We start from the raw sequence: 57,671 nt of genomic DNA, 5'->3' as shown, positions 1-57,671 counted from the left end.
AAGAATCATACTTGACAAGAGGCTTGTCTCAACCATCCTACGAATGATTTTCCCTTGACCCACCAAGTGTGCTTGTCCAATAATTTCATCAATGTTTCGTGGTCGCATTCGACGAGCTAAATTTTGAGGCATATCGACTCCTTTCTATAGATTTACAGAAGTGTAAACCTAGTTTACAACAAATCATCATCAAGATAATAAGCAAAACAATAATCATCAATGTATTTTCCATTGATAAAGAATTCTTTTTTGAGTCTCGCTTCTTCGTAAAATCCTAGTCTTTTATAGAGTTCAAGCGCTGAAGGGTTTGAACCCAAAACTTGAATGGTTACCTTTTTGTAGTTCTGACTTTTGGCCATTTCAAAAAAATAATGAATGAGTGATGAAGCAACACCTTTATGTCGGGCATTTTTCACGGTCATCACACCGAATGTAGCAACGTGCCGGCCATATATAGAACGGTGCCGACCGTTAAAATCGAGTAGCCCAAGAATTTCCCCATTTTCAACTGCAAGCAGATAAGTTGTTCCTTCTAAAACTTTTTTCATAATACTCTCAGCGCTTGAATTCATGGTGTGTGGCGTTGAATCCAGCGTCCAGTTTTCATTTTCTAAACGGGCAACTTCGGCAAAATCATGTGGTTCAATTTTTCTAATTTCCAAAATTTATCCTGACTAATTAAAGCACCGCTTTAATAAAGAAATTTGTTATAATTATTTTAACATAAAACAAGACGAGTTGGCGGTCATTGCTGACAAGTCCTTGAACAAGGAGAGAAAATGGCTAAATATGGATTTCTGGATGTCATTCAGGACACGTTAGAAGAAAAATTTAATTACGATTTTGAAATGAATTGGGATAAACGCAACTTTGCAGTGGAAGTAAATTTTCTATTAGAGGTAGAAAATAAGGCAGGGATTGCTTTGACGGATGCTGATGGCGTGGAATCGGCTGAAAATATTGAATATGAGGATTCAGTTATCTTCTATAACCCTCAAAAATCTCATTTTGATGCAGATGAATATTTAGCAGCGATTCCTTACACGGACAAAGGTCTATCAGGCGAATTTTTGACTTTTTTTGTTGAATTTTTACAAGAAACTGCAGATGAGGGACTTGATGATTTGATTGATTTTTTAGACGATGATGAAGCTGAAGAATTTTCAATCAACTGGGATAAGGAAAAATTTGATGAAGGTGTGTCCGCATTGACAGCGACTGAATTTTATAAATATCCAAGATATTAAATATATGAATAAAAATCAAATTTCCTATAATAAAATCGCTCAGTCTTGGAACCAATTTCGTCAAGAGTCCCCCTTAAATTCTTGTATTATTGACATTGCTCGACTGATCAAAAAAAGTGGAAAAGTGCTTGATATTGGCTGTGGAACGGGCATTCCAATAAGTCGTTTTTTGGAAAAAAAAGGTTTCAGAGTGACTGGAATTGATTTTTCATCAGAAATGATAAAGATTGCTCGAACAGGTGTTTCAGAGCATACCCAATTAATTCTCGCTGATTTTTTAGATTACGAATTTCAAGACAAGTTTGATGGCATTATTGCATTTGACTCGCTTTTCCATCTCCCACTAGAACAACAGAAAATTGCAATTCAAAAGGTTTCCAGTTTGTTAAACAAAAACGGCTATTTTCTGTTTACCGCTGGGAAAAATGAGGGAGAAATAAATGGTGAAATGTTTGGATCACCTTTTTCGTACAGTTCGCTTTCAATTGGTAACCTTAAAAAAGAATTACAAGCTAACGATCTGAAGATCATTGAATTTAATTTAGATTATTATGACATAACAACTGGGAGTCGTGATTTGCTTGTTATCGTGCAAAAAAAATAGCTCATTGAGCTATTTTTTTATAAGGAGTTTAGACTGATGATTTGTTTCCCTGTTGCATCGAAGTTTTGAGGAGAAAGCCACAACTCGAGCCTTTTTTTACGTTTTGGCCACTCAGAATCAATAATTGAAAACCAGTCCGTGTCACGCGTTCTTCCCTTATAAACAGCTGCATTTCTAAACATTCCCTCATAGGTAAAACCGAGTCTAAGTGCAGCATTGTGTGATGGCCGATTAAGATGATCGCATTTCCACTCGTAACGACGATAGTGCAGCTCCTCAAAAACATATTTCATCGCCAAATATTGTGCTTCTGTTGCAACACGGCTCCTTTTTAATAAATCTGAATATACAACCCAACCGATTTCCATAGCGCGATTCTCAAAATCAATTCTCATATAGGCAAAACTGCCGATTGCTCGATTTGTTTTTTTATCTATTATTGTAAGATAATAAGGATCCGTTGATCGTTCCATTTGCGTAAGCGTTTCAAGGAACTTATCATAATCATCAAAGGGTTCCAAAGCGAGATAAGTCCAGTCTTGAGCTTGACTATGTGGTCCAAAAACATCGTATAAATCCTGAGCATGTTTCTCAACGGAAAGTTTTTCAACAATAGAATAAGCACCTCCAACGCGCTCTAAAGAAGGCATTTTACCTTCTGTATAATTCATTATTGAGTCTCCAATTACCTGATTAAATACATTTAAAGTAGTCAATTTTATCCCCCTTTGGGTTTAGATTGAAAATATTATATCACAAAGACTAAGATAAATTTTATCAAATTGTTCAATAGAATAAATATTTTATTGGAATATTAAAATTTAATCTCAAAAAATGATAAAATAGTCATATTAATTAATAGTCTAAGGAGATACAATGATAGCCAATTTACGTGATTTATCCTACCTAAAAACAGAAAATGGAATGTCAATACGGTCAAACAAGGTCATTCGTAGTGCAAATCTATCTCAACTCAGCCCAAAAGAGATTACCATTTTGGAAGCGATGGGAATTAAAACGGTCATTGACATGAGAACCGATAGTGAAATCGAGCAATCTCCAGACGTAAAATTGAAAGATGCAAAGCACATTCAACTGGATATTTTTAAAAACAGTTTACAAATGTCACCAAGTTTGAAAAATATGATGACAATCTCGTCGAATGTAACAGATTTTATGCATGATATTTATGAGGGGTTTGTATCAGATCGGTCAGCTTTGGATGCTTACCAACAATTTATCAGGATTTTGCTTGAGCAAGAAATGAATCCAGTTCTATTTCACTGTACATTTGGAAAGGATCGAACAGGGTGGGGAACAGCGCTTTTTCTCAGACTTTTGGGTGTCTCAGAGGAAGACATATTTGCGGACTATTTAAGAAGTAACATTGAACTAAAAGAGACCAATGAAAGATTGCTTTCTGAAATCAAACGACAATATCATTTATCAGATGCCATACTTGAAAAATTGAAGCCAGCTTTCGAAGTCGATCAGAAATATTTGAGACTTACATTCAATAAAATTGATTCAGAATATGGAAACTTTAAGAATTATGTACATGAGGGTTTGAATATTTCAGAAAATGAAATGAAAAGTTTAAAAGAGATTTATCTCCTTTAATGTATTAAAATTAATGAAAAAAACGGATTTGTCCGTTTTTAATTTTTGCGATTGACAAGAACTAATTTCCCAATTGAATGTCCATCTTCGATGATTTGATGCGCTTTTTGGAGGTTTTTAGCAGTGAGCTCGCCTACATTTTGCGTAAAAGTCGATTCGATAATTCCTTCGTCTAACCAAGCTGAAATTTGGTCTAAAATACGATGCTGACTTTCAATATCTGCAGTTTGGCTTACGGCTTTTGTGAACATCCACTCAAAACTAAAAGATGCTGATTTATGTGCAAGTCGGTCTAAGTTTATTGGCCGACCAGGTTCGACGATATTCGCAATTTTTCCTTGCGGTGCAATCAGTCGAGTTGCTGCATCAATATGCTGGTTAACGGCATTGAGTATAAGGATATAGTCGACGCTATCTAAACCGAGAGAAGCCAATTGCTTAGGGAGGTCCTCATGGTGATTAATCACATAATCAGCACCCATTTTTTTGACCCAAGCAATAGAATCAGGGCTTGATGCTGTTGCAATTACTTTCAGTCCTGCAATTTTTCGTGCCAATTGAATAGCAATAGAGCCGACACCGCCAGCACCATTGATAATCAAAATTGTTTTTCCTGCATCTACTTCTTCAGTGGAAACAGCTAATTTTTCAAAGATAAGCTCATAAGCTGTCAAACTTGTTAGAGGCATCGCAACGGCTTTTTCGACACTTAATTTAGAGGGAGCATTCCCGACGATACGTTCATCAACTGCTTGGAATTCTGAATTTGAGCCTTCACGTGTTACATCACCTGCCCAATAGACTAAGTCTCCAATATTGAAAAGATGTGTTTCGGTCCCTGTCTTGACAACGCGTCCATAGCCATCATAACCTAGTATTTTTGGGCTATCTAAACCTTCTTGAATTCCTTGTCTGACTTTTGTATCAACAGGGTTGACCGAAATGGCATCAACTTGAATGAGTAAATCATGTGCTCGTAGCATGGGAAGATCTTTTTCAAATTCAGTAATACTCGAAATTTCATTGTTATATGCGCCAAATGCTTTCATGGAAAATCCTCTATCAAATTTGTTATAGTTCAAGTATATGCTTTCTCTTTTAAAAATATGTTACTCATGTTTAAAAATTGATGACAAAGGTTAATTTACGATCTTTATCAGCTTGTTAAAAAAATAAAATTAGCATATAATGTAATCTAAAACAATCTGATGTGTTAAAGGGGCGAGTATGAACAGCAATTTGCAACGATTTTATGATCAACAAAGTACACCTTGGATGAAACTTTTTTATCGCTTAGTTTATGCGCAACTTCCACCTGTTTCAGGGGCTAAAATACTTGATTTTGGAGCTGGTTTCGGCTGGACAGCAAATTATTTGGCTGGGAATAACCAAGCTTCCACTCAAATTAGTAAAAAAGCACAACAGAATGAAAAGTTGCCCCAAAATAACGTTTTAGCTATCGAACCCAATCCCGAGATGGTTGCCAACCGATTGGACGAAAACGCTTATGAAATGCGGCTTGGTGGACTCAAAACGTTGAGAGAATTACCGGCAGAAAGTTTTGATTTGATTGTATGCCATAACGTTTTGGAATATGCTGTGGAGGAGCGACAGAAAATTTTAGAAGAGTTTGCTCGTCTTATCAGCACTGACGGCGTGATTTCGATTATAAAACATAACTTTTCTGGTTCAATTATGCAACGAATTGTCTTTGAAAATGAGCTAGACGAAGCTGCAGCACTTATTAAGGGAGAATTCCGCCACGAATCCAATTTCGGACCCATTAGTTATTATGAACTACCAGAGCTGATACAGAAACGACCCAATAAGAAAAGTATTGAAATTGAAACCTCAAGTGTAGAAAGTTCTCCAGTCTCAGATTATCCACAATTAAAAATTGCCAAAAAATATGGAATTTGTGCATTCAATCGACTTCAACCAAATGAATTCAAATATGCCGATGATTGGATTGAAAAAATGTTTGAACTCGAAATGATGTGCGCTGAAAGAGAGGAATATCGGGAAATTGCCTTTTTCCAACACTTTTTGTTAAAGAGAAGCTAAGACGTTCAAAGTTGGGAGTTATTGAGAAAATTAATCTTCCAAAAACCCAATTAAAAACATTCAAAAAGTGCATTTCTTAATTTGATAAACAATAATTCTTACGTAACATCAAAGTTTAGTCGATCATTCACATCCAGGTGGGCAAATCGAAACGAATGAAATTCTAAAATTGTGTTTCTCGAAAAAACTGATGAAGATTGATCAAATGTTACATTTTTATAGAACCCTAACAAATTTTGATTATCATGAACAAAATAGCTAATTACAAACAATTTTAAACTTTATCTCGCAAGGGGGAGCTCAGGAGGTAAATTTAGATAGAATTAATCAAGTCAAACAGCATAAAAATCGGGTGTTGGCTTTATTTGGGACAGGAAAATTAAATTATTGGCAAAAAATAAACTTTGAACAGTAATGATTTACGGTCACTCGTGTTAAAATTGTTTTATCGGTGACAATCAAATGTTGTTACACAATTATTAACTCAATTGATTGTCCCAAAGAAGAAAAAATAAGGAATATATAAGAATTAAATGAGTATCTTAGAAGTAAAAAATCTCAGCCATGGATTTGGCGATCGTGCTATTTTTGAAGATGTCAATTTCCGCTTGCTCAAAGGAGAGCATATCGGCTTTGTTGGCGCAAATGGTGAAGGAAAATCAACATTTATGTCAATTATTACCGGAACGTTGCAACCAGACGAGGGAAAAGTGACGTGGTCAAAAAAACACCGGGTCGGCTATATGGATCAACATGCTGTTCTTGGTAAGGGAAAAACGACACGAGAGGCCCTAGCAGAAGCCTTTCAATATCTTTTCGACGTCGAATCACAAATTAACGATGCTTATTTGAAGATGGCTGAAATGTCAGAAGATGAAATGAATGAGTCACTTGTTGAAGTGGGAGAGCTTCAAGAGGAGCTTGATAACGGCGATTTTTACTTGATTGATTCAAAAGTTGAAGAAACGGCACGTGGGCTTGGCTTGACTGACTTACTTGACAAAGACGTGGCTGAACTTTCAGGGGGTCAACGGACAAAAATATTATTAGGTAAACTTTTACTTGAGAAGCCAGATATTCTATTGCTTGACGAGCCAACCAACTATCTTGATGAGGAACATATTTTTTGGCTCAAAAATTACCTCAAGAATTACGAAAATGCTTTTATTTTGATTTCACATGATGTTCCTTTTATGGACGAAGTTGTCAATGTGATTTATCACGTTAATCAGCTCCAAATAACACGTTATTCGATGAGTTATCATGAATTTGAACGTGTTTTCGAAGAAAAGAAAAAACAACTTGAGGCTTTACATGAAGCCCAACTTGCTGAGGCTGAGAAACTGAAAGATTTTATTGCACGCAAAAAGGCAAACGTTGCAACAAGTGGACAAGCAAAAGCACGTGAGAAAAAGCTTGCTAAGATGGAATTTGTTGAAACAATTACTGAAAAGCCAAAACCACATTTTGATTTCAAATTTAGTCGTAACCCAAGCCGTTTGGTCTTTGAAGCAACAGATTTAATTATTGGCTACTCTGAAGATCATCCTTTATCTGCTCCAATTAATTTAAAAGTTGAAAGTCGTCAAAAAATTGCTTTTGTTGGTTCAAATGGGATTGGTAAATCAACTTTATTGAAGAGTTTGATGGGATTGATTCCAGCACTTAACGGTGATGTTGAACGAGGTAACTTCCAAGATATTGCCTATTATGAACAAGAAATAAAAGAGCCCAGTACAAAAACTGTTTTGGATGACTTGTGGGATGAATATCCTTCATGGAATCAAGCAGAACTTCGCGCGGCACTTGCACGTGTTGGTCTTACTAGTAAACAAATAGAATCGCGCGTACATGTCCTTTCTGGAGGGGAACAGGCTAAATTGCGCTTTGCTAAATTGATGAACTCGGAATCTAATATTTTAATATTGGACGAACCAACAAATCATTTAGATGTTGATGCAAAAGATGAGCTTAAACGTGCCCTTAAAGACTATCCAGGGACGATTCTCATGGTTTCACATGAACCTGAATTTTATGAAGGTTTAGTTGATGAAGTGGTAAATTGTGAAGAATGGACCACGAAAATTTTATAATTGTTATTGATTTCAAATGTAAAAACATATTCTACAATAGGGTATGCTTTTCATTTTATCGGTACTTGTTAGAATTTTAGAAACCGAAAAGTTGAATCTGTTGTCGTTCAGATAGAATACTTGTTGAAGTCGTGGTATAATGGGCTAAGAGTAGGTTGACAGTTGAATAAGCCACCAATTTAATTTAACTTTTTTATATCAAGAGGTTGGTTCTGAAAAATGACAGAAAAACAGTTTCCTTGGGAAAACCCGGAACAAAATTATAATCGAACTTTAGCAAAAAGACGGTCCGAGCGACGTTATCGTACGCGTCAATTAGCAAAAACGTTGCGAGTATCTTTGTCACGACTGAAAGCGTTGGGCATCCGAGATTATAATTCGGAAATCGTTGAACGAATCGAAACTTTAGAAAGAGATGCCGATTTTATTGATGATATTGATTTTTTTGTCGCAAAAAAGCGTGTGAATCAATTAGTCAAGATTGTCAGTAATGCTGAAAAAGAAAAGGAAATAGAATGAACAATTGGATTAGCATAGAAGTAACAATTGATCGTATCGCTGAGGAGGCAGTTTCTGAACTGCTTATTGAGGCTGGTGCTGCCGGTGTAGAAATTGCGGATACCGAAGATTATTTGTTGCACCAAAATCATTTCGGTGAAATCTTGCCTGATGTGGAACAGTCGGATAAAGTTGAAATTACAGCCTATTATCCGGATAATTTACCTCTTGTGGAGTTGACAACTAGTTTACAGGCTAAATTAGACAATGTCAAAGCGATTTTTAGTGTTGATTATCAACTCTCAAGTAATAATTTAGCAGAAGAAGATTGGGCCGATAGCTGGAAGAAATATTTTGAACCTGCTCGAATCACGCATGACTTAACGATTGTTCCTAGTTGGACAGAAGATTACCAAGCTCTCGAAAATGAAAAATTGATTAAATTGGACCCAGGAATGGCGTTTGGTACAGGGACTCATCCCACAACAAAAATGTCACTTTATGCGCTAGAACAAATTCTGCGTGGTGGAGAAACAGTACTTGATGTAGGAACGGGTTCGGGGGTATTATCCGTTGCTTCAGCCTACCTTGGTGCGAAAGAAATTTATGCCTATGATATTGATGAGGTGGCTGTCAAAGTGGCATTGGAAAATATTGAGTTGAACCCTGAACACGAGAAAATACATGTTTCAGCCAATAATTTGTTGCAGAGTGTTGATATTAAGTCTGATGTTATCGTCGCTAATATTCTTGCAGATATTCTTGTTTTAATGACAAAAGACGCTTTCCGTCTGGTTAAGCAAGAAGGCTACTTGATAATGAGTGGTATCATTGCAGAGAAGGCAGACATGGTCATTGAATCAGCAGAAGGGGCAGGGTTTTTCCTTGAAACACGGATGACACAAGGCGAATGGAATTGTGTTATTTTCAAGAAAACGGAAAATCGTGAAGGCGTCATTGGAGGATAAGTCCAAAATGAAAATAAATAGAAAACAAGGATAATTTAATGGCAAATCAATATTTTGTTTTTGTGGATCGTCCTGAAATTGGCACTTCATTTGTTATTGAGAATGAATCAGCTGCACATCATATTTTTAAAGTTATGCGTTCAAGCAATGGCGACCAATTGCAACTTGTCTACAATGATGGCAAGGTTGGAATAGCGGAAGTTGAAGATGACTTAAACCACATTGTAAAGCACGTTTACAATGTTGTAAACTCGACTGAGCTACCAATTTCAGTTACAATCGCTGTAGGATTTCCCAAGGGTGACAAACTTGATTTTATTACTGAAAAATCTACCGAACTAGGGGCCAGTGAGATTTGGGCGGCCCCGTTTAAGTGGTCTGTAGCTAAATGGGACAGTAAAAAATTGGAAAAAAAGCAAGAAAAGCTTGAAAAAATTGCTCTTGGTGCTGCTGAACAATCACGACGTCAGTATATTCCTCAGATATCCCTTTTTGATAATCTGCCAGCAATGACAGAAAAATTTTCGATGTTTGACCAAGTTTTGATTGCTTATGAAGAATCAGCGAAAGGGGGAGAACGGTCTGCTTTTGGACAATGTCTTGCCCAACTTGAATTTGGACAGAAATTTTTGATTATATTTGGCCCAGAGGGTGGTATTTCGGCTGATGAAATCAAACATTTTGAAAATCTAGGAGCTATAAAAATTGGATTAGGTCCCCGAATAATGCGGGCTGAGACGGCACCACTATACGCTTTATCAGCAATTTCAACTTATTTTGATTTGCTGAAATAAAAATAATAAAATGTAAAACTGGGGCGAATCCTAGTTTTTCTTTTATTTCAATGATTAATACTGGTCTTTAAAGAGATTTGTGATAAAATAGGGTAAATAAAAATAAGGAGGAAAGGCTAGGCATAAGGCTGTGAAGCACAAAAACTCGAAGAAATAATACCTAGCTATGAAAAATGATGCCTTCAGAACCCATACTAACCGGCGCTCAAGTTGTTGCTATGACTGAAAAATACATGAATGAAAAGGATGTAATTTTAGTTAGACGCGCCCTTGATTGTGCTGCAATTGCTCACGCGGACCAATACCGTGCTTCAGGGGAAGCCTATATCGTCCATCCCACTCAAGTCGCTGGGATTTTAGCGAAATTAAAGCTCGATGCAGTTACAGTAGCTTGCGGATTTTTACATGATGTAGTTGAGGATACAAATTTTCTTTCCATTGACTTGAGGGAACTTTTTGGCAATGAGATAGCTGACATTGTTGAGGGCGTTACGAAGATTGGTAAAGTTGAGTATTTATCTCGTGAGAAACAACAGGCGGAAACACATCGTAAATTATTAATGGCAATGTCCAAAGATATTCGTGTTATTTTGGTCAAATTGGCTGACCGCTTGCACAATATGAGGACTTTGAAACATTTGCGTCCTGATAAACAAAAACGAATTTCACGTGAAACCATGGATATTTATGCCCCATTAGCTGATAAACTTGGTATTGCCAGTATTAAATGGGAACTTGAGGATTTGAGCTTCCGTTATCTTGATGAGCAAGAGTTTTACCGAATTCGTGGTTTGATGAATGATAAACGTGCCAATCGTGAGCAGCTAGTTAATGAAATTATTAGCAAATTAAATGAACGTTTGGCCAGTGCTGGTGTCGAAGGTGAAGAAATTTACGGTCGTCCAAAACACATCTATTCAATTTACCGCAAAATGCACGATAAGAAAAAACGTTTTGATGAAATCTATGATTTAATTGCCATTCGGTGTATTACGGAAACAACAAGTGATGTCTATACAACGTTGGGATACATCCATGATTTGTGGAAACCAATGCCAGGACGATTTAAGGATTATATTGCCAACCCTAAAGCAAATGGCTATCAATCTGTTCATACGACGGTATACGGACCAAAAGGTCCAATTGAATTCCAAATTAGGACTCGTGAAATGCATCAAATTGCTGAATACGGGGTCGCAGCTCACTGGGCTTACAAGCAAGGTGTAAAATCAAAAGTTAATGTTCATGAAATTTCAGAGACATTGAACTGGATTCACGAAATTGTAGAATTACGTGAAGATGCCGGAGATTCTGCAGAAGATTTTGTTAAAGCAGTTCAAGAAGATATTTTATCCGATAAAATTTATGTATTTGCTCCAGATGGTGCTGTTCAAGAATTACCAGCAGGTTCAGGACCGATTGACTTTGCTTACAATATTCATACGCAGGTTGGCGATCATGCTACCGGGGCAAAAATTAATGGCCGAATGCAACCCTTAACCTATGTTTTGAAAACGGGTGATCGCGTTGAAATTATTACCAGCAAATCTAGTTTTGGTCCAAGTCGTGACTGGGTAAATCTTGTTAAAACTAATAAAGCACGTAATAAAATTAAGCAATTCTTTAAGAATCAAGATAAGGAAACCTCAGTTAATAAAGGTCACGAGCTTTTGTTAAACGCACTTGAAGATATGGGCTACGTTCCTAATCAATATCTTGATAAAAAACATTTAGATGACCTGTTTAATAAAACGAGTTATCGAAACATTGATGCACTTTATGCAGCCATTGGTTTTGGTGAAATTTCGGCGACAACGATTGCCAACCGATTAACTGAAGATGAGCGACGCCGTGTAGAACGGGAACGTCAAAAAGTTGAGTCGGAACAATTGATGAACGGTGAAGTGAAACGAGAAGGCAAAAATGTCATGAAAATTCGTCATGACGGTGGCGTCTCCGTGTCAGGAATTGACAGTCTCCTTGTTCGCATCGCCAAATGTTGTAACCCTGTTCCTGGGGATAAAATTATTGGTTACATTACTAAAGGTCGGGGCGTCAGCATTCACCGCGATGACTGCCAAAATGTTCGTAATCAAGAAGATTTTGATAAACGACTGGTTGAAGTTGAGTGGGACGATGAAGATAACAATGTGAAAGAATATATTGCAAACATTGATGTTTATGGTTTTAATCGCCCTGGGTTACTCAATGACGTGATGCAAGTTTTATCAAATGCGACAAAAAATTTAATTTCGATCAATGCACAACCCACAAAAGACCGTAAGATGGCGAATATTCATATCGCTATTGGAATAAAAAATCTATCAGAGCTGACATTAATTGTTGATAAAATAAAAATGACGCCAGATGTCTATTCTGTTAAACGTACAAATGCATAAAAATGGTCACTGTTGATTGTTTTTTTCGTATCATCAGGTTTTCAGAGAAAGCTGATGATTATAGCGATCACTAGACTACTCGCTATTCTGTATCTTGAAGTTGATGAAAAGCATCAATATAACTTTTCTGTTATAATATGGCTATGAAAATAGTAATTCAACGCGTAAAATCTGCATCTGTCAGCATTGACGGTGCAATTCATGAGGAAATTAAGCGGGGCCTCCTTCTATTAGTTGGGATTGAGGATGCTGATACTGAGTTTGAACTTGATTATGCCGCTCGAAAAATCACTCAAATGAGAATATTCTCAGATTCTGATGATAAAATGAACCTCTCTGTTCAAGATATTGAAGGAAAAATTCTTTCGATTTCCCAATTTACATTATTTGCCGAAACAAAAAAAGGAAATCGTCCAAGTTTTAGTTCGGCTGGGAAACCTGATTTTGCAAAAAAAATGTACGAAAAATTTAACCAAAAACTTAATCAAATTGTACCGACAAAAGCAGGGGTTTTTGCTGCAGATATGCAAGTTGAACTCCTGAATGACGGGCCAGTGACAATCATTGTAGACACGAAAGACATTCGAAAATGATAGATGACCAAAATAATATTTCCAGCCAAGAAAAGTCAGACATTCAGCATGAGGATAAGAAAAAGCTTTCCATTTCTGAAAAACGAAAGTTGAAATATTATCAAAAAATGAGCGAAAGTAATGAGCTTTCAGAAGCTCGAAAAGAACTCGAGGATGAGTTTCTACAAAGTCATCCTCGCTTTGCACAAATGTCTGATGAAGAACGTATGTATGAAATGAAAAAACATGCACAAGAAGAAGATAAAATTGCTAAACAAAAACTGCGAAACCATTTGGAAGCTTTCTCAGATGGAATTATTGCGGTAATCATTACTATTATGTTGTTGGAAATTCCAATGCCTAATGGTACGGGGGGCTACTGGACTTTTATGTCTGCCGTTGGCATATTTTTGGTCAGTTTTATTGTTGTGGCAAATTTTTGGTTCAACCATCACCAGACCTTCGCGGCGACTGAGGAGGTCACCGAGTCCATTATTATTCAGGACTTTATTTTTACGGGGCTCTTAAGCTTAATTCCATTGTTGACAAAATGGGCAATGGTTGCTCCAAATGCCTATTCATCATTGAATTATGGCATTGTTTTGCTTCTTATTTTGGTGCAACAAGAGGCTTTGAGCTATTCAATTACAAAAGAAAGGTGTAAAGGGAAGCCGAAATATTTCAATTTTTGGCGAAAAATTTGGATGAGCAGGTTGTCATTTACGCTCATAATCAACATAATTATTACAATTATTGCCGTTTGTTTCCCACTTTATGGGCATTGGCTTTTTGTTGTCGTGCCAGTCTTTAACTTCTTTTTTAGAATGGTGAGCAATCGTAATCAAAGAAATCAATTTGGCGATCATGTTGAAGGGACGATGAATGATTAAAAACATTATTTTTGATTTAGGTGGAGTTATCATTGACCTGAGTTTTGATAAAATGACCACACGTTTTGAAGAACTAGGTTTTCATGATTTTAAACAATATTTTAGTGCAAAGCAACAAAATATAACTTTTGAAGCCTTGGAACTTGGAAAAATTAGCTCGGAACAATTTTACGAATCAATCCGTCAAATATCTGGAGAGCAGCTTAAAGATGAAGAAATTGAAGAAGCTTGGAATTTAATCCTCAATCCATTTGTTGCAGAAAGAATGAAATTCCTGGAAAAAGTTGCTTCAAAGTTTCAAATTTATCTTTTTTCAAATACAAATGCTATCCATGCGAAAAAATTTGAAGAGGATTGTTTAGATCAATTTGGAAAACCACTATGCTCTTATTTTTCTGATCTCTATTATTCACATCTTTTACATCAACGAAAGCCGAATCCAGAGGCCTTTGAAACAGTTCTAAAACAAGCAAATATTAAAGCAGAAGAAACGTTATTTGTTGATGATAATTGGGAAAATATTCAAGGGGCAAAATTAGTGGGGCTTAGAACACACCATCTACTAAATGAAGATCTATGTTCAATTGATTTAATCAAATTGATGCAATAAATTCTAAATAGTCTAATGAATTCTTGCAATCATAAAAAGAAAAGAATATAATCAAGTAAAGTTTAAAAAAGGAAATGAAAAATCAATGCATCATTCAAATCGTTCAGTCTTTTATTTTTGGCAAAGATAAGTTGTGTGTAGCATTGGCTAGATACGACTTTTGTGTATCCTAGCCTTTGATTTTTAAAAGCTAGGTAATTCTGATTACCTAGCTTTTCTTTTTTAACTTTATTATTTCTATCTCAAATAAATATGACAAAATTAATCACCTTTGACTCCAAGCAGGGTTTTGTTGTTTTATATTTATAAAAGATAAGAAAAATTATAGAAATGAGGAATTTTGATTTGGAAAATTCTGAACACAAACTCAAGTCTACGTTACAAACGAGACACATTGTTATGCTCTCACTTGGGGGAGCAATTGGCTCAGGGCTCTTTTTGGGCTCAGGACAAACAATTTCTGCAGCAGGCCCATCAGTTTTGCTTTCTTATGTCCTAGCTGGATTAATGCTTTTTGTAGTCATGTTCGGCGTGGGACGAATGGTACTCGATCAAGATGTACATGAATCGGGAATCTCTGGTATTATTAAACCTTATGTTGGTGAACACATGGCCCACTTTACAGATTGGGTGTACTGGGCAACATGGATGGCTGTGCTAATTGCTGAAGAAGCTGGGGTGTCAACTTTCTTAGCAATGCTTATTCCCGGTGTTCCACTTTGGGTCTTTGCTTTGTTGGTTGCTGTACTAGGAACAGCAATTAATCTTTATTCTGTTCGCGCCTTTGCTGAAACAGAATACTGGCTTGCGTTCGTTAAAGTTGCTGTTATTATTTTATTAATAGTTTTAGGTGCTTATTTATTAATAATAAATGATGCGCATCTTGGTTTTACTGCTCATGAGGTTCAAAAAGTATCCGATAGTGTAGCTCCGAGCTTCGCACCAAATGGTTTCAAAGGCTTTTTAAGTTCATTACTTATTGTCATTTTCTCATTTGGTGGCTCAGAACTTGTTGCAGTAACTGTAGCTGAAACGGAAGACCCTAAAACGGCATTACCTAAAGCGATTCGTGGGGTCCTCGTTCGAATTATTTCCTTCTATGTTATTCCCATTTTCCTCTTTTTGCAACTTTTGCCTTGGTCTGAAGTCTCTAATCCGGATGCTCCAAGTCCATTCGCAACAATTTTTACAAAAGTTGGAATTCCTTATGCAGACAAGATAATCTTGATTGTTATAGTCATTGCTATTTTCTCAGCAGTAAACTCAGCAATTTATGCAACGTCACGTTCACTTTATTCGCGTATGGAAGGTTCAAGGAGTAAAATTGGCCAGCAGCTGAGCGTACTAAATAAAAATCAAGTGCCAGTTCGTGCAATTTTAGTTAGTTCTGGTATCCTTTTTGTTGGAGTGATTTTATCAGCAATTTTTGGAGATAATTTTTGGCACTTTGTGGCAGGTTCGATTTCTTTTACTATCACCATTGTCTGGATTATGCTTTTAGTTGCAGCGGTTTTGATGTACTTTAAACGTAAAAATTCAGGTCATCTATTTCTTAAAATTGTGACGCTATTAGTATTACTTGTACTGATTTTTGTTCTCATTACTCAAGTATTTTCAAATTCATGGACACTTTCGATATTCGCTTTGATTATCTGTCTTTTGTCCTATTTCAGCTATCGTAAACCAAAATAGAAAAAAAGCACGAAGATGATGTTTTCGTGCTTTTAATATGCTATAATCAATAAAGTTAAGAAATTTAGGAGACGCTATGTTTTACGCATTTTTACGCGGTTTAGTTCAATTTTTATTGTTTATATTTAATGGGAACGCTCATTATCATAACTTGGATCGAATTCCCAATCGAGATGAAAATTATATTTTGGTTGCGCCACATCGGATGGCATTGGAACCAGTATACTTTGCTTTTGCGACAAGGCCTAAGCAATTTATTTTCATGGCTAAAAAGGAATTGTTTAAGAATCGATTCGCAGCTTGGTGGATTAGAAATTGTGGAGCTTTCCCGGTTGACCGAGAACATCCAAGCACTAAAACATTGAAGTATGCAGTTACTCAGTTGAAAGAATCAGATAAATCATTAATCATGTTCCCAACTGGAAGTCGACATTCATCTGAGATGAAAGGTGGTGTTGCTGTTATCGGTAAGCTTGCAAAAGTACGTTTGCTACCAGCAGTATACCAAGGACCAACGGACATGAAAGGAATCTTCAAACGTAAGCGCGTGGATGTGAATTTTGGTGAACCGATTGATATTTCTGATATTAAGAAAGCAAATGCTGAAGGAATTGAAGAAATCAACCGCCGGATGGAAGAAGCTTTTGCTCGTCTCGACAAAGAAATAAATCCAGATTATCATTACGAAGTTAAATAAGTTGTCAGAGCTGACAGCTTTTTTTATCTCAAAATGTAAAAACTAAAAAAATTTCACATACAGATGGGGCATAACATTGATAGGTTCTACATTTTTAAAAATATTCACTAGTGACAGAATTTTTAGAATAAAAAAACAATAAAATAGTAGGAAAGCATTTTCTAGTTTGAAATATGGGTTTTAAAATGCTAAAATAACAATAACTGTATATGTGGATTTTTAGCTTAAAATTACACATTATTAACGAAAGAGAATCTATGGCTAATAATTTTATTAAAAAAATTGTCGAAAACGATAAAAAAGAATTACGTAAGCTAGACCGCATGGCTCGTAAAGTTGAAACTTTTGCTGATGAGATGGAACATCTCTCTGATGAACAATTAAAAGCAAAAACACCTGAATTTAAAGAAAGAATTCAAAAAGGTGAAAGTTTAGATGATTTGTTATACGAGGTTTTTGCAGTTTGTCGTGAAGCCGCTCGTCGTGTTCTCGGACTCTATCCTTTCCATGTTCAAATTATGGGTGGGATTGTTCTTCATAATGGTGACGTTCCTGAAATGCGTACAGGTGAAGGTAAAACGTTGACGGCGACAATGCCCGTTTACTTGAATGCCTTGGCTGGCGAAGGAGTTCACGTTGTTACGGTCAATGAATACTTGGCGACACGTGACATGACTGAAATGGGAGAATTATACAGCTGGCTTGGTCTAACGGTTGGCTTGAATTTAAACTCCAAATCACCTGAAGAAAAACGTGAAGCCTATAACTGTGATATTACCTACTCTACTTCATCAGAACTTGGTTTTGATTATCTACGCGATAATATGGTGACACGTAAGGAAGATATGGTTCAAAAACCTTTGAACTATGCCTTGGTCGATGAAGTTGACTCGATTTTGGTCGATGAAGCACGTACACCACTCATTATTTCAGGACAAGCTGAAAGTTCATCAGCGCTTTATTATCGTGCGGACCAATTTGCAAAATCATTGGATGGTCAAGATTTAAACATTGTAACAAGTGATTTTGAAGAAGGAGACGATTATAAAATTGATCTTCAGTCTAAAACAATTTCATTGACCGAAGAAGGCATCGATAAAGCCGAAAAATTCTTCCAAATTGACAATCTATATGACATGGAAAATGTTGCACTGACTCACTTTGTGGACAATGCTCTCCGTGCAAATTATATTATGCTTCATGACATCGACTATATGGTTGATGAAAATAAGGAAGTTTTGATTATTGACCAATTTACTGGACGTACAATGCCAGGTCGTCGTTATTCTGATGGACTTCATCAGGCAATTGAAGCCAAAGAAGCTGTTCCAATTCAAGATGAATCAAAAACAATGGCGTCAATTACAATTCAAAACTATTTCCGTATGTATAAGAAGCTATCAGGGATGACAGGGACTGCAAAAACGGAAGAAGAAGAATTCCGTGAAATTTATAACATTCAAATTACGCCAATTCCAACCAACCGCCCAATCCAACGTATGGACCACCCAGACTTGCTCTATCCAACCTTGGAAACGAAATTTAATGCCGTACTCGAGGATATCAAACGCCGTCACGCTGAGGGACAACCGCTTTTGATTGGTACAGTCGCTGTTGAAACGTCTGAATTGATTTCTAGAAAGCTTGTCGCAGCAAAAATTCCGCATGAAGTTTTGAATGCAAAAAATCACTACCGTGAAGCACAGATTATCATGAATGCAGGCCAACAAGGGGCAGTTACAATCGCCACAAATATGGCTGGACGTGGGACTGATATTAAACTGGGTGCTGGTGTGGTTGATCATCCAGATCCAGAATTCCGTGGGCTTGCAGTTATTGGTACAGAACGTCACGAAAGTCGTCGTATTGATAATCAGCTCCGAGGACGTTCAGGACGTCAGGGTGACCCAGGTGTTTCCCAATTCTATCTCTCACTTGAAGATGATCTGATGAAACGTTTTGGATCTGAACGTGTTTCAGCTTTCTTAGATAAAATGCGCATTTCTGGTGATGATGCTGTGATTAAATCAGGTTTGATTACACGCCAAATTGAATCTTCTCAAAAACGTGTTGAAGGAAATAACTATGACTCACGTAAGCAAGTCTTGCAATACGACGATGTTATTCGTGAACAACGTGAAGTTATTTATGCGCAACGTCATGACGTCATTGTTGCCGAAGAAGATATGACGCCAGTATTGATGGGGATGTTTAAACGTACGGTTGGACGTCAAATTGATGGTCAAGTATTGAATGACTTAACTAAAGAAGAAACTTTGAATAATTTGCTCGTTATTGTTCAAAATACAATGTTGCCTGAAGAATCAATTAAACTTGAAGATTTGCAAGGTAAATCAGCACAAGAATTGAAAGATTTACTCTTTGATAAAATTAAAACCCAATATGCTGCTCAAATGGAAAAATTGGCAGAACCAGAACGTCAATTAGAGTTCCAAAGAGCAGTTATCTTACGTGTCGTGGATAACAACTGGTCAGAACATATTGACGCACTTGATCAAATGCGTCAGTCTGTCGGACTTCGTGGTTACGCACAAAACAATCCTATTGTTGAATATCAAGAAGAAGCATACAACATGTTTAACAACATGATAGGTACAATTGAATTTGAAGTAACTCGCTTGATGATGAAGGCTCAAATCCATCCACAAACGGCACAAGCCACTCAACAAGCCCCTCGGTCAGCAGTTACAACTTCTACAGCCAATATCACAAACAATGGCAAAAATCCTTTCGCTGGCGTCGGTCGTAATGATCTCTGTCCATGTGGATCGGGTAAGAAGTTCAAAAATTGTCACGGACGCACTCACATTGCATAATAGAAATGAATCAAAACTACTTTCAGAAATGGAAGCAGTTTTTTCTCCCTCAGACTTAACTTGTTTCACTAAAAATTTGACATCAGTACGTGTAAGTTGTAAAATATTCTATAAAATTTAGAAAATATTGGGCCAATGAAAAGCGATGCAATGTTTTCAGAAAAAGGATAAAAGCATGACGTTTAAAGAATTGAGTCCCAAAATTGATGTAGACGCCGTAAAAAAATTAGGCCATCTGAATGCGCAAGAAAATCAGCTAAAGCTCCAACGAGATAGAGAATTGGAGGCGATTATCAAAGGTGAGGATGACCGACTCTTGCTAATTATTGGACCATGTTCGTCAGATAATGAGAAAGCTGTACTTGAATATGCGCATCGATTAGCAGCTCTTCAAGAAGAAGTAAAAGATAAAATTTTTATGGTCATGCGAGTGTATACAGCCAAACCTAGAACAAATGGGGATGGTTATAAAGGATTAATTCATGAACCTGATGCAGATGGTCGCGTTGATTTAATTAACGGCATCAAAATGGTTCGAGATTTGCATTATAAAGTTATCACCCAAACAGGACTAACGACTGCCGATGAGATGCTTTATCCAGAAAACTTGCCATTAATTGATGATTTAGTTTCATACATAGCAGTTGGTGCTCGATCAGTAGAAGATCAACAACATCGTTTTGTTGCCTCGGGTTCTGATGCTCCTGTTGGAATGAAGAATCCAACTTCCGGAAATTTAAAAGTGATGTTCAATGGGATTTATGCAGCTCAACAAAAACAAGACTTTTTATATCGTCGTGCCGAAGTAGAAACTTCTGGCAATCCATTGGCCCATGCGATTCTAAGAGGTGGATTAGATGAAAATGGTAAAAATCATCCTAATTACTATACAGATGATTTATTAGATACAATTGCACTCTACGAAAAAATGAATTTGCAGAATCCCTTTATTGTGATTGACACAAATCATGATAATTCAGGTAAGAAGTTTATGGAACAAATTCGAATTGTCCGCCAAACGCTAATAAATCGTGATTGGGACGAAAAAATTCACAAATATGTCCGCGGTTTTATGATTGAATCTTACTTGGAGGATGGACGCCAAGATAAGCCAGAAACATTTGGAAAATCAATCACTGACCCTTGCCTTGGATGGGAAAAAACCGTAGAATTAGTCCATGAAGTTTATGAAAATGAAAAAAGAATTCAGGAAGATTAAAAATGGCTTTCAAAGAAATCAGTCCCAAAATTGATATTGATGCAATCAAAAAGTTAGGACACTTAAATCAAGAGCAGCAAAATAAGAAAGATGCACGCGATAAAGAATTAGAAGCAATTATTAAAGGAACGGATGACCGATTGTTGCTTATTATTGGACCTTGTTCTTCCGATAATGAACAGGCTGTCTTAGATTATGCTCATCGACTTGCAAAACTTCAAGAAATGGTAAAAGACCGCCTTTTTATCGTCATGCGGGTGTATACAGCTAAGCCTAGAACAAATGGTGATGGCTACAAAGGAATGTTGCATGAACCGGATGAAGACGACCATACCGATTTGATCAATGGCATTAAAATGGTTCGTGATTTGCATTATAAAGTTATTACACAAACTGGCTTAACGACAGCGGATGAGATGTTATACCCAGAAAATGTCCGCCTGGTTGACGATTTGGTTTCGTATCATGCGGTTGGAGCACGTTCAGTTGAAGATCAACAGCACCGGTTCACGGCATCAGGAATAGATGCACCTGTAGCTATGAAAAATCCAACTTCTGGGAATTTGAAAGTCATGTTTAATAGTATCTATGCAGCTCAACAAGCTCAGCATTTTCTGTTTGCGCGTGCCGAAGTTGAGACATCTGGAAATCCGCTTGCACATGCGGTTTTACGTGGCGGATTGGATGAAAATGGTAAAAATCATCCGAATTATTATACAGATAACTTACTTGACACGATCGCCCTTTATGAGAAAATGAACTTACAAAATCCATTTATTGTGATTGATACCAATCACGATAATTCAGGAAAAAAATTCATGGAACAAATCCGTATTGTACGGCAAACGTTAATTAATCGTGAATGGGATGATGCGATTAAAAAATACGTCCGTGGCTTTATGATTGAATCGTACATTGAAGACGGACGTCAAGACAGTCCTGAAATTTATGGAAAATCAATCACGGACCCATGTCTGGGATGGGATAAAACCGAAAAGTTGGTGCAAGAAATTTATACTTCAATAAAAAATTAAATAAGAAGGACTGAAAGGTCTTTCTTTTTGTATCCGTTTTGTTACGAATGAGAAAATTTGAAAACACTTTTATGACGTAGAAAAATAAGAAAATTATTATAAAATGGCGCTATAACAACATTTGTAAGTGGTTAATAAAAAAATTTTTTCGGCTTATATAAATAGAAAACATTGCAAACTACTTCACTTTGTGGTACAATTTGTAAAGTGATAAGTATCAAAAGATATTATCAGTAAATGATTACATTACAAGGAGAACCATCAAAATGGCATCTAAAGAATTCCACATCGTTGCAGAAACTGGTATTCACGCTCGTCCAGCTACATTGCTTGTTCAAACAGCATCAAAATTCACTTCAGAAATTGCTTTGGAATACAAAGGAAAATCTGTAAACCTTAAATCAATCATGGGTGTTATGTCACTCGGTGTTGGTCAAGGTGCTGACGTTACTATCACAGCTGAAGGTGCTGACGCGGATGACGCAATCGCAACTATCGCTGAAACAATGACAAAAGAAGGACTTGCTGAATAATCATGACAACTATGCTTAAAGGTATCGCTGCATCATCTGGTGTAGCTGTAGCAAAGGCATACTTGCTTGTCCAACCTGACTTGTCTTTCGAGACAGTCACTGTTGAAAACACAGAAAAAGAAGAAGCTCGTCTTGATGCAGCATTCGCTACCTCTCAGAACGAGCTTCAACTTATTAAGGACAAAGCAGTACAAAGCCTTGGTGAAGAAGCCGCTGCGGTTTTTGACGCACATATGATGGTTCTTTCAGACCCAGATATGACTGCTCAAATCAAAGCCGTAATCAACGATAAAAAAGTTAATGCAGAAGCAGCCCTCAAAGAAGTAACAGATATGTTTATCGCTATCTTTGAAGGCATGGATGACAATAAATATATGCAAGAACGTGCAGCTGATATTAAAGACGTTACAAAACGTGTTTTAGCGAACCTTCTTGGAGTAAAATTGCCTAGTCCAGCTTTGATTAATGAAGAAGTTATTATTGTTGCTGACGATTTGACTCCTTCTGAAACAGCTCAATTGGACAAGAAGTTTGTTAAAGCATTCGTTACCAATATTGGTGGGAAAACCTCTCACTCTGCTATCATGGCTAATACGCTTGAAATTCCAGCTGTTTTGGGTACTAAAAACATCACTGAACTTGTAAAAGATGGTCAATTGATCGCTGCATCAGGTTTGACAGGTGAAGTTATTATTGATCCAACTGAAGAACAAGCTGCTGAATTTGTTGAAGCTGGCAAAGCCTATGCTGCTAAAAAAGCAGAATGGGCAGAACTGAAAGATGCTGAAACGATAACTGCTGACGGTAAACATTTTGAACTTGCTGCTAACATTGGAGCGCCAAAAGATGTTGAAGGTGTTAATGACAATGGTGCAGAAGCTGTTGGACTTTATCGTACAGAATTCCTTTATATGGAATCTGACCACTTCCCAACAGAAGACGAACAATATGAAGCATATAAAGCTGTTCTTGAAGGAATGAATGGTAAACCAGTTGTTGTCCGTACAATGGACATCGGTGGTGACAAAACATTGCCTTACTTTGAATTGCCACAAGAAATGAACCCATTCCTCGGATGGCGTGCCCTTCGTATTAGTTTGACTCAAGGTGCTGGCGAAGATATGTTCCGTACACAATTGCGTGCCCTTTTACGTGCATCAGTACACGGACGTCTCCGTATCATGTTCCCAATGGTTGCTCTTGTAACTGAATTCCGTGCTGCTAAAGCAATTTATGAAGAAGAAAAAGCTAAATTGATTGCTGAAGGCGTTAAAGTTGCTGAAGGAATTGAAGTTGGTATCATGGTTGAAATCCCTGCAGCTGCAGTTTTAGCGGATCAATTCGCTAAAGAAGTTGATTTCTTCTCTATCGGTACAAACGATCTTATCCAATACTCAATGGCATCAGACCGTATGAATGAAAAAGTTTCATACCTCTATCAACCATATAACCCATCACTTCTCCGCTTGATTAACCATGTTGTTAAATCAGCACACGCTGAAGGAAAATGGGCTGGTATGTGTGGTGCAATGGCAGGTGATCAAAAGGCTGTTCCACTTCTCATGGGAATCGGACTTGATGAATTCTCAATGTCTGCTACATCAGTTCTTGAAACACGTTCATTGATGAAACGCTTGGATTCAACTAAGATGGAAGAACTTGCAAACAAAGCACTTACTGAAGCTGCTACAATGGAAGAAGTTCTTTCGCTCGTTGATGAATATACTAAATAAGAAATAATTAAAATCTGTCAGTACTGACAGATTTTTTGATTGCTGTTTTTTAATAAATTAAACAAATTAATTTTACTTGTTGAATTGTGAAATGAAAATAAAAAAACTTATCCCCTGTGGATAAGTTTTTTAGCTTAAAATGGCAAACCTTTTGTAAATTTACCTAATTTATCTTCAGTCATTTTTTCAATTTGACCTAAAGCATCATTCACAGCCGCAATTGTCATCTCTTGCAATGTTTCGGGATCTTCAGGGTCAATAACATCTGCACTAAAATTGATTGATTTCATTTTTTTATCACCTGTAATTTGAACTGTTACAAGATCTTGAGCTCATTTTCCTACAAATGTTGTTGCATCAATTTCATCTTTAGACGCTGCCATTTGTTTTTGAAGTTTTTGAGCTTGACGCATCATATTTTGCATATTCATCATAATAATGTACCTATTTCCTTTATTTATACGGCTTTTCAGCCTTTTTTATTTAACAATTTGACCAAATTTGACCACTTTATTTTTAAAAGTCGTCAAATGCGTTTGCGATTTCCTTTTGTTGTGAAGGAAAGAGATGGCTGTAAGTATTTACAGTTGTAGTGATGGAAGAGTGTCCAAGCCGTTTCATTAGCGTAAAAAATAGATAATCTTTGCCTTCTCCCTTTCTCAGACCTTGGCTGATTAAAAAAGCGGCGTGAGAATGTCGGAAATCATGATTTCTGATTAACGGTAAGTCATCAGGCATACGCTTTTTAAGTTTATCGTGTCTAAAACCTGTAATTTGTGGGTGTGTAACAATTTCAGGAGTAGTCTGATAAATTTGAAGTGTTTCAGGTTTATCAACATACTTTTCAAGAAGTTTAAACTGCTTAGTTTTCCAAACTTTCAATTCATCAACAAATGATTTGTGGATATAAATTCTTCGAACAGACTGCGTTGTTTTTGTTGCTCCGATAGTTACTTCCTTTTTGCGATAATGAGCAGAGCTTTTAATATTGATATAACCTTCATCAAGATTTACTACCTCCCAAGTTAAAGCTAAAGCTTCGCCACTTCGAGCACCAGTAAACATCAAAATCTCAAAGAATAACTTATATCGAAATTCGTCTATTGGGTCAATTAGGGCTAGAAAGCGTTTGAACTGTTCGGGTGTATAGTACTTCATTTCAACGTGCTTTTCAGGTAATGCTTTAAGTTGGCATGGATTATCAGAACGAATCTGGTGTAAAATAGAAATATCAAACAGTTTATGTAAAAATATCATTTGACGATTGATATTTTTGTTAGTAAGCTTACCGCCTTTAATGCTAGGTTGTTCTTGAAGCCATTCACGAAATTTTTTAATATCAAGTACGGTCAAAGTTCGCATATTTGCTTTAGCAAAGAACTTTGAAATGTAAACACGATAATAAGAATCTTGTGTATCTTTGGTAGATTGTGAGTTTCCACGGATTTCATCTTCTATTTTAACCAATGAATAAAGATAGTCAATAGAAATTTTCTGCTTAGGCTTTAATTCACGTAATTCAAAAAGTTTGATGTGAGCTTCATATTCCTCGGCTTGTTTTTTAGAAGTGAAACCAGTCTTGCGAATTCTTTTGCGTTTGCCTGTTAGCTCATCATATCCATCGGAGACATCAATTTTCCAAAGACCTTTCCCATATTTAGAAACTGTCATAACGCTGTACCAGTAGATACATCATCAATTATAACATTTTCTGTGTCCAATTTGTAGCCGAGAATAGCTTCTACAGCTTGAATCGGAACACGTGAAACACGTTTGTTAGAATACCAAACGAATCCCTCAGAAACCATGAAATCCTTGGCTTTTCGTAAGATATTTTGTGCTTGGGTTGTTGAATATCCAGTTAAAATCATAATATCAGATTTAGTAATATTTTGAATCATTTTTCTCCTTCTGCATGAATCATGCTATAATGAAGGAGTAACCTTTTTGGGTTACTCAATAATTGAGTTATCACTCTGACCGTCCAAAGTATGAGTTGATAGCTCTTTTTCAATTTGTGGAATTTGTCCAGCCAAAAGTTTTTTAATAAAATCAAGGAAGTTTACCCTAGCAGCTTCTTGATTAAAAACTTCTGTGTAGTCTAATGCATTTTGAAAGAATACGTTGAGGTTCACTTCGGCAATGCTTTCAGCAAGTTTTTTGTATTTCCTAATTGTTCTATCATCTGAACCAGCAAATAATTCGGGCTTATTTTTCATCGCAAAAAGTGCAATTTTTTCATTAACCCCGAGATTTTGAAATTCTAAACCCTCTAAGTTTTCAATAAATACAGGAATTTTAGCTAGAAAAGGCAATCCGTTTTTTAACTCTTTTTTAATGTTACCTTCATTATAAAATTTATATTCAATTCTCCAGAGATTTTCATACTGCTGATAAATTTCAATTTCAGCAGAGTCTCCTTGATCTGCTCGTTCTTTTAGTTTGTTGTAATTTGTGATGTGATAATTACCTTTAGGAGCACCAAAGTCCATGGTTTCAAGCTTTATGCCTTTGTAGATAGGCCGGTACATTGCCTTAGGCCAATTGACTTTTAATGTTGATAAATCACGTTCAAAGTCATAAGCCAAGTGGAATGTACTACAAGCTATATCGGATAAGTGTGGAAGGAGTAAATTGAACACAGTTAAAAAGTGCTCTTTTGATACTTTTGAAGGAGTAAACTCAATTTTAAGTGGACGTTTGTTCATTTTAATTGAAGAAATTGGGGTATATTCCACATACCAATTTTCTTTCTCGTTATAGAAAAATTGTCCCTTGTAACTTGCAAGCTCTCCGTTTGGCGTTAGATTTGGCTCTTTTATCCCAAAAACATCATAAAGCTCAAATTCGCCAGTCAAAATTTGATTATGAAGCTCTTCGTCAATTCGTGCTGTCAGGCTCAACTTATCAAGTTTTAAACCAACAAATCCATATTTGAAAGAAACTCGTTCTTGAAATTTAGAATAAGATTGTTCATTGGGGGACACTTCATGTATAGTTATCGGGCTATTAGAGGTAGCCCGATTTTCGCTGTTTTCTGTCATTGTTTTTGCTTTCTAAAAATTGCACGCAGTGCGTGCAGGAGGGTATTAGGTACTATTCATTAGTTTATTTTGACAAACCAGATTTCTCGTGCTCGCCAAGTAAACCAACGCAATAAAGCCCGCTCCGCTCCTACACGGTCAAGCCGTGCCAGTATTATACAGATGGTTACTCTTCGGATAATGCTAGAGCAACAAGTTCAGAAAATGATGCAATTTTGTTTGCGGTAGTGACTGAGTAAGCAGCCATTGCGCCAAATTCCGCAGTGTTTTCGAAGTCAATTTCATAAATACCAGCTTCATTAAAAGTTCCACCGAATTTGATTTTGTCAAAGTGTGCACCGAGGTCAGACCAAGAAGCTCCATTAAGAGTGGCTAATTTCAGCCAGCCTTTTTCTTTTTTATTGCTGATACCAATGACAGCGAGTGTTTGTGATGACATAGAAGGTTCCTTTCTCAGCTTTTATTGTCATTCAGGTCTTGGACATAAATCATTAGTTATTGTAAAATCTAAGCATATCAATTTAATCCACACTAGAAAACCAAGCCATGAATTCAGCGGACTGTCGGAGGAAACCTCCACAGCCCACCAAATTCACTTTTCAGTTTTCTTGTTCAGATTATTGATACAATTAGATTTTCTTTTTTCTAAACGTGGAACGATAATTCCAATTATCAGAGACTGTTACACGATATCCACCTTTTACACGCTCAGGTGAGTGACAATAGCCTGAATCAAGCCATCTTTGCAGACGCTTTGTGTCATTGCTTATGATTTGAACGCTACCGTCATCTTCGAAGAGGAACGTTAATTGTTTCATAAATATTCCCCTTTCATATAGTGGGCGAGCGTTTTACGAATATTTACACCGTCTGCAAGTTTAGGAGTGAGGAATAAGGTTGGTTTTCCTGATTCTCCCTTGGCATAACCATAATATTTAGTATGAGGTGGTGGCTTTTGTAAATCTGTTGCTCCGAACATCATGCGAGCATTTTCTGGGTCTATCTCTCTCCCATCGGTGGCAAGTGCAATATTAATCATGGTGGAACGTATAAGACCAGGAAGGTAAGCCGTATCCGCACGCATTGCCGTTATCCATAAAAAACAGCCAAGTTGCCTATCTTTAGTAATGCAACGTACGAGCAGACTGGTTATCTCGTTAGCAATCTTCTTATCTATTATTTTTGCTTGCTCAATGAGGTCGATATATTCATCAAAGAATAACCAGCACGGAGGTAAACCTAACGTATGATAATCTGCGTCAAGTCTAAGACCTGCATTATCGAGGAGTTTTCCTCGTTTAGTAATTTCTTCGTAGAAATCGGTAAGTAGCACTAAAGCACTTTCCGGAGAGTTTGCAAATGTTTTGGAACCATTGTTTGGAACTGAATGACGGAGGCTAAATAACGAACCGCCTTTTGGATCTATGACCCTCAAATTTTTATATCCATCGTTTTGTATAATGAAAATGTCACGAGCTGAGGTCAGGATTCGAAGATATGTCAAGGACGTCTTTCCTACTCCACTGGCCCCAGTAATATAGACGTGAAATTCGTCAATATCTAATTCATCAGAGAGTTTGAATGTCAAAATTAACCTCCTGTCGTATTGGTTTTCGGTAGCTAAGGTCAAACACGTAATGCCCAGTGATTTGTTCGTCCTCAATCCAGCTTCTAAGCGGAATGTTGAACCATTCAGAAAGTTTGCGACCGATTCGAGCAGGTTCACTTTCTTCAAGGTAGCCGTTTGAATACAAAATTACTCTTATTTTATCGGCAGATTCTTTATAGTTGTTATGGACCAAGTATTGGATTTCAACTCCTTCAGGAATAAACTCATCTGCAAATATCTTTAGTTGGTGTTTAATCCTAATTTTCAGAATAGGGCTTCTTGGGGATTTTAACCAGTCTATTGTTATTATTGTTGATGTAGTCATAAACGTAATTATGATAATGATTGGTAAGAATGGTTTCAACAAGAACAATAAGGGGTGAATGATGGAGAAAAAATTTTTTGGAATAATCAGAAATTGTAAGAGCATAGAAATCACAAAAATGAGTATTCCGCACACTTCAACTATATTGATTGTTTTTTGTACTTCTGGATTTTCGGAGTTTCTATGTAACTTGTGAACTTTAGGCATTAGTAAATACCACAAATCTAAAATTAACGTCCATAAACGTTAAAAGATTCTTCCTTTCTTTTGTCCCTCTATGAGAGGTTAATTTATTGTAGCGAATTTTGTCCCTCTTGTCAAGGTACAAATCTCAAAATATAAAAAAAGAGAGAAGCTATCTCTCAATTTAATTTATTTTGCCTCATTAACCTAGAAGCACGTACTATCATTTTTATAACAAAGGATATGTATATTCGCCCTTCTATGTATTTGCTTAACTCTGCTTTTATTTTCTGGAAGCCGTTATAGGCATCGTTGCTTATTGTCAAATTTGTTTTTAATTCGGGCTCTTCTTTGGGAATAAAACCTTTTTGAGCGTTGTTTTTATATTCTGAAATGACCTTTTCCCAATCATCGAATGTTTCAATATCGCGGTAGGCTTGATTGACGACATCCCCATTAGTGAATTGTCGGTCACCGTGATTTTCATCTTCTAAAATTTGTTTTAAGTCATTAATATCATTTTTAGCACTCTGGGCTAAACGTATACTTAGTTTTTTCATTAGTTTGACCTCGCTCATAATAGTTTATCAAATGTACAAAGAAAAGTCCACTTCATAAGTGGACGAAATGAATGATTAATTCCAATAATCTGATGGGAGATTATCATCATCAATCCAAATGAACTCTAATCCAATATGATTATCTAAATCTGAAAATTTGGTTAAACGTATTCCGTTCAACTCCATTTCTATTAGGCGCTCATCTGTTAATGGTGTAAATTCGGGTAATTGAAACACTTTTTGAAGAATCCAGTTTCCTAAAATATCTTGATTACCTGAAGATTGAATAGCTTTGCCGTTTTCTTGGGTGATTTGTGCATCTACAATTGTGTGTGAAGGTAAAAATTCTAGTTTGAATTGCCTTTCGCTCAAAGGAAGTTCAAAAGTAGATCCATTTAAAATTCCAGAACCTGTGCCAAAAAAATTAGGGTGGGTATTGTGAAAGGTTTTTGATTTTGGGATTGGAATATATATTTCATTGGGTGAACGAAATAGATATTTTATTGCTAAATCTACTAAGGGATATGAAGGGATTTTTAAAGGTATTCCATCGTTATTTATGACATTTTTAAAATTTGCGAAGCTTATACACAGATTCATTATATCCTTACGAGTTGAATATTTTTCGAAGCTAGATTTGTTAGGATAAGTTTCTTTGAAACTAGTGAGAGCTTGAACTAATTCAGAAATTCCAGTTACATCTGAAAAGTCTTTATTTATAGTATTTATAAAAGCTTGTATTGAGCCAGTGGAATTTTTAGGAAGCCCCATAAACTGATTAAAGCCAGATACGGGCTGAAGGTTTATTTTCCATGAAATAGAATCTACAATCTGGAGTTGATTTTCTGCCTCGATTTGCTCTATTTCTTCTGATGCGTTACCTATTTCTGCAAAAATACTAAAGGGATCTTCGACATAATGGACATCCCAGATATCTAAGGGAGTTTTATCAAAGGTCATTAGTAGCTGGCTGTCTGCTTCGGTGTACTTATAATGATGTCTTCCGTCATGAAATTTGAAATTCATCGGTTTTTTTGCACTTGTGCATCCTTCGATAACGATATTGTCAATGTCAATATCATAATAGGGGACTTCACCTACAAATATTTGAGGAGGATTTTCTTTTTTTGAAGGCATTAGAAAGTGATAAACGGCTTCGATGTAGGTCTCGTCATTAATTGTAAAACCTCTTAAATTTTCTTTGGATGAAGCAATTCTCTGATTTCTAAGTTTTGATATTTCGATTGCTAAATACCGATACAAGTCTTCGTTGATCTTGTCTATTTCAGTTTTTGATTCTAATCCTCTTGCATTATCTGTTATCTCATTAAAAATTCTTCGCCATCCAAGTTCTGTTTGAGGACGTTTGAACTGAGCGATTTTTTGGTCTCCTGAACCGATACCAAACGATTTTAAACCAACGAGATATTTATGGTGTTCATCTACAATTACAGAAGCATCGTAAGAGGTGTTTCCGATATCTTCACCATAAGCTCCAAAACTACGTTGAAAAACAGTTTCTTGAAATTTAGAATTTACGATTGGTGCAACTTTAGATTGCGTGTTGTTTTCTGTGTCCCCTTCTGACTCTGCCTTCTGCGAAAAAGCTTCACTAAGGCTAGCGAAGCTTAATATCAATTTTTGATAATATTGTTTTTGACTTTCAGGTAAATTATTCCACATAACCATTGTAGAACCTCCAAAAATTATTTTGAGGGATTCAAAACGATATAAAAATCTGCAATTCCATTTTTCTGAATTATTTTGAGATACTCATCTTCATTAAGAACGGATATTTTGTTAGTATCGCAAAAGTCTTTCAATTCAGAATTGGAATTAAATTGTTGTACAAAATCGCTTTCACCCTCAAGTCTTCCATTCATTATAACATGGTAGAGGGCATAAGTGTCATTAATATTAATAGGTTTTACAATATTTGGGGTACTGTCTAAAGCTTTAGCGATATTTTCTGCAATTCGTTCAATAACAGGGACAACAACAGAGTTTCCAGCCTGTTTATACAAAGCCCCATTAGAAAGGTTTTCGGGAAGTATAAAATCTTTAGGGAATCCTTGTACATTGAATGTTTCACGTGGAGTAAGTTTTCTGATCCCTGTATCTGATTTAATGAGAGGAACATTGTGACCTCCAGTACCCATATTCGCAGTTAAAGTTGGGACAACACCACTTTTATTTTCACGGACATATTGTCTGCGCCACTGATAAACAGAATCTTGTGAGATAACCTCTTTTTCAAGTTGTTCATAGAAGTTTTGACGTCCTTGTTTATAGTAATATTTATCATCTTCTAATTTATTAAAGTCGATGACATCTGAAAGTTTTGTTGTTAATTCCTGTGGTTCTGGAAATTTAAAGGTCTCAAAAGCTTTTTTATCAGCAAATCCAACAATATAGATGCGTTCACGATTTTGTGGAATATTACCGTATTCTTTGGCATTTAAAACTTTCCATTTAACGTAATATCCTTCGAGCGTCAAAGCTTCACGAATTACACGAAAAGTATTACTATGGTCATGGGTAACTAAGTTTTTTACATTTTCAATGAAAATAGCTCGTGGTTGATGTTTTTTAATCATTCTAAGGAGTTCAAAGAATAAATCTCCACGGTCATCATCAAATCCTTTTCGATAACCAGCAATGGAAAAAGCCTGACAGGGAAATCCACCAACTATTAAATCTGTATCTAATAAATGGGTATTAAATCCAGTATCAGTATCAGTATCAACAATGTGAATATCTCGACGGTCAAGCTTAACATCAGGAAAATTCTTAGAAATAGTTTCCTGTGCATTTTTGTCAAATTCATTGATGAACACCGAACTGAACTTTTTGGTCTTAATAAAGCCCAAATCAATACCACCTACGCCTCCAAAAAAGCTTGCGATAGTGTAAGGGGTACTTACAGTTGCATTGTTTTCAGTCATGAAATCAATCTCCTTATTTAATTGTGCTTGGACTATTATATCAAAATCAGAAACAAAAAGCAGCCAGCGGGTGTTGAAATAGCAAAAAAGACGCCTCGATACGCCTCCTTATTTGGTAATTTTTTTCGTTCTCAGATTGACTTTTACCAGTTGGGTTAAATTATTGGGTTCAATAATTTTCTTAATAACTGAAAATCTAGGACGTTTACCTTGTTTTTGTTGGTCTCCCAGAGATTGCTTTTTATTAACTTGAATCTTTTTTAGGGAGTCACTATTTAAATCTACATCATAAATATAAAGCATATCTTCATTTGGAGTTGCTTTGAGCCTAGCAAAAATGAGCTTATCAAATTTTTCGTTTGGTGAAAAAGAGGTTAAGTCTTCATTCCAATTAGAGGTTGCTTTGATTTCTATAACTTCGTTAGTGGTTATGTTCTTTGCATCGCCTGCAGTGCCCTTATTTAACTCAATGTTTAGAGCATAGCACACTAAGGCTTCAGTGATGGTTTCGGGAATATTAACTTTACGATTATAGCTGTTCACTATAATAGAGTTGAGGTGTTTCCATGCTTCATAAGCCTGAATCGCCTCATGGAAGCGAGGCTTATCAATTTTTATAAAATCATATTTTTGTTTTGCCATAAACATTCGAGGCGCCTTTATCATTATATAAAAAACTAGCTTTCTTAGCTAGTTTCTAATTATTATATAATGAAGGAATTTGACCAAATTTTGACCGCAATATGGATTTTTCAAATACATTGAAGTTTTATATGTTTATAAAAATTGCTTTAAATTATTGTTTCTAAGGATAAACACACTCATAAAGCATCTAATTGGCGTTTTGCATATTCATCATGGTGAAAGTTACCTCTATATTTAGTTTCTATCTATATTTTACCATAAAATTGCTCTCATTGCTGTCGATAATGAAAAGTTGATTGCTTTATATCCTCTATCATGGATAACAAAAGACCCACGTATAAAACGTGAGCCTTTTGATTAGTGCGGTGGAAGGGACTTGAACCCTTACAGCCTAAAGCGGCCACAGGATCCTTAATCCTGCGCGTCTGCCAATTCCGCCACCACCGCGAAAACAGTACTCAACTAGTTTAACATTTCTTAGGCTAGTTTGCAAGTTTTATCTGATTAGTTTACAGGGTTATATTGTGTCATAAAGTTAGAAACGGTTTTTTCATAAAGGCTTGGATTTGTTTCAAAAGATTTAGCATGAGCTGCGCCTGAAATCAATAATTTTTCCTTTGGAGTACCAGATTTTACCGCATTGTAATTTTCATTTAACATCGATGTAGGGACATAAGTATCTTTACTTCCATGGATGAGTAAGATGGGGAGTTTATCATTTGCTAATGCTTGAGTCGAAGAGGCTTCATTAAAAAACCAACCCTGGCGAATTCTATTTTCTAAAGAAACACTGTAGACAAGTGGGAAAGCAGGGATGTCATAACTCGCTTTAGCCTGATAAGTAATTTCATCCCAGACATTACTGTAACCACAGTCCTCAATTATATTGGTTACAGAATCTGGAAGATTTTTTTGGTCACTAGCCATCATTACTGTTGCTGCGCCCATGGATAGCCCAAATAGTGTGATTTTGCTCTTGTTGTTCTCTTTGGTCAATAAATTTGCCCATGCTATAATATCTTCTTTATCGTAAAAACCATAACTGATGTATTCCCCTTCTGAAGAACCTGCTCCGCGGTTATCTGGCATGAGTACGTTGTATCCTAATTCATGGAAAAGCTCGCCATACTGACGCATATTGCTTTTATCTTGCCTAAACCCGTGAACTACTATAACGGTTTTGTTAGTGGTGGATTCAGCTGGAACATACCAAGCATCTAATTTGAGATTATCATTCGTTAAAGTTTTTGTTGATTTATTCAGTTTGTTGAACTTTTGAACGAGTTTGTAATTATTACTTTTCTTAGAAACCTGGCTTACAGGTGTGTTATTTCTAATCGCGGCGACTTTATAAAAATAAAGTGTCGCACTGGTGTCAATAATTAAAAGAAAGATTAGTATTCCAAAAAACCATTTGAGAAGTCTTTTTTTGTTTTTCATGAATTAATTATAACCTATTTTTATTAAAAGGTGTTGCTTTTATACATAAAACAAATAGAAGAGAGGCTTGACTTTAAAATTAATAAAAAACCTCCTGATACCAGGAGGAGAAAGGAGTACATACATTAATTTATTACAGATTAATATAGCATTGAAATTTTTAAGGAGTCAAGGGGATTTGAACCCCTGCGCGGGTATTAACCCGTTCGACGGATTTCGAGTCCGTTGCATTACCACTCTGCCATGGCTCCGTTCTTTTAGTAATTCTATTATAGCACAAAGGACTAATTTCTGATAATAATATAGATACTGCGTACGCTATAAAATAAATACTGTATAAATATTAAATATCTTGACAATTAAATATTTATACAGTATAATGCATATATATAAATAATTAAAAGAGGAATTGAAATGGAAAACAAAAAAATTGTGTTGGCGTATTCTGGTGGGCTAGATACGAGCGTAGCGATTAAGTGGTTGGCAGACAAGGGATTCGATGTAGTTGCTGCCTGTATGGACGTGGGAGAGGGAAAAGACTTAAACTTTATTCATGATAAGGCCCTTTCCATTGGAGCCATTGAATCTGTTGTAATAGATTGCAAAAAAGAGTTTTCAGAAGTATTTGTAGGGGCAGCGCTCAAGGGAAATTTGATGTATGAAAATAAATACCCCCTTGTTTCCGCTTTGTCTCGTCCCTTGATTGCACAAAAATTAGTCGAAGTAGCTAAACAAACAGGAGCTTCTGCGATTGCCCATGGGTGTACCGGTAAGGGAAATGACCAAGTGCGTTTCGAAGTTGCTATTCATGCACTTGCACCTGAGCTTGATGTAATTGCTCCTGTTAGGGAGTGGCATTGGGCACGTGAAGAAGAGATTAATTATGCAATTGAAAATGATATCCCAATTCCCGCAAATTTAGACAATCCATATTCAATTGATATGAATCTTTGGGGGCGTGCAATCGAGGCGGGCGTTTTAGAAAACCCATGGAATAGATGCCCTGAAGATGCCTTTTTTATGACGCAATCAGTGGAAGATGCTCCTGAGGATCCAGATTACATTGAAATTGAATTTATGGAAGGCTTGCCGGTTTCTTTAAATGGTGAAAAAATGGATTTGTATAAACTTGTAAATGAAGTGAATATTATTGCAGGTAAACATGGCGTAGGTCGTATTGACCACATTGAAAATCGTTTAGTTGGTATCAAGTCACGTGAATTTTATGAATGTCCAGGTGCAATGACACTTCTGAAGGCTCATAAAGATTTGGAAGATCTTACTTTTGTGCGTGAATTAGCTCATTTTAAGCCGGTCATAGAAAATGAACTATCTAATTTGATTTATAATGGATTGTGGTTTAATCCAGCGACACAAGCGCTAATTGCATATCTTGATGAAACACAAAAAGTAGTTAATGGAACTGTTAAGATAAAACTTTATAAGGGAAATGCAACACCGATTGGACGAAAATCACCAAATTCATTATACGATGAAAAATTAGCGACCTATACTGCGGCAGATGAATTCGATCAGGCTGTTGCAGTTGGATTTATCAAACTCTGGGGACTACCAACTCAAGTAAATGCGCAAGTAAATGATAAATAAGAAATTAATAAAAATATATGAAACAAATAAGATTGACTTTTCTTTAAAGTCATATGGGTTACGAAATTTGTTCATTTTGTGATTGATGACCTAGGAGAGAAAAAGGAAGGATTTATCAACATGGTGGAAAAACTTTGGGGTGGGCGGTTTGAACAAGGTTTGAACAAACAAACTGAGGCGTTTGGAGCATCTATTAAATTTGAGCAGCGATTAGCACCATTTGATTTACAAGGATCCCTAGCACATGTAAAAATGCTTGGTGAGACTGGGATCATTGAAAAGGGTGAAGCCGATCAAATTGCTGCTGGATTAAAATTAGTCGAAGAAAAACTTGTTAGTGGTGAAATTGAATTTAAAATGGAAAATGAAGATATTCATATGAATATGGAATCCTACCTTCATGACTCAATTGGTCCAGTGGCTGGAAAACTGCACACTGCTCGTTCACGTAATGACCAAGTTGCAACAGATATGCATTTGTACCTTAAATCCGTGCTTCGTGAAATTTTGTCAGAGCTGATAAGTCTTCGAAGCGTGATTGTAAACTTAGCTGTAAACCAAATTGACACAATAATGCCAGGTTATACCCATTTGCAACATGCGCAACCCATTAGTTTTGGGCAACATCTGATGGCATATTACCAAATGTTTACAAGGGATTACGAACGATTTGAGTTCAACGTTAAGCACACAAACATGAATCCTCTTGGTTCAGCAGCTCTTGCTGGAACGACTTTTCCGATTGACAGAAAGTTGACAACAAGTTTACTTGGTTTTGAGAAACCATATGCAAATTCAATGGACGCAGTTTCTGATCGGGATTTTATTTTAGAATTTCTTTCAAATTCTAGCCTTCTGATGATGCATTTATCGCGTTTTTGTGAAGATATTTTACTATGGTGTTCGAATGAATTTAAGTTTATCACTCTTTCAGATGCTTATTCAACAGGGTCGTCAATCATGCCACAAAAGAAAAATCCAGATATGGCAGAATTAATACGTGGGAAAACAGGACGCGTATATGGCAATCTCATGGGGTTGTTGACCGTTATGAAAGGTTTACCTTTAGCATACAACAAAGACTTACAAGAAGATAAAGAAGGAATGTTTGATTCAGCGGATACAATTTTGACAGCACTGACAGTGATGACAGGAATGTTGTCAACCATGACCGTAAATAAGTCAATTATGGAAGCATCGACACAAAAAGATTTTTCAAATGCGACCGAGTTGGCTGATTATCTTGCAAGTAAAGGAGTTCCTTTTCGTCAAGCACATGAAATTGTGGGGAAATTAGTTCTGGATTGCACGAAAAAAGGAATATATTTGCAAGATGTCAGCTTGGCAGATTTTCGAAATCTATCGGTGCTGATAAACCCAGATATATATGAGGTATTACAATCAAGAACCGCAGTTGCACGTCGAAAATCTCTTGGGGGAACTGGTTTTGAATCTGTGCAGGATCAGATTGATGCTGCAAAAATAGAATTATCAAAGCATTCATGAAAAATTTATAAAAAATGAGCAAGTATGAATACTTGTTCATTTTTTTGGTGTAAAATTAGGAGAGGCTAACGTTGTGAAAATCCTATTGATGGTAGTGAATAGGGTAATAAAATTAGCTTGAAAAAGAACAGAAATAGTTTTATACTGAATAAAAATATACATTGTTCTGTTGCATGTTGACAGAGAAAGAAAGAAAAAATGACTAGAATTTCCTTAAATCAAGAAAAAATTGTGCTGGCTACAATTGATTTGGCGAGCAAAATTGGATTGGCTAGCGTGAGCTTTCCACGGCTGGCTGAGTATTTTAGCATCAAGGCCCCTTCGCTTTACAATCATTTTAAGAATATGGAAGAGGTGCGTGTAGCGACAGCAGTCCATCTTCAACGGATCTTAAACCATCAATTAACTCAGTCTATGATTGCAAAAAATCCTGTTGATGCGCTTCGGGCATATGCTGAGACCTATAAATCTTTTGCTGAGGAATATGCACCAGTATATGAATTAATCAATATGATTCGCCAATCAAAAAATGAAGAACTGATTAATCTTTCTAACGAAAATATTAGACTTCTTAGAAGAAGCTTAGAAAATTTTAATCTAGAATCGGAGGAGATATTGCACAAAAGCCGCATGTTTCGTTCAGAACTGCATGGTTTTATCACGCTTTCTCAATTAGGATATTTTCAAAAAGATGAAGCAACAAAAGAAGAATCGTTTGAATATATGGTTGAACAATTTTTGATTCCACTAGAATCAAAATAAATAAATAATTTATATAGTTAAAAATGAAAATTACCGATAAACCGTTTACATGCTAGATAGTGACATTTAGACAAGTTTATGATAAAATTAAAAGCGGTAATTTCAGTATGGAGGAGAGTGGCTTGGCTATAAAAAAAACTTATCGTGTGAAACGCTCTAAGGATTTTGAACAAATCTTTTCAGCAAGACATAGCTTTGCCAACCGAAAGTTTGTTGTTTATACTCTGAATGCAGAACAATCTCATTACCGTGTAGGTATTTCGGTAAGCAAAAAATTGGGACACGCTGTTGTCAGAAATCGTATTAAAAGGCTCATTCGTCATGCCGTTGCGGAGTTTGCGCCACATATCGAAAATGTTGATTTTGTGGTTATTGCTAGAAATGGTGTACAGGAGCTTAACTTTGAAGAAGTAAAGAAAAATCTCAAACATGTTTTGAAATTATCAAATATCTATGTAGATGGAGAAATTGATTGAAGAAGAAAATAGCTTTGATCTCAATGGCTGCTAGCTCATTGTTGCTCCTTACAGCATGTGGAACAAGCGCTGTAACGAGCTCATCAAGTAACTTGTGGGATCAAATAGTATATGGCTTTGCTCAAGTTATTCGTTTCTTGTCATTTGGTGGATTGACTGGTATCGGTATTATCTTATTTACGATTCTTATTCGAGCGGCCTTATTGCCGTTGCTGAATATGCAAATTAAATCTAGTCAAAAAATGCAAGAAATTCAACCTGAAATTAAAAAAATTCAGTTGAAATATCCTGGTAAAGACATGGAATCGCGTCGTTTGATGCAAGAGGAAACACAAAAACTTTATGCAGACAATAAAGTTAACCCTTATGCTGGGTGTTTCCCACTCTTAATTCAAATGCCAGTGCTTTGGGCTTTGTACCAAGCGCTTTCACGTGTTGATTTCCTAAAACATGGGACATTCCTCTGGTTTGATATTGGAGCGAAAGACCCAACATTTATTTTGCCAATTTTGGCCGCAATATTTACTTTCTTGAGTTCATACCTCATGATGAAATCAGCGCCTGAAAAAAATATGATGACCTCATCAATGACCTACTTGATGCCTGTTATGATCCTATTCTTTGCAATGAATGTTGCTTCTGGTATTGGATTGTATTGGGTAGTTTCGAATGCTTTCCAAGTTTTCCAAACAATGTTGATTGCGAATCCATGGAAAATTATTGCTGCACGTGAATCAAAAATCCAGTCAGTGAAAGATAAAGCAAAGGCTCGTGAACGGGCTTTGAAAAAGGCCAAAGTAAAAGCTAAGAAAAAATAATAGACGATTTATTGAAAAAGTTCCAAGGTTTTTAGAGTTATTCTGAATTCTTTTGGTATACAAAGATTTTTAAAAGAAAGCCTATTAAAACACAGATAGAAAGAAATGAATTTATCGTGAAAATGAAATAGGCTAATAAAAATACAGGAGTAGTTAATTATGGCTATTTTTACTGGTGAAACAGTCGAAGATGCGATTGAGCGAGGGCTGAATAGATTAGGAATCAAGCGTGAGAATTCACATGTTCACGTTATTCAAAAAGAGAAAAAAGGCTTCTTAGGTTTTGGAAAAAAACGTGCTAAAGTGGAAATTGAAGCCATTCAAGAAGATACAGTGCGTAAGGCGGATCACCTTGCTGAACGTGGTGTAGAAGCTGTCGATTTAGGTGTCCCTAAAGCTAAGTCTGCAATGGATGCAACTTTAGAATTAAGTCAAATTGTCAAGGCTGTTCGTGCAGCGGAGCGTGAAAAGAACGGTGAAATCACTGAAGAAGAACGTAACGCAATTATTGAAACAGCAAAGAAGACAGTTGTTCAAAATAACCAAACCAGTGAAATAACAGATGTCATCGAAGCTGTTAAAGTCACCGTTGGTGGTGCTGAAGAAACAAGCACAACGGAAGCAGTTGTTTTGAAAGCTGGTCAAGAAGATCAAGAAATTATTGATAAAATTTCGAATTATTTGACAAAAATTACTTCTGGAATGGGTATTGAAACTGCCGTTTCAGTCACTTCTGATGGCAATTTGACAGTTTTCAATTTGAATTCTGAACATGATGCACTTTTGATTGGCAAGCACGGTAAAATTTTGCAAAGTCTTCAAGTGTTGGCAAAGGCCTATGCAAACAGTATTTTAAACACGCGAATGAATATTGCAGTCAATGTTGGTGATTATCATGAAAAACGTAAAGCGTATATCGTAAGTCTTGCTCATCGTGCTGCAGAACGTGCGCGTGGAGGCGAAACAGTCTACATTAATGATTTGCAATCAAACGAACGTAAAATCGTTCATACAATCATTTCACAAGAAACTGGTGTCTCTAGTCATTCAGAAGGTCAAGAATTCAATCGGTATATTGTAGTAACTAAAGGAATTTAAACTTGACAAATGTTTTCAGATAGTGTAAACTTGTAAGGTATGCTTTTTTAGGAAAGCTAAAAATCATGAATGAAAGGAACACCGCATCATCGGTGGAGCTACTTTCAACCCGAAACCGTCCAAATTGTTGTGAAGGATTTGTGTTTAAGTGAAGTAGCCCAGGGACTTAATAATGAAACGTACTTACCAACCACATAAAAAACCTCGTAAGACTACTCACGGATTCCGCGCTCGTATGGCAACTAAAAATGGCCGTCGTGTCCTCGCAGCTCGTCGTCGTAAAGGACGTGCTTCACTTACAGTTTAATCTAGTTGATTAAAGAGCAAATGAAGAGTCATTTGTTGTAAGGTCTAATGAGTAAATAAAAATCAGCTTCGGCTGTTTTTTTTTTATTTTATCCATCAAAATTAACCGTTTTCAAAACTTATGATATAATAAATTTAGAAGACGGAGGATAATTTAATTATGAAAAAAATTCAAATTGGCGACATGCTCGCTTCGCAAATCGTTCTTGGTGTAATGCGGATTAACGAAGAAGGCAAAGACCCAGTTGCAGCGTTGGAAACGGCTTATGAAGGAGGCATTAATTTTTTTGATAATGCAGATATTTATGGTCGTGGGGAATGCGAAACCATCTTTGCTGATGCATTAAAGAAAAGTTCAATTAAACGTGATGAGATATATATTCAATCAAAAGTTGGAATTCGTCCCGGGGTTGCATTTGATTTTAGCAAAAAACACATTATTGAGGCTACTGAAGGCTCAATGAAACGTCTTAATGTAGATTATCTTGATTCATTACTTCTACATCGACCAGATACTCTTGTAGAACCTGAAGAAGTTGCTGAAGCTTTTTCTGAATTAGAATCGTCAGGAAAAGTTGGTCATTTTGGTGTTTCCAATCAAAATGCAGGACAGGTTGAACTTTTGAAGACAGCTGTTAAGCAACCACTTTTGATGAACCAATTACAATTCGGAGTCATGCATACAGGAATGGTTGATGAAGGGCTCCACGTTAATATGACTGACCCTGCATCAATCAGTCACGATAACGGATTACTTGAATACAGCAGAATCAACAAAATGACAATACAAGCGTGGAGCCCATTCCAGTATGGTTTCTTTGAAGGCCCTTTTGTTGGCAATGCCAAATTCCCTGAATTAAATGCAAAGCTGCAAGAACTTGCAGATAAATATGGTGTTACGCCATCAGGAATCGCTATTTCTTGGATTAGCCGTCACCCAGCAAATATGCAAACGATTATTGGAACGATCACACCAAGTCGTATTAAAGAGGTTTGTGATGCGAGCGATGTGATGCTGACACGCGAGGAATGGTATAGTCTTTACATGGCTGCAGGAAATATTCTTCCTTAATCGTATTATGATTGAAAAATCTCTAAGGCAAAACTTATTATTTTGTTATTAATGGAAGAAATGAATTGAAAAAAACTACAAAATAGCTTATAATATAGCTACGTCTGAGAAATAAAAGACTTTTACATTTCTGATTTTTATCTGTCAGTAGTGACAGAAAACAAGATGGAAATATAACATCAAAAGGAGGTGTCTTATGGGATTTACAGATGAAACAGTCCGCTTCGAATTTGGAGATTCGGACAAAAAAGAAATTAGTGAAACGCTTGTGAATGTATACGATGTGTTGAAGGCTAAAGGCTATAATCCAATCAACCAAATTGTAGGTTATGTTTTGTCGGGGGACCCTGCATACATTCCTCGTCATGACGATGCACGTAATAAAATCCGTCGTTTTGACCGTGATGATATTGTGGAAGAATTAATCAAGGATTATTTGAAGGCACATGGTGTTAAACTCTGATGTTTGCACGATTATTAGGCCTTGACGTTGGGATGAAAACGGTAGGAATTGCGGTAAGTGATTTACTGGGCGTAACGGCTCAACCAGTCGAAACAATAAAAGTTGATACTGAAAACGGTGAACTTGGATTTAGTCGCTTGGAGGAACTCATTAAAGAGTATAAACCTGCCAAAATTATTTTGGGGCTTCCCAAACACATGAATGGCGATGAGGGAATTCGAGCAGAAGCTTCACGTGACTACGGCTCAAAAGTAAATGAAACTTTTGGAATTATTGTTGACTATCAAGATGAACGTTTAACTACCGCACAAGCTGAAAAGGTACTGATTGCTGGTGGTGTACATCGGAAAGATAGAAAGAAATCAATCGATAAATTAGCAGCAGTTTTGATTTTACAAAGCTATCTTGATTCGCATCAATATTAATACTATTGAGTTGACTCAAAATTTAACAAAGAACCAAAGAGGAATAACATGGCACACACACATGATCACGAACATGACCACGGCAATGATGAAGATCGCTACATTACTTTAATTGATGACAATGGAGCTGAAAGTTTATATGAAATCTTGCTGACAATTGATGGGCAAGAAGAATTTGGGAAAAATTATGTTCTTGTAATGCCCGTTGATGGTGATGAAGATGAAAATGGCGAAGTTGAAATCCAAGCATACTCATTCACACAAAATGAAGATGGAACGGAAGGCGATTTATTGCCAATTCCAGAAGAGTCTGATGAAGAATGGGATTTGATTGAAGAAGTTTTTGACAATTTCATGGAACAACAGGACGAAGAATAATTGTAAAAAACACGAATGGTATTAGTATTCGTGTTTTTTTGTCCAAAAAAAGTGAGTAATAGTAAAAAATTTAGGAAAAAGTCAGAAAATTTACTGACTTAATTGAGTCATAAGCTTTTTTTTGATATAATTTTTATATTAAACTACATTTGAACTCGTTCGAATGTACTGGAGGATTAATGTCGAAAGAATATGGTTCACGCTCTGAAAGAAGAGCGAATGAAGCAAATCAAAGTCTTCAGGGAGAAGAAAACAGTCAGGGAGATTCGAATCAGCAACAAGTTGAAGAAGGACTTGAACCGGGATTGGAAACTGCTGAACATGATTCCATAGAGTCTACTGAGACTAGTGAATCAAACGAAACGACTGAATCAAATGAAACATTAGAGTCTAATGAATTTGACCGTGATGAAGCTAATTTTCCAAAACGACTTTCAAGGGTTGAACAGGCAGAGGTTGTAGAAAAATTTAAAGGAAATTCTTTTCCTTCGTATTTTTTCTTAGGTGCTGTTGGTATTCTAGTAAGTTTGACATTTTATAGCTTCCCATTTATTAATAATTATGCAACACCATTGCAATCACAGTATCTATATTCTGGATTCGCAATGAATCACGGTTTAGTTCCATACAATGATTTCTTTGGAAATGCTGGTTCGCTTTTCTATTTGATTAACCAATTGGGAAACATAACAGGAAATTCATTGATTCTTTATTTGATTCAGCTCGTTGCACTTATTGCCAGTGGGATGATTATGTATCGTCTTGTGATTCAACAGACAATGAATGCCTCTGCTGCGACAGTTGTTGGTAGCTTTGCAATGATTACTGCTGCAGGTTTGGCTCGGGGAGGTGCGTCCCCTACACTTTTAGCCTTACCCTTTGTTCTATGGGCGGTTAAATTTTTAGACCGCTATTTTAGAGATGATAACAGAGATGAAAAATTCATTGTTTTTGGCATTTTTGCTGCAATTGTTTTTGTAATCTCACCCATTATGTCTGCATTCTTTCTAGTCTCTTTCATTGCTTTATTGATTTACAACATCTCTCATTTACACTTGGGACGTGGATTTTACCAACTTTTAGCAGCAGCTTTTGGCTTGTTGCTTGTTGGATATTCAATCGCGTATTATGCGCTCAACGAACAAACTATTTATACATCAATTGAGCAGTCAGTCTTAATTCCATTGACTCATTATGGTATGACGGGAAATGGATTACTAACAGTTGCTAAAGCGTCAGTCTTTCTGCTGATTTTTGGAATTGTGACGAGCTTCTTCCACGGTTTGATTCAAATTAAAGAGGCAAGTAGTGCGACAATTTGGTATATTCTATTATTGATTGGTGTGGTATTTATAAGTTTAATGGTAATTGTTGTTCCTAATTTTGATAGTTCGAATTTATTGGCGGCCTTTCCATTTATAATGGTTTTCCAAGGTCCAAGTTTGGCTCGGGCAATTGATGGGAAAAATAATATGTTATTGACTTATTTGCAAAATAAACTCTTTGCGCCTTTATTGGCTATAGTCTTTGTCTTTGGTGCCCCTTTCGCTTATGCTTATATGAATCATACAACTTTTACTGCAGAGAAAGCTGTGGTACAATATGTAAAGGAAAATACGACAAGCAAAGACCATGTCTATGTTTTGGCGGCAGATAAGAACATCAATCTTCTGTCGAAAAGGACAGCAACGATTGATAATGTGCCGGAATATTACCCAAATAAGTTTAAACAGTCATATGATGTGAATGTTGCAAATATCAAAGATAAATTAATTATTGTAGAAGCAGGTCAAAGTGTCCCAGAAAGTCTTGCTAAAACGATTAAAGCTAGTTATCAACCCATTGGAACAGGGAATGGACAGTTCACCATTTATGAGAAAAAATAGTGCTTGATTGACTTTTAGCGCAAATCAGAATGTGAAGGGAGTTATTATGCGAGATTTTGAAAAATCACAAAAACTTGAACACGTGAGTTACGATATTCGTGGCCCAGTCCTTGATGAGGCGCAAAAAATGCGAGCGAACGGAGAAAAAATTCTTCGTTTGAATACTGGAAATCCTGCTGAATTTGGCTTTTTGGCTCCTGATGAGGTGATTCAAGACCTTATTCATAATGCAGTTGCTAGTGAAGGTTATTCTGATTCAAAAGGGATTTTTTCTGCGCGAAAAGCGATTGTACAATATTGCCAATTGAAGGGATTCCCCAATGTTGATATAGAAGATATTTATACAGGCAATGGTGTTTCAGAGCTGATTGTTATGGCAATGCAAGGGCTGCTTGATACAGGTGATGAAGTCCTGATTCCAATGCCTGACTACCCACTGTGGACTGCATCCGTAAGTCTTGCTGGTGGAACGGCTGTTCATTATATTTGTGATGAACAAGCGGGCTGGTTCCCTGACATTGATGATATCAAGTCAAAAATTACAACAAACACAAAGGCAATAGTCTTAATCAATCCGAATAATCCGACGGGTGCACTTTATTCAAAGGAACTATTGTTGGAAATTGTGAAAGTGGCGCGTGAACATGATTTGATTATTTTTTCTGATGAAATTTATGACCGTTTGGTTATGGATGGTCAAACCCATGTTCCCATTGCCAGTCTCGCACCAGATTTGTTTGTAGTAACAATGAACGGCTTATCCAAATCACACCGTATTGCTGGTTTCCGTGTTGGTTGGATGGTTTTGTCAGGGGATAAGTCACATGTTAAGGGCTATATTGAAGGACTCAATATGCTTGCATCAATGCGTCTGTGCTCCAACGTTCTGGCTCAGTCTGTTGTTCAAACCTCCTTGGGAGGCGTTCAGTCAGTTGATAAATTACTTTTGCCAGGCGGACGTATTTATGAGCAAAGGAACTTCATATACAAAGCAATTAATGAGATTCCGGGCTTATCTGCTGTAAAACCACAGGCGGCTTTCTATATGTTCCCCAAAATTGATCGTGAAATGTATCGGATTGATGACGACGAACAATTTGTTCTAAATTTCTTAAAACAAGAAAAAATCTTGCTTGTTCACGGTCGCGGGTTCAATTGGAACCAACCTGACCACTTCCGAATAGTTTATCTTCCACGCGTGGATGAACTTGCGGAGATTCAAGAAAAAATGGAGCGATTCTTGAAACAATATAAGCGTTAATATGAATTGAACTAGCAAGAGATTGCTAGTTTTTATTGGGGAATATTTCCTAGATTCTAAAAAATACTTGTTGCAAAAAATAAGTGATAATTTTCAGACAATTTATATTGTTTTTTATAATAATTTGTGTTATAATTAGCATGAAAAATTTTGATCAATTTATCCAAATAGGAGAAAAAAGTGACTACATTACTTGAAAAAACACGTAAAATCACAGCGATTTTGCAAGACGGAGTGACTGACTTACAGCAGGAACTTCCATATAATAGCATGACTGAACGTCTTGCTAATGTAATTGACTGTAATGCTTGCGTTATCAATACGAAGGGTGAATTACTTGGTTATTCATTGCCATACAATACAAACAATGATCGGGTAGACCAATTCTTTAAAGATCGCCGCTTGCCAGAAGAGTATGTTCGTGGTGCGGTTCGTATTTATGATACAATGGCCAATGTTCCTGTTGATAAACCATTGGCAATCTTCCCAGAAGAATTGTTGTCGGAATATCCTGATGGCGTTACAACCTTAGCACCTATTTATGGTTCTGGAATGCGTCTTGGAACATTCATCATGTGGCGTGATAATGAGCCATTCAACGATGATGATTTAATCTTGGTAGAATTGGCAACCACAGTTATTGGTGTTCAACTTTCAAATCTTAAGCTTGAACAAATGGAACAAAACATCCGTAAAGATGCGATGGCTACAATGGCTGTTAACACACTTTCTTATTCAGAAATGAAAGCAGTAAAAGCTATTATCGAAGAACTTGATGGTGAAGAAGGACACGTTATCGCTTCTGTCATTGCTGACAAGATCGGTATCACGCGTTCAGTTATTGTAAATGCACTCCGTAAGCTTGAATCAGCTGGTGTTATTGAATCCCGTTCGCTTGGGATGAAGGGAACTTACCTTAAAGTTCTTAACAATGGCTTGTTTGACAAACTTGCAGGACGTAATTTCTAAAATAGCTAAGTCTAAAAATCTTGTCTTGGAAAAGACAAGATTTTTTATTAACTCTTGGTTTGTAATGTTCGTCTTTTTAATAATTAAAAAAGTGTTAAAATAGTAATTATAGTTTTAGAAAAATTAAAGGTACTTGAATGAAAAAATATATCTTTCCCACTTTATTGATTGTCTGGTTTTTAACTTACACTTTTCCATTTAATCATGGAGTGAATGAGAAAACTTATCAAATGACCACTTATTCGGGGATTGCTTGGATAATTATGCATTGGCCCTTGTTTTTGATTCTTGCTTTACTATTTACTGCTTACTTTTTAGTTAAGAATCAGAAGTTGTCATCGGCGATCTCGATTGTTCTTATTTTGTTTATGATTTACATTATTACACTCCCATTCCATTTGAATTTTTTTGCATTGGGATGGGAAACGACTAAAGTTGCATTAGATAGTATGTTAAAATTACTGCAATTTGGCTATTATCTCAATTTTGTATTAGGATTTCTAATTATTTTATTAATAATAAGAAATAAATTTGTTAAAAAAAAGAATTAATTCAGCATTAAAGTGAATTATTAGAATATCATAATGTTTAAATTAGCTTTTTTTAATAAAATGAATCTTGTACTGGAAAAAGCAGTGGTCAAAGTTAGGAAAAATTATACAAAATTTGCTATAATTAACAAGAATATACTCTAGAATAGGTTCATTGTAGCCAATATAGAGTAATGAAATAACTCATGGGTGCTTTTAGCAAAAAGCGTCTGAAAGGACAGAATATAATGAGTCAAATTACAACAGAAGAAGTCAAGCACGTTGCAGGCTTGGCGAAACTCGAATTTGCTGAAAGCGAAATTTCAGGTTTCACTGATACGCTTGGCAAAATTATTGATATGGTTGAGATGCTCAATGAAGTCGATACAGAAGGTGTCGCTTTCACGATGAACGTGGCTGATAATGATAGCCGTATGCGTGAAGACGTTGCAGTTGAAGGTTTTGACCGCGAGAAATTACTTGAAAATGTACCAACGCATGAAAATGGCTTTATTAAAGTTCCTGCCATGCTTACGGATGGAGGAGATGCCTGATGTCATTTAATGATAAAACAGTCAAAGAGTTACATGAACTCCTTGTAAATAAAGAAATCTCGGCCCTTGAACTAACCAAGGCGACGATTGCTGATATTAAATTGCGAGAAGCTGATATGGGTGCTTTCTTGAAAGTTACTGAAAATGAAGCTATTGCTCAAGCAGAGGCTATTGATGCGCGAGGAATCGATTCGTCAGTAGTGACAGATGGAATTCCTTTGGCCGTTAAGGATAATATTGTTACTAAAAACATCGAGACAACCTCTGCAAGTAAGATTTTACGTGGTTGGATCCCCCCTTACAATGCAACTGTTGTCGATAAACTCTATAATAAGGGAATGATTGTTGTTGGAAAAACGAACATGGACGAATTTGCCATGGGTGGTTCGGGCGAAAATTCATCTGTTAAACCAACGCACAATGCTTGGGATTTGAATAAGGTTCCTGGAGGTTCATCTTCTGGTTCGGCTGCCTCTGTTGCTGCGGGTCAAGTTCGGTTATCGCTTGGTTCTGATACAGGTGGATCAATCCGTCAACCTGCTAGTTTCAATGGGATTGTGGGAATGAAACCTACTTATGGCCGAGTTTCACGTTGGGGATTAATTGCTTTCGCAAGCTCGCTTGACCAAATTGGTACATTTGCACCAACGGTAGAAGAAAATGCACAGCTTCTGCAAGTTATTTCTGGATTTGATGCTCAAGATTCTACTTCCTCACAAGTTGAAATTCCTGATTATGCTTCAAAAATTGGACAAGATATAAAAGGAATGAAAATTGCCTTGCCAAAAGAATACTTTGGTGAAGGAATTGATGAAAAGGTCAAAGCGCAAGTTCTTGCTGCTGCAAAACATTTTGAAAGCTTAGGGGCTAAAGTTGAAGAAGTAAGCCTTCCACATAGTAAATATGGCGTAGCAGCCTATTACATCATCGGATCATCCGAAGCAAGTTCAAACCTTCAACGTTTCGATGGTATTCGTTATGGTTACCGTGCAGATGACATCAAAAATTTAGACGATTTGTATATTAAATCTCGTTCTGAAGGCTTTGGTGAAGAAGTAAAACGTCGTATTATGCTTGGAACTTACAGTTTATCTGCAGGGTTTTATGACGCTTATTTCAAAAAAGCTGGTCAAGTACGGACAATGATTGTCAATGATTTTGCAAAAGTCTTTGAAAAATATGATTTGATTTTAGCTCCGACTGCTCCAACTGTTGCTTTTGACTTAGGGAGTCGTATTGATGACCCAGTTGCAATGTATATGGCTGATATTTTGACGATTCCAGTGAATTTAGCTGGCTTGCCAGGGATTTCTATTCCTGCTGGCCAAGTTGATGGACTTCCAGTTGGGATGCAGCTTATCGGTAAACGGTATGCTGAAGAAACAATTTATCAGGCCGCAGCAGCATTTGAAGCAACAACAGCTTGGCACAAGAAACAACCATTGATTTTCGGAGGTGCAGAATAAAATGAATTTTGAAACAGTCATTGGACTCGAAGTCCATGTTGAATTAAATACAAATTCTAAAATTTTTAGCCCGGGGAAAATTTCTTATGGTGCTGAACAAAATACATCAACTTACCTTATCGATTGGGGATTACCAGGTGTTTTGCCTACTTTGAACAAAGGTGTTGTTGAAGCAGGGATTAAGGCAGCATTAGCGTTGAATATGCAAGTGAGCCAAGATATGCATTTTGATCGTAAGCATTATTTCTATCCTGATAATCCAAAAGCCTATCAAATTTCACAACAAGATACACCAATTGGGCATGATGGTTGGATTGAAATTGAACTCGAAGATGGAACCAAGAAAAAAATTGGGATTGAACGAGGCCATATTGAAGAAGATGCTGGTAAAAATACACATGGTACAGACGGTTATTCTTATGTTGATTTGAATCGTCAAGGGGTGCCACTGATTGAAATTGTATCACACGCGGAAATGCGTTCTGCAGAAGAGGCCTATGCATACTTGACAGCGTTACGTGAAACGATTCTCTACACAGGTATTTCTGATGTAAAAATGGAAGAAGGATCAATGCGTTGCGATGCTAACATCTCACTCCGCCCTTATGGACAAGAAGCTTTTGGTGTTAAAACTGAAGTTAAAAATATGAACTCGTTTAGCAACGTGAAGAAAGCTCTCGCTTTTGAAGCAGCTCGTCAAGAAAAAATATTGCGTTCTGGAGGAGTGATTCGTCAAGAAACGCGCCGTTTTGATGATAAAACAGGTGAAACAATCTTGATGCGTGTCAAGGAAGGTTCTGCTGACTACCGATACTTCCCAGAACCAGATCTGCCTTCACATATGATTGTTGAAGATGAATGGATTGAACATGTTCGTACTGAAATGCCAGAGTTTGCTCCTCAACGTCGTGGTCGTTATATCAATGAATATGGCTTATCAGACGTTGATGCAAAACAATTGACCGTGAGCAAAGAGACATCTGATTTCCTTGATGAAGCGGTCAAATTGGGCGCTGATGCAAAACTTGTCTCCAACTGGTTGCAAGGCGAAGTTGCCCAATACCTCAACGCACAACAAGTTGAGCTCAAAGATATTCATTTAACCCCAGAAAACTTAACTGAGATGCTTCGCTTGATTGCAGATGGAACGATTTCATCAAAAATTGCCAAAAAAGTGTTCATCGAACTTGCTAAAAATGGAGGTTCAGCTGAGGCATTTGTTAAGAAAGCAGGATTAATTCAAATTTCCGATCCAGCTGTCTTGATCCCGATTATTCATGATGTGTTTGCTAAAAATGAACAGTCTGTAGCGGATTACCGTGGGGGCAAACAAAATGCGGCAAAAGCATTAGTTGGTCAATTGATGAAAGCGACGAAAGGCCAAGCTAACCCTGGCGTTGCTCAAAAATTGCTTTATGCAGAATTAGATAAAGACTAAAATTGTTTGTCATGAGTGACAATTATTCAAAAGTCAGAAAAAAACAAGCTACTGCTTGTTTTTTCTAAAAGGATATTCAGATGAAACAAATAAAAGACGCGACTTATTGGGCCGAACAAATTCGGAACAAGCGATTGACAGCTGAAGAATTAATTGATTTGACCCAACAGAAAATCGAACAACTTAATTCAAGATTTAATGCGATTGTAGCCTCTGACATCGCTAAAGCTAAAGCAGATTTATCACAGACTCACACAGGTTTTTTTGCCGGGGTTCCTTTCCCGCTTAAAATGTTAGGGCAAAGCCATGTTGGACTTCCTGATACATCCAGTTCAAATTTGTTCAGAGATAGTATTGCAACGAGTGACAATAATTATGTGAAGCAATTGATGGCTGCAGGGTTTACACCATTTGGTCAAACAGCAGCGCCGGAATTTGGCTTTAAAAATATTACGGATTCAAGGCTTTACGGTGATACTAAAAACGTTTGGAATGAGGATTATTATTCTGGAGGGTCATCAGGAGGTGCAGCTTCGGCTGTCGCATCAGGGATGTATCCAATTGCAGGTGCATCAGATGGTGGAGGATCAATTCGGATTCCAGCTAGTTTTTCAGGGCTGATCGGTCTCAAAATGACACGAGGAAGAATGCCGCAGGGACCATCGGGCTATCGCTCTTGGCAGGGTGCATCAATTGCAGGTGCTTTAACTATTTCTGTCCGTGACACAGCGCAATTCGTCAAAGAAATGCAAGTTATCCAAGAAGCAGCGCCCTATCAAGCTAATCGCCTAGATTCAAAACGTCTGTCAGCATTGACAACTCAAAACGAGAGTCAAGAAATAGGAAAGAAATTAAAAATTGCCTGGTCGCAGGGTTCACCGATTGATCAAATTCCACTTTCGGAAGATGCTCAAAATGCATTATTTAAAGCTGTTGATTTTTTGAAAGAACAAGGTCATGAGCTGGTCGAAGTTGATTTCCCAATGAATGCTCGCTCGCTCATCGAACGTTATTATGAAATGAATGCGGCCGAAACAGCTGCAATGCTTGAACCTTGGGAGCAAGCGAATGGTCGTGCTTTAAACGAGGGAGATATTGAATTATTAACTTATGCATTGCTAGAAGCTGGAAAAAAAGCACCGGTCACTAGTTACATCAATGCTTTGGACGAATGGGACAATGCAGCCGCTATTTTTGAAGAAAAAATCTTTTCCAAATTCGATCTCTTTTTAACCCCCACAACAGCCAAAACAGCACCAAAGATTGGTGAAGTATTGATGTCGGAAGAAATCAAAGAAAAAATGCGTACGATTAAGCATGAACCTTTTGATCAGCAGATAAAAATTATTGAAGCCGCTTTTGAGCCGTCATTGGCCTATACACCATATAATTTCATCAGCAATCTAACTGGTCAACCAGCGCTCTCCCTCCCCGTCTATGTTTCAGAAGTAACGCATTTACCACTTGGTGTTCAGCTCTGGGGACCTAAAAACTCGGAACTAGAAATGTTAGAAATTGCACTTGAATTTGAAAACAATAGCCAACTGATATTGCCCGAATATTACCGAGAATAAAATAAAAAAAGCATGACTTTAAACAAAGTCATGCTTTTTTAACTTTCACATTAGCTAATTGGAAGGGATTGGATTTGGGGGGCATTTCCGTCACGGTGGAATTGTCGAACCATTTTTATTGTTGTTGGAATTAAAATAGCTGTTGAACCCAACCATGCTGCAGGATTAGATGAAATGATCACAGTATAGTTCATGAGAAGGACACCGAGAATAGCTACACCAGCCCGCATGAAAAGCTCCATGAAGCCACAAATCGTTGGAATTCGTGCGTTTCCGAGTCCTTGAATGGTTGAGCGGGTGACAAATAAAATAGCTAAGAGCCAGTAGAAGCCGCCATTGACTAAATAGTAATGGCGAGACATTTCAATAACAGCTGTTTGACTAGGTGAAATAAATGCAGTCGTGAAATAGAAGTGTAACAGATTAAGGAGAATTCCAAAACCGATAGACCAGCCGACAGCAATCGCAAGAGAACGCATCAGCCCTTGATTAATTCGACGATATTGCTTCGCGCCATAATTTTGCGCCCCAAATGTTGCCATTGCCAGTCCCATGGAAATCATAGGTAACATGGCAAATTGGTCAATTTTGCTGACAATCGCTTGAGTGGCAACGGCATTGGTCCCCATTTTATTAAGGGCAATTTGGAGTGTAATTGAACCAATCGCGATAATTGAAGATTGGAAACCCATTGGAATCCCCAAACGGGTATGAGCCATTATTTCACTGCGGCCAACTTTCAATAATGAACGGTCAACATGGAAATCAGGCACTTTTTTCTTGATGTACCAAAAGAGATAAATCACCGAAATAGCTTGAGCCAGAATGGTTGCCGAACTAGAGCCTAACAAGCCTAGGTGGAAAACCAATATTGCTGTATATTCAAAGATAATATTCAAAATACTTGCAACAATCAAAGCATATAGTGGCGTTTTCGAATTTCCAAGGGCACGGAGTGCATTCGACAAATATGCATATAAGTTCGAAGCAATCATACCTCCCAACATAATGGTTAAAAAAGTTTTGGCACCATCAAAAATATCAGCTGGAGTTTGCATGATCTGAAGTAATTGACCAACAAAAATGACAGAAATAATACTGAGGATAATTGAAATGGCAATTGTAAAATAAAGTCCTGTAAGGTATGACTTTTTTACCCCCAGCTTATCTTTTGCCCCAAAACGCTGCGCCGTCAAAATGGTCAAGCCACCCGTCATTCCTTGTGCAAAGCCGACAATTAAAAAGTTGATTGAACCAGTGGCACCAACAGACGCAAGTGCATCTTTTCCTAAGGTTTGTCCAACAATCAATGTGTCAGCAGTGTTATACAAAACCTGAAAAAAGTTTCCCAATAATAATGGTAATGTAAAGGCAATCAAACCTTTAAGAATATTACCTTTTGTTAAATCCTTCATTTTTTCCCTAAAACTTACATTCTAATTGAATTCGCTTTCCCTATTTTAGACTATTTTAAAAGTTTTGACAAGTTGCTTTTCTTTAAATATCAGTGTTTTTTAGGTTGAAAATAAAAAAGCTGTCATTGCTGACAGCTTTTAAGTCATGAATTATTTAGTAACATTCACAGCTTGAGGTCCGCGAGGGCCATCTTCAAGATCAAAGTTAACTTTTTGACCTTCGTCAAGAGTTTTGAATCCGTCAGTTTGGATTGCTGAGAAGTGTACGAATACATCTTTGCCATCTTCAGCTGTGATAAATCCGAAGCCTTTAGTAGCGTTAAACCATTTAACAGTTCCTTGAGCCATTTTTAAATACTTCCTTAAAATAATATTTTGTAAATTGTGAATCTTAATAAGGAGTGAACAAAAATGTTACAGAACTAAACTTAAGACAAAAACTTACAAAATTATGATAACATAGTTAGCATGGAAAGTAAAGCGGAAACAAGAAAAAAAATTATAAATTTTCTGATTAAATTGTCTAAAGATGACAAAGATTCACAAACAAAACATATTACCTCAAGCCTGGTCAGTTCTGACAACTGGAAGAATTCGGAGGTCGTAGGTCTCTATATGCCCACCACAATTGAGTTTGATTTGGTAGCGCTTTATAAAATTGCTGAAGAAGAAGGGAAAAAAATCCTAATCCCAAAGTGTTTACCAAATCGAAAAATGATATTTGCTCCTTATGTTACAAATGAGTTAAAGAAATCAAAATTTGGTATCATGGAACCTACGAATCTTACGGAGGTGACGCCAGATTATATCCTTGTTCCTGGCCTAGCATGGAACTCAGATGGTTATCGAATTGGTTTTGGTGGTGGCTACTATGACCGCTATTTAAAAAATTTTGAAGGCAAAACAGCATCTGTCTTTTATGATATTCAATCTGTTGAGTTTGAACCCGAAAGTCATGATATAATGGTACAAGAACGATTTACAAAAAAATGACTTAATTCAAATGGAGCAACAATGAACCAATTTAATTTAAAAAAAGATTTTCTCGAGTTTAAAGCCACTTACACGATTACAATTGTGACTGTATTAGTTTGGCTAGGTCAATTATTAACTTTTGGTAATCAAGCAACTAGCGGGATCAACCTGTTGAATTCAGGTGCCTTGTGGGGCCCCGCAATCCTAGATGACCCAACTCAAATTTGGCGCCTCTTCACCCCAATTTTCTTGCATATCGGTTGGACACATCTCCTTCTAAATATGTTTACCCTCTTTTTTATCGGACGTCAGGTTGAAGCCGTTTTTGGCTGGAAAAGTTTCACATTGATTTATTTTATTTCAGGGATATTTGGCAATGCCATGAGTTTTCTCTTTCTCCCACAAAGCTTATCAGCAGGTGCATCGGGTGCGATTTTTGGCTTGTTTGGGGCTGTAGTCGGACTGGGCTATTTCACTGAAATGCCTATTTTAAAAGAAATTGGTAAAACATTTGCAGTGTTAATTGGTATCAATTTGATTATGAACGTTTTAAGTGTAGGTTCTATCGGTTCGATTTCAATGGGGTCTGTTAATATTTGGGCACATGTTGGAGGAGCAATTGGCGGTTTACTTTTATCGGCCATATTACCACCCAAACCATTAAAACGGGCAATTCCAAGATATTATCAATTAATCACGTCAATTGTATTTTTAGTCTTATTAGTTGCATTCATTACAATTCCATTTTTAAATCACTAATAATAAAAAAAAATAAATTTCGCAAAAAGAAACGGTCAAGACTTGCAAACGTTTTCCAAACTTGTTAAAATTAATTAAGCAAATAATGAAAGTAGTATGAAAATGGAAATTAATAAAACAATTGATGTCCCACGCGAATTTGTTTTTGAAAAAATTATTGATTCAGGACTTTACGACATTGAACGTCAGACAGGCAAACGACCAAAAGTAATGAATATGACTGGATTTTCATACGTCAAAACCTTTGGGAAAAACCAAAGTGGAACAATTAAATTCGACGAAGTTTCTGGACCATCCGTCTACGCATTTACGACGACGACTCAAAGAAACACCTTCCACACGCGTTGGGAACTTCATAAAATTGATGATCGTTCAACAAACATAATTATTACAGAACAACAAGAATCGAATGGATTTTTCCAAAAATTAAACGACATTGCTGTTGGATTTGTTCTTGGGCGAATTAAGAAGCGACAAGTTATAGCGATGATTGATGCAATTGAAAAAGCTTATAACGGACGGTGATAAAAATGAAGATAGAACATATCGGTCTTATGGTCAAGGATTTGGAGGGAATGCGTGCCTTTTACGAGCATTATTTTAAGGCTAAATCAGGTGACAAGTATCATAATCCCAAAACAACTTTTCAATCATATTTCCTGACCTTCGATGACGGAGCACGTCTTGAAATTGGGACCAAAAGTGATTTTAAAAATCTTCAAGAAACAGTGAATCCATTGGGCTATGCTCATTTAGCAATTTCGGTTGGAACGAAGGAAGAAGTAGATCGAATGGCTGAACAGTTTCTTGCTGACGGTTTTACAATTAAGTCAGGTCCTAGAACCACTGGAGATGGTTACTATGAAGCAGTTGTTTTAGATCCTGAACAAAATGAAATTGAAATCACAAAATAAATATCTTATTTTTAAGATATTTTTTATTAGCAAAAATTATGATAGAATGAACTTATGAATACGAATACAAAAAATAGAAATGAATTATTAGAACTCGCAAAATATGCCTTTCATAAGCCAGTTACAGGGGGAGATGAAGCATTCTTTGCACTTCTTGAATTTG

The 57,671-nt window shown here is 36.6% G+C and carries 61 protein-coding genes, 2 tRNA genes and 1 pseudogene (2 of these 64 cut by a window edge); 43 read left to right on the top strand and 21 right to left on the bottom strand.

Features of this window, described 5'->3' with window-relative positions; genetic code table 11:
• A protein-coding gene (locus tag RT41_RS05435) for a replication-associated recombination protein A (protein ID WP_096818011.1) crosses the window boundary here: on the bottom strand, positions 1-132 show its beginning. Its footprint begins 1,134 nt before the window's first position; only the first 132 of its 1,266 coding nucleotides appear in the window; it begins with the start codon at positions 130-132; the stop codon falls past the left edge of the window.
• A gap of 41 nt (positions 133-173) precedes the next feature.
• Positions 174-662: a GNAT family N-acetyltransferase gene (locus RT41_RS05430; protein WP_096818009.1), complete on the bottom strand. Its 489-nt coding sequence runs from the start codon at positions 660-662 to the stop codon at positions 174-176.
• 117 nt (positions 663-779) lie between these two features.
• Between RT41_RS05430 and RT41_RS05425 the strand changes: the two genes are divergently transcribed.
• Both RT41_RS05425 and RT41_RS05420 read left to right on the top strand, forming a co-directional pair.
• Positions 780-1,247, top strand: coding sequence for a DUF3013 family protein (locus RT41_RS05425; protein WP_054639688.1), 468 nt, complete (start codon positions 780-782; stop codon positions 1,245-1,247).
• Positions 1,248-1,251: 4 nt separating this feature from the next.
• Positions 1,252-1,851 carry a class I SAM-dependent methyltransferase gene (locus RT41_RS05420; protein WP_096818007.1) on the top strand — a complete coding sequence of 200 codons (600 nt, stop codon included), beginning with the start codon at positions 1,252-1,254 and terminating at the stop codon, positions 1,849-1,851.
• A gap of 17 nt (positions 1,852-1,868) precedes the next feature.
• Here the strand turns inward: RT41_RS05420 and RT41_RS05415 are convergent, their stop codons facing one another.
• Positions 1,869-2,522, bottom strand: a complete 654-nt coding sequence (locus RT41_RS05415; RefSeq protein WP_096818005.1) for a GNAT family N-acetyltransferase — start codon at positions 2,520-2,522, stop codon at positions 1,869-1,871.
• A 205-nt stretch (positions 2,523-2,727) separates the two neighbouring features.
• Here RT41_RS05415 and RT41_RS05410 point away from each other — a divergent pair, with 205 nt between their 5' ends.
• Positions 2,728-3,471: a tyrosine-protein phosphatase gene (locus RT41_RS05410; protein ID WP_054639685.1), complete on the top strand. Its 744-nt coding sequence runs from the start codon at positions 2,728-2,730 to the stop codon at positions 3,469-3,471.
• Between the two features lie 38 nt (positions 3,472-3,509).
• On the opposite strand, the gene RT41_RS05405 is transcribed toward RT41_RS05410, so the two are convergent.
• Positions 3,510-4,520: a zinc-binding alcohol dehydrogenase family protein gene (locus RT41_RS05405; protein ID WP_054639684.1), complete on the bottom strand. Its 1,011-nt coding sequence runs from the start codon at positions 4,518-4,520 to the stop codon at positions 3,510-3,512.
• A gap of 178 nt (positions 4,521-4,698) precedes the next feature.
• Between RT41_RS05405 and RT41_RS05400 the strand changes: the two genes are divergently transcribed.
• From RT41_RS05400 to ptsP, 16 genes are all read left to right on the top strand, one after another.
• Positions 4,699-5,535 carry a class I SAM-dependent methyltransferase gene (locus tag RT41_RS05400; RefSeq protein ID WP_096818003.1) on the top strand — a complete coding sequence of 279 codons (837 nt, stop codon included), beginning with the start codon at positions 4,699-4,701 and terminating at the stop codon, positions 5,533-5,535.
• A gap of 533 nt (positions 5,536-6,068) precedes the next feature.
• Positions 6,069-7,628, top strand: a complete 1,560-nt coding sequence (locus tag RT41_RS05395; RefSeq protein ID WP_096818001.1) for an ABC-F family ATP-binding cassette domain-containing protein — start codon at positions 6,069-6,071, stop codon at positions 7,626-7,628.
• 219 nt (positions 7,629-7,847) lie between these two features.
• The gene (locus RT41_RS05390; RefSeq protein WP_096817999.1) at positions 7,848-8,147 is read left to right on the top strand and encodes a hypothetical protein; all 300 of its coding nucleotides are present in this window, start codon (positions 7,848-7,850) and stop codon (positions 8,145-8,147) included.
• Positions 8,144-9,094 carry a 50S ribosomal protein L11 methyltransferase gene (gene prmA / locus RT41_RS05385; protein WP_054639682.1) on the top strand — a complete coding sequence of 317 codons (951 nt, stop codon included), beginning with the start codon at positions 8,144-8,146 and terminating at the stop codon, positions 9,092-9,094. The genes RT41_RS05390 and prmA overlap by 4 nt, the downstream gene beginning before the upstream one ends.
• A gap of 38 nt (positions 9,095-9,132) precedes the next feature.
• Positions 9,133-9,888, top strand: a complete 756-nt coding sequence (locus tag RT41_RS05380) for a 16S rRNA (uracil(1498)-N(3))-methyltransferase (protein WP_096817997.1) — start codon at positions 9,133-9,135, stop codon at positions 9,886-9,888.
• A gap of 176 nt (positions 9,889-10,064) precedes the next feature.
• Positions 10,065-12,287 (top strand): RelA/SpoT family protein, encoded by a 2,223-nt coding sequence (locus RT41_RS05375; protein ID WP_096817995.1) that lies wholly within the window; start codon positions 10,065-10,067, stop codon positions 12,285-12,287.
• A 143-nt stretch (positions 12,288-12,430) separates the two neighbouring features.
• Complete coding sequence (dtd, locus tag RT41_RS05370; RefSeq protein WP_054639722.1) at positions 12,431-12,880, top strand: D-aminoacyl-tRNA deacylase; 450 nt, start codon at positions 12,431-12,433, stop codon at positions 12,878-12,880.
• Positions 12,877-13,749, top strand: coding sequence for a TMEM175 family protein (locus tag RT41_RS05365; RefSeq protein ID WP_096817993.1), 873 nt, complete (start codon positions 12,877-12,879; stop codon positions 13,747-13,749). Before dtd ends, RT41_RS05365 begins: the two co-directional genes overlap by 4 nt.
• Positions 13,742-14,359, top strand: a complete 618-nt coding sequence (locus tag RT41_RS05360) for an HAD family hydrolase (protein ID WP_096817991.1) — start codon at positions 13,742-13,744, stop codon at positions 14,357-14,359. Before RT41_RS05365 ends, RT41_RS05360 begins: the two co-directional genes overlap by 8 nt.
• A 345-nt stretch (positions 14,360-14,704) precedes the next feature.
• Entirely contained in the window at positions 14,705-16,051 is a 1,347-nt protein-coding gene (locus RT41_RS05355) for an amino acid permease (protein WP_054639721.1), read from the top strand.
• A 76-nt stretch (positions 16,052-16,127) separates the two neighbouring features.
• A complete protein-coding gene (locus tag RT41_RS05350; RefSeq protein WP_054639679.1) occupies positions 16,128-16,748 on the top strand; it encodes a lysophospholipid acyltransferase family protein in 621 nt (206 codons plus the stop codon).
• A 257-nt stretch (positions 16,749-17,005) separates the two neighbouring features.
• Entirely contained in the window at positions 17,006-19,585 is a 2,580-nt protein-coding gene (gene secA, locus RT41_RS05345; protein ID WP_096817989.1) for a preprotein translocase subunit SecA, read from the top strand.
• 145 nt (positions 19,586-19,730) lie between these two features.
• A complete protein-coding gene (locus tag RT41_RS05340; RefSeq protein WP_281251371.1) occupies positions 19,731-20,804 on the top strand; it encodes a 3-deoxy-7-phosphoheptulonate synthase in 1,074 nt (357 codons plus the stop codon).
• A gap of 2 nt (positions 20,805-20,806) precedes the next feature.
• Positions 20,807-21,838, top strand: a complete 1,032-nt coding sequence (locus RT41_RS05335; protein WP_096817985.1) for a 3-deoxy-7-phosphoheptulonate synthase — start codon at positions 20,807-20,809, stop codon at positions 21,836-21,838.
• Between the two features lie 266 nt (positions 21,839-22,104).
• On the top strand, positions 22,105-22,371 hold the full coding sequence (locus RT41_RS05330) for a phosphocarrier protein HPr (protein ID WP_054639877.1): 267 nt from the start codon (positions 22,105-22,107) through the stop codon (positions 22,369-22,371).
• A 2-nt stretch (positions 22,372-22,373) separates the two neighbouring features.
• Positions 22,374-24,104, top strand: coding sequence for a phosphoenolpyruvate--protein phosphotransferase (gene ptsP / locus RT41_RS05325; RefSeq protein WP_054639876.1), 1,731 nt, complete (start codon positions 22,374-22,376; stop codon positions 24,102-24,104).
• Between the two features lie 134 nt (positions 24,105-24,238).
• Here ptsP and RT41_RS05320 read toward each other — a convergent pair.
• The 15 genes and pseudogenes from RT41_RS05320 to RT41_RS05250 form a co-directional block, all read right to left on the bottom strand.
• Positions 24,239-24,538, bottom strand: a pseudogene (locus tag RT41_RS05320) (YbaB/EbfC family nucleoid-associated protein).
• An 82-nt stretch (positions 24,539-24,620) separates the two neighbouring features.
• Positions 24,621-25,775 (bottom strand): site-specific integrase, encoded by a 1,155-nt coding sequence (locus RT41_RS05315; RefSeq protein ID WP_096817982.1) that lies wholly within the window; start codon positions 25,773-25,775, stop codon positions 24,621-24,623.
• Entirely contained in the window at positions 25,772-26,005 is a 234-nt protein-coding gene (locus RT41_RS05310; protein ID WP_054639875.1) for a DUF3173 family protein, read from the bottom strand. Before RT41_RS05310 ends, RT41_RS05315 begins: the two co-directional genes overlap by 4 nt.
• Before the next feature lie 51 nt (positions 26,006-26,056).
• On the bottom strand, positions 26,057-27,148 hold the full coding sequence (locus RT41_RS05305; RefSeq protein WP_096817980.1) for a replication initiation protein: 1,092 nt from the start codon (positions 27,146-27,148) through the stop codon (positions 26,057-26,059).
• Positions 27,149-27,314: 166 nt separating this feature from the next.
• A complete protein-coding gene (locus tag RT41_RS05300) occupies positions 27,315-27,587 on the bottom strand; it encodes a hypothetical protein (RefSeq protein WP_245811610.1) in 273 nt (90 codons plus the stop codon).
• Between the two features lie 190 nt (positions 27,588-27,777).
• A complete protein-coding gene (locus tag RT41_RS05295; protein WP_021165152.1) occupies positions 27,778-27,966 on the bottom strand; it encodes a hypothetical protein in 189 nt (62 codons plus the stop codon).
• The gene (locus RT41_RS05290) at positions 27,963-28,736 is read right to left on the bottom strand and encodes a P-loop NTPase family protein (protein WP_054639873.1); all 774 of its coding nucleotides are present in this window, start codon (positions 28,734-28,736) and stop codon (positions 27,963-27,965) included. Before RT41_RS05290 ends, RT41_RS05295 begins: the two co-directional genes overlap by 4 nt.
• The gene (locus RT41_RS10340; RefSeq protein ID WP_219524938.1) at positions 28,717-29,187 is read right to left on the bottom strand and encodes a hypothetical protein; all 471 of its coding nucleotides are present in this window, start codon (positions 29,185-29,187) and stop codon (positions 28,717-28,719) included. The genes RT41_RS05290 and RT41_RS10340 overlap by 20 nt, the downstream gene beginning before the upstream one ends.
• Before the next feature lie 257 nt (positions 29,188-29,444).
• Positions 29,445-29,825 carry a hypothetical protein gene (locus RT41_RS05280; RefSeq protein ID WP_143467350.1) on the bottom strand — a complete coding sequence of 127 codons (381 nt, stop codon included), beginning with the start codon at positions 29,823-29,825 and terminating at the stop codon, positions 29,445-29,447.
• A gap of 75 nt (positions 29,826-29,900) precedes the next feature.
• The gene (locus RT41_RS05275; protein ID WP_342743685.1) at positions 29,901-31,514 is read right to left on the bottom strand and encodes a hypothetical protein; all 1,614 of its coding nucleotides are present in this window, start codon (positions 31,512-31,514) and stop codon (positions 29,901-29,903) included.
• Positions 31,515-31,531: 17 nt separating this feature from the next.
• Positions 31,532-32,770, bottom strand: a complete 1,239-nt coding sequence (locus RT41_RS05270; RefSeq protein ID WP_096817973.1) for a DNA cytosine methyltransferase — start codon at positions 32,768-32,770, stop codon at positions 31,532-31,534.
• A 108-nt stretch (positions 32,771-32,878) separates the two neighbouring features.
• On the bottom strand, positions 32,879-33,412 hold the full coding sequence (locus RT41_RS05265) for a Bsp6I family type II restriction endonuclease (protein ID WP_054639878.1): 534 nt from the start codon (positions 33,410-33,412) through the stop codon (positions 32,879-32,881).
• A gap of 364 nt (positions 33,413-33,776) precedes the next feature.
• Positions 33,777-33,862, bottom strand: a tRNA-Leu gene (locus RT41_RS05260).
• A gap of 57 nt (positions 33,863-33,919) precedes the next feature.
• Positions 33,920-34,855 (bottom strand): alpha/beta hydrolase, encoded by a 936-nt coding sequence (locus tag RT41_RS05255; protein ID WP_096817971.1) that lies wholly within the window; start codon positions 34,853-34,855, stop codon positions 33,920-33,922.
• A gap of 163 nt (positions 34,856-35,018) precedes the next feature.
• A tRNA-Ser gene (locus RT41_RS05250) sits at positions 35,019-35,106 on the bottom strand.
• A gap of 163 nt (positions 35,107-35,269) precedes the next feature.
• On the opposite strand from RT41_RS05250, the gene RT41_RS05245 reads away from it, so the two are divergent.
• From RT41_RS05245 to RT41_RS05155, 19 genes are all read left to right on the top strand, one after another.
• Complete coding sequence (locus RT41_RS05245) at positions 35,270-36,463, top strand: argininosuccinate synthase (RefSeq protein ID WP_096817969.1); 1,194 nt, start codon at positions 35,270-35,272, stop codon at positions 36,461-36,463.
• A gap of 120 nt (positions 36,464-36,583) precedes the next feature.
• Positions 36,584-37,969 carry an argininosuccinate lyase gene (gene argH / locus RT41_RS05240; protein ID WP_096817967.1) on the top strand — a complete coding sequence of 462 codons (1,386 nt, stop codon included), beginning with the start codon at positions 36,584-36,586 and terminating at the stop codon, positions 37,967-37,969.
• A 198-nt stretch (positions 37,970-38,167) separates the two neighbouring features.
• Positions 38,168-38,731: a TetR/AcrR family transcriptional regulator gene (locus RT41_RS05235; RefSeq protein ID WP_096817964.1), complete on the top strand. Its 564-nt coding sequence runs from the start codon at positions 38,168-38,170 to the stop codon at positions 38,729-38,731.
• 107 nt (positions 38,732-38,838) lie between these two features.
• Complete coding sequence (gene rnpA, locus RT41_RS05230) at positions 38,839-39,207, top strand: ribonuclease P protein component (RefSeq protein WP_180752689.1); 369 nt, start codon at positions 38,839-38,841, stop codon at positions 39,205-39,207.
• Entirely contained in the window at positions 39,204-40,025 is an 822-nt protein-coding gene (locus RT41_RS05225) for a YidC/Oxa1 family membrane protein insertase (protein WP_096817960.1), read from the top strand. Before rnpA ends, RT41_RS05225 begins: the two co-directional genes overlap by 4 nt.
• A 159-nt stretch (positions 40,026-40,184) precedes the next feature.
• A complete protein-coding gene (gene jag, locus RT41_RS05220; RefSeq protein WP_096817958.1) occupies positions 40,185-41,123 on the top strand; it encodes an RNA-binding cell elongation regulator Jag/EloR in 939 nt (312 codons plus the stop codon).
• 172 nt (positions 41,124-41,295) lie between these two features.
• Entirely contained in the window at positions 41,296-41,430 is a 135-nt protein-coding gene (gene rpmH / locus RT41_RS05215; protein ID WP_003135255.1) for a 50S ribosomal protein L34, read from the top strand.
• Between the two features lie 159 nt (positions 41,431-41,589).
• Entirely contained in the window at positions 41,590-42,501 is a 912-nt protein-coding gene (locus RT41_RS05210) for an aldo/keto reductase (RefSeq protein WP_096817956.1), read from the top strand.
• A gap of 196 nt (positions 42,502-42,697) precedes the next feature.
• The gene (locus RT41_RS05205; protein ID WP_096817954.1) at positions 42,698-42,964 is read left to right on the top strand and encodes an IreB family regulatory phosphoprotein; all 267 of its coding nucleotides are present in this window, start codon (positions 42,698-42,700) and stop codon (positions 42,962-42,964) included.
• Entirely contained in the window at positions 42,964-43,389 is a 426-nt protein-coding gene (gene ruvX, locus RT41_RS05200) for a Holliday junction resolvase RuvX (RefSeq protein ID WP_054639867.1), read from the top strand. Before RT41_RS05205 ends, ruvX begins: the two co-directional genes overlap by 1 nt.
• Before the next feature lie 48 nt (positions 43,390-43,437).
• Positions 43,438-43,767: a DUF1292 domain-containing protein gene (locus RT41_RS05195; protein ID WP_054639866.1), complete on the top strand. Its 330-nt coding sequence runs from the start codon at positions 43,438-43,440 to the stop codon at positions 43,765-43,767.
• 179 nt (positions 43,768-43,946) lie between these two features.
• A complete protein-coding gene (locus tag RT41_RS05190; RefSeq protein WP_096817952.1) occupies positions 43,947-45,653 on the top strand; it encodes a glycosyltransferase in 1,707 nt (568 codons plus the stop codon).
• A gap of 46 nt (positions 45,654-45,699) precedes the next feature.
• On the top strand, positions 45,700-46,914 hold the full coding sequence (locus RT41_RS05185; RefSeq protein ID WP_096817950.1) for a pyridoxal phosphate-dependent aminotransferase: 1,215 nt from the start codon (positions 45,700-45,702) through the stop codon (positions 46,912-46,914).
• A gap of 180 nt (positions 46,915-47,094) precedes the next feature.
• Positions 47,095-47,883, top strand: coding sequence for a GTP-sensing pleiotropic transcriptional regulator CodY (gene codY, locus RT41_RS05180; protein ID WP_096817948.1), 789 nt, complete (start codon positions 47,095-47,097; stop codon positions 47,881-47,883).
• Positions 47,884-48,020: 137 nt separating this feature from the next.
• A complete protein-coding gene (locus RT41_RS05175; RefSeq protein WP_054639793.1) occupies positions 48,021-48,434 on the top strand; it encodes a hypothetical protein in 414 nt (137 codons plus the stop codon).
• Between the two features lie 227 nt (positions 48,435-48,661).
• Positions 48,662-48,967 (top strand): Asp-tRNA(Asn)/Glu-tRNA(Gln) amidotransferase subunit GatC, encoded by a 306-nt coding sequence (gene gatC / locus RT41_RS05170; protein WP_054639792.1) that lies wholly within the window; start codon positions 48,662-48,664, stop codon positions 48,965-48,967.
• On the top strand, positions 48,967-50,433 hold the full coding sequence (gatA, locus tag RT41_RS05165; protein WP_096817946.1) for an Asp-tRNA(Asn)/Glu-tRNA(Gln) amidotransferase subunit GatA: 1,467 nt from the start codon (positions 48,967-48,969) through the stop codon (positions 50,431-50,433). The genes gatC and gatA overlap by 1 nt, the downstream gene beginning before the upstream one ends.
• 1 nt (position 50,434) lies before the next feature.
• Positions 50,435-51,871, top strand: coding sequence for an Asp-tRNA(Asn)/Glu-tRNA(Gln) amidotransferase subunit GatB (gene gatB / locus RT41_RS05160; RefSeq protein ID WP_096817944.1), 1,437 nt, complete (start codon positions 50,435-50,437; stop codon positions 51,869-51,871).
• 80 nt (positions 51,872-51,951) lie between these two features.
• Positions 51,952-53,445: an amidase family protein gene (locus RT41_RS05155; RefSeq protein WP_096817942.1), complete on the top strand. Its 1,494-nt coding sequence runs from the start codon at positions 51,952-51,954 to the stop codon at positions 53,443-53,445.
• Between the two features lie 50 nt (positions 53,446-53,495).
• Here the strand turns inward: RT41_RS05155 and RT41_RS05150 are convergent, their stop codons facing one another.
• Entirely contained in the window at positions 53,496-54,860 is a 1,365-nt protein-coding gene (locus RT41_RS05150; RefSeq protein ID WP_096817940.1) for an MATE family efflux transporter, read from the bottom strand.
• A gap of 150 nt (positions 54,861-55,010) precedes the next feature.
• Positions 55,011-55,208 carry a cold-shock protein gene (locus RT41_RS05145; protein WP_054639791.1) on the bottom strand — a complete coding sequence of 66 codons (198 nt, stop codon included), beginning with the start codon at positions 55,206-55,208 and terminating at the stop codon, positions 55,011-55,013.
• 120 nt (positions 55,209-55,328) lie between these two features.
• Here RT41_RS05145 and RT41_RS05140 point away from each other — a divergent pair, with 120 nt between their 5' ends.
• The 5 genes from RT41_RS05140 to RT41_RS05120 form a co-directional block, all read left to right on the top strand.
• Entirely contained in the window at positions 55,329-55,853 is a 525-nt protein-coding gene (locus tag RT41_RS05140; RefSeq protein WP_096817938.1) for a 5-formyltetrahydrofolate cyclo-ligase, read from the top strand.
• Between the two features lie 21 nt (positions 55,854-55,874).
• Positions 55,875-56,594 carry a rhomboid family intramembrane serine protease gene (locus RT41_RS05135; protein WP_096817936.1) on the top strand — a complete coding sequence of 240 codons (720 nt, stop codon included), beginning with the start codon at positions 55,875-55,877 and terminating at the stop codon, positions 56,592-56,594.
• Positions 56,595-56,696: 102 nt separating this feature from the next.
• Positions 56,697-57,119: a DUF3284 domain-containing protein gene (locus tag RT41_RS05130; RefSeq protein WP_096818066.1), complete on the top strand. Its 423-nt coding sequence runs from the start codon at positions 56,697-56,699 to the stop codon at positions 57,117-57,119.
• A gap of 5 nt (positions 57,120-57,124) precedes the next feature.
• Positions 57,125-57,508: a VOC family protein gene (locus RT41_RS05125; RefSeq protein WP_054639790.1), complete on the top strand. Its 384-nt coding sequence runs from the start codon at positions 57,125-57,127 to the stop codon at positions 57,506-57,508.
• Between the two features lie 54 nt (positions 57,509-57,562).
• On the top strand, positions 57,563-57,671 hold the 5' end (the start) of the coding sequence (locus RT41_RS05120) for a GNAT family N-acetyltransferase (RefSeq protein WP_096817934.1). Its footprint extends 896 nt past the window's final position; the window shows 109 of its 1,005 coding nt (coding positions 1-109); it begins with the start codon at positions 57,563-57,565; its stop codon lies off the right edge, out of view.

Source organism: Lactococcus fujiensis JCM 16395 (genome assembly GCF_002441655.1).
Classification (GTDB): domain Bacteria; phylum Bacillota; class Bacilli; order Lactobacillales; family Streptococcaceae; genus Lactococcus; species Lactococcus fujiensis.
The sequence above is the reverse complement of the archived record's forward strand: the minus strand, read 5'-3'. Positions and strand labels throughout refer to the sequence as shown.

Excerpts from the sequence above, each read along its gene's own strand:
- RT41_RS05350 (WP_054639679.1), top strand. The coding sequence starts at position 16,128 with ATGTTTTACGCATTTTTACGCGGTTTAGTTCAATTTTTATTGTTTATA.
- RT41_RS05410 (WP_054639685.1), top strand. The coding sequence starts at position 2,728 with ATGATAGCCAATTTACGTGATTTATCCTACCTAAAAACAGAAAATGGA.
- RT41_RS05415 (WP_096818005.1), bottom strand. The coding sequence starts at position 2,522 with ATGAATTATACAGAAGGTAAAATGCCTTCTTTAGAGCGCGTTGGAGGT.
- RT41_RS05420 (WP_096818007.1), top strand. The coding sequence starts at position 1,252 with ATGAATAAAAATCAAATTTCCTATAATAAAATCGCTCAGTCTTGGAAC.
- RT41_RS05335 (WP_096817985.1), top strand. The coding sequence starts at position 20,807 with ATGGCTTTCAAAGAAATCAGTCCCAAAATTGATATTGATGCAATCAAA.
- rnpA (WP_180752689.1), top strand. The coding sequence starts at position 38,839 with ATGGAGGAGAGTGGCTTGGCTATAAAAAAAACTTATCGTGTGAAACGC.
- ruvX (WP_054639867.1), top strand. The coding sequence starts at position 42,964 with ATGTTTGCACGATTATTAGGCCTTGACGTTGGGATGAAAACGGTAGGA.
- RT41_RS05305 (WP_096817980.1), bottom strand. The coding sequence starts at position 27,148 with ATGACAGAAAACAGCGAAAATCGGGCTACCTCTAATAGCCCGATAACT.
- gatA (WP_096817946.1), top strand. The coding sequence starts at position 48,967 with ATGTCATTTAATGATAAAACAGTCAAAGAGTTACATGAACTCCTTGTA.
- RT41_RS05245 (WP_096817969.1), top strand. The coding sequence starts at position 35,270 with ATGGAAAACAAAAAAATTGTGTTGGCGTATTCTGGTGGGCTAGATACG.
- RT41_RS05195 (WP_054639866.1), top strand. The coding sequence starts at position 43,438 with ATGGCACACACACATGATCACGAACATGACCACGGCAATGATGAAGAT.
- dtd (WP_054639722.1), top strand. The coding sequence starts at position 12,431 with ATGAAAATAGTAATTCAACGCGTAAAATCTGCATCTGTCAGCATTGAC.
- RT41_RS05360 (WP_096817991.1), top strand. The coding sequence starts at position 13,742 with ATGATTAAAAACATTATTTTTGATTTAGGTGGAGTTATCATTGACCTG.
- RT41_RS05380 (WP_096817997.1), top strand. The coding sequence starts at position 9,133 with ATGGCAAATCAATATTTTGTTTTTGTGGATCGTCCTGAAATTGGCACT.
- prmA (WP_054639682.1), top strand. The coding sequence starts at position 8,144 with ATGAACAATTGGATTAGCATAGAAGTAACAATTGATCGTATCGCTGAG.
- RT41_RS05205 (WP_096817954.1), top strand. The coding sequence starts at position 42,698 with ATGGGATTTACAGATGAAACAGTCCGCTTCGAATTTGGAGATTCGGAC.
- RT41_RS05340 (WP_281251371.1), top strand. The coding sequence starts at position 19,731 with ATGCAATGTTTTCAGAAAAAGGATAAAAGCATGACGTTTAAAGAATTG.
- jag (WP_096817958.1), top strand. The coding sequence starts at position 40,185 with ATGGCTATTTTTACTGGTGAAACAGTCGAAGATGCGATTGAGCGAGGG.
- ptsP (WP_054639876.1), top strand. The coding sequence starts at position 22,374 with ATGACAACTATGCTTAAAGGTATCGCTGCATCATCTGGTGTAGCTGTA.
- RT41_RS05300 (WP_245811610.1), bottom strand. The coding sequence starts at position 27,587 with ATGTCATCACAAACACTCGCTGTCATTGGTATCAGCAATAAAAAAGAA.
- RT41_RS05315 (WP_096817982.1), bottom strand. The coding sequence starts at position 25,775 with ATGACAGTTTCTAAATATGGGAAAGGTCTTTGGAAAATTGATGTCTCC.
- RT41_RS05255 (WP_096817971.1), bottom strand. The coding sequence starts at position 34,855 with ATGAAAAACAAAAAAAGACTTCTCAAATGGTTTTTTGGAATACTAATC.
- RT41_RS05400 (WP_096818003.1), top strand. The coding sequence starts at position 4,699 with ATGAACAGCAATTTGCAACGATTTTATGATCAACAAAGTACACCTTGG.
- RT41_RS05270 (WP_096817973.1), bottom strand. The coding sequence starts at position 32,770 with ATGACTGAAAACAATGCAACTGTAAGTACCCCTTACACTATCGCAAGC.
- RT41_RS05175 (WP_054639793.1), top strand. The coding sequence starts at position 48,021 with ATGAAAAAATATATCTTTCCCACTTTATTGATTGTCTGGTTTTTAACT.
- gatC (WP_054639792.1), top strand. The coding sequence starts at position 48,662 with ATGAGTCAAATTACAACAGAAGAAGTCAAGCACGTTGCAGGCTTGGCG.
- RT41_RS05155 (WP_096817942.1), top strand. The coding sequence starts at position 51,952 with ATGAAACAAATAAAAGACGCGACTTATTGGGCCGAACAAATTCGGAAC.
- RT41_RS05390 (WP_096817999.1), top strand. The coding sequence starts at position 7,848 with ATGACAGAAAAACAGTTTCCTTGGGAAAACCCGGAACAAAATTATAAT.
- RT41_RS05125 (WP_054639790.1), top strand. The coding sequence starts at position 57,125 with ATGAAGATAGAACATATCGGTCTTATGGTCAAGGATTTGGAGGGAATG.
- RT41_RS05130 (WP_096818066.1), top strand. The coding sequence starts at position 56,697 with ATGGAAATTAATAAAACAATTGATGTCCCACGCGAATTTGTTTTTGAA.
- RT41_RS10340 (WP_219524938.1), bottom strand. The coding sequence starts at position 29,187 with ATGCTCTTACAATTTCTGATTATTCCAAAAAATTTTTTCTCCATCATT.
- secA (WP_096817989.1), top strand. The coding sequence starts at position 17,006 with ATGGCTAATAATTTTATTAAAAAAATTGTCGAAAACGATAAAAAAGAA.
- RT41_RS05150 (WP_096817940.1), bottom strand. The coding sequence starts at position 54,860 with ATGAAGGATTTAACAAAAGGTAATATTCTTAAAGGTTTGATTGCCTTT.
- rpmH (WP_003135255.1), top strand. The coding sequence starts at position 41,296 with ATGAAACGTACTTACCAACCACATAAAAAACCTCGTAAGACTACTCAC.
- RT41_RS05425 (WP_054639688.1), top strand. The coding sequence starts at position 780 with ATGGCTAAATATGGATTTCTGGATGTCATTCAGGACACGTTAGAAGAA.
- RT41_RS05265 (WP_054639878.1), bottom strand. The coding sequence starts at position 33,412 with ATGGCAAAACAAAAATATGATTTTATAAAAATTGATAAGCCTCGCTTC.
- RT41_RS05210 (WP_096817956.1), top strand. The coding sequence starts at position 41,590 with ATGAAAAAAATTCAAATTGGCGACATGCTCGCTTCGCAAATCGTTCTT.
- RT41_RS05235 (WP_096817964.1), top strand. The coding sequence starts at position 38,168 with ATGACTAGAATTTCCTTAAATCAAGAAAAAATTGTGCTGGCTACAATT.
- RT41_RS05280 (WP_143467350.1), bottom strand. The coding sequence starts at position 29,825 with ATGAAAAAACTAAGTATACGTTTAGCCCAGAGTGCTAAAAATGATATT.
- RT41_RS05140 (WP_096817938.1), top strand. The coding sequence starts at position 55,329 with ATGGAAAGTAAAGCGGAAACAAGAAAAAAAATTATAAATTTTCTGATT.
- RT41_RS05375 (WP_096817995.1), top strand. The coding sequence starts at position 10,065 with ATGCCTTCAGAACCCATACTAACCGGCGCTCAAGTTGTTGCTATGACT.
- RT41_RS05395 (WP_096818001.1), top strand. The coding sequence starts at position 6,069 with ATGAGTATCTTAGAAGTAAAAAATCTCAGCCATGGATTTGGCGATCGT.
- RT41_RS05310 (WP_054639875.1), bottom strand. The coding sequence starts at position 26,005 with ATGATTCAAAATATTACTAAATCTGATATTATGATTTTAACTGGATAT.
- RT41_RS05275 (WP_342743685.1), bottom strand. The coding sequence starts at position 31,514 with ATGGTTATGTGGAATAATTTACCTGAAAGTCAAAAACAATATTATCAA.
- RT41_RS05330 (WP_054639877.1), top strand. The coding sequence starts at position 22,105 with ATGGCATCTAAAGAATTCCACATCGTTGCAGAAACTGGTATTCACGCT.
- RT41_RS05135 (WP_096817936.1), top strand. The coding sequence starts at position 55,875 with ATGAACCAATTTAATTTAAAAAAAGATTTTCTCGAGTTTAAAGCCACT.
- RT41_RS05365 (WP_096817993.1), top strand. The coding sequence starts at position 12,877 with ATGATAGATGACCAAAATAATATTTCCAGCCAAGAAAAGTCAGACATT.
- RT41_RS05295 (WP_021165152.1), bottom strand. The coding sequence starts at position 27,966 with ATGAAACAATTAACGTTCCTCTTCGAAGATGACGGTAGCGTTCAAATC.
- RT41_RS05190 (WP_096817952.1), top strand. The coding sequence starts at position 43,947 with ATGTCGAAAGAATATGGTTCACGCTCTGAAAGAAGAGCGAATGAAGCA.
- RT41_RS05145 (WP_054639791.1), bottom strand. The coding sequence starts at position 55,208 with ATGGCTCAAGGAACTGTTAAATGGTTTAACGCTACTAAAGGCTTCGGA.
- RT41_RS05185 (WP_096817950.1), top strand. The coding sequence starts at position 45,700 with ATGCGAGATTTTGAAAAATCACAAAAACTTGAACACGTGAGTTACGAT.
- argH (WP_096817967.1), top strand. The coding sequence starts at position 36,584 with ATGGTGGAAAAACTTTGGGGTGGGCGGTTTGAACAAGGTTTGAACAAA.
- gatB (WP_096817944.1), top strand. The coding sequence starts at position 50,435 with ATGAATTTTGAAACAGTCATTGGACTCGAAGTCCATGTTGAATTAAAT.
- RT41_RS05405 (WP_054639684.1), bottom strand. The coding sequence starts at position 4,520 with ATGAAAGCATTTGGCGCATATAACAATGAAATTTCGAGTATTACTGAA.